Here is a 54,632-nt window from a genome sequence, read left to right on the forward strand (position 1 = left end):
CCACCCGCCGCGCGCGTGCCCGACGGCTTCTGCATCCCGTTCGCCCACTACCAGGCGATGATGCAGCGGCTGCGCATTCCCCAGCGCCTGCAGGAACTTCAACGTCGTCCCGGTTTCAGTACCGACGCGGCCGTCCGCCGGGACGCGTTGGCGGCGCTGCGTGCGGAGATCGCCAACGCCGCGCCTGATCCGGCCTTCGTGCGCAGCCTGGACAGCCAGTGGCGCAGCCAGTTGCAGGGCGGCGCGGTGTTCGTGCGCAGCTCGTCCAACTCCGAGGACCTGCCGGGCTTCAGCGGCGCCGGTTTGTACACCACCGTGCCCAATGTCACCCGCACCGACGACGTAGCCAAGGCCGTGCAGACGGTGTGGGCGTCGGTCTTCAACTTCGAGGCGTACGAGGCCCGTACGGCCGCCGGCCTGCGCCAGGACGCGGTGGCCATGGCGGTACTGGTGCAGCGTGCCGCGCCTTCGGACAGCTCCGGCGTGATGATCACGCGCGATCCGTTCGACGCCGCCCGCCGCCACATCACCTACATTTCGGCCAAGCGCGGCCTGGGTATCCGCGTGGTGGAAGGCAAGCGCCAGGCCGAGCAGGTGATGTACTCCACCTGGTCCAAGGCGGTGCAGGTACTGAGCCGGTCGGCTGAAGATACCCAGCTGGTGGCCGACGCGGCCGGCGGGGTGCGCGAAGTGCCCATCACCGGTTCACGCCAGGTGCTCACCGATGCGCTCATCGCGCGGTTGGCCCGGGTGGGCGCCAGCACCAAGCAGGCGCTGGGCGGCGTGGACCAGGACATCGAGTGGGCCGTGGTGGGGGATGAGGTGCTGATCCTGCAGTCGCGGCCGTACGTGGATGGCAGTGCGCGGTAGCGGATGTGCAGCCGGACGTGCCGGCGCCGACCGGACATCCGAGGCGTTCGGAGCGGCGCTTCACCAAGAATGGTCGCTGCGCAGGGGCGACCTGCGGGATGCGGTAGGAGCACGCCATGGCAAGGACCTGTGAATCTTCCCTGCACCGCAAGCAGCTGCTCGCAAGCGATGTGGCGGCCTGTTACTACTGCTTCGCCGAATTTCCGCCTGGTGCCATTGCGGCGTGGTGCGACGGCGAGCAGCAGGATCAAACCGCGCTGTGTCCACAGTGCGGCGTGGACGCCGTTGTGGGGTTCACCGGCGCCGTGGATGTAGCCTGGCTGCGGCACGCCCATGAGCAGGGCTTTGCATAGACGGCCACCGTGCGCCCACCCGACCGGTCAACCCGTGCCCCTCCCGCAACGGCATGGCCGCAGGCGTATTCTTGCCCCGGCGGCTGCCGTCGCCATCCTTGACTACAGGAGCTGGATCCATGCGCGCGCTGGTACTCGCTTTGATCTTCCCTTGGCTGGCACTCACGGCAAGCCCGTTGGCCGCGCAAGTCACCCCGGCGGCCGAGCCGCAGGCAGAGCTTCCCGATGTACCGTTGCCGGCCGAACTCGATCGTGTGCTGCGCGACTACGAGCGCGCATGGAACGCCGGTAACGCAGCAGGACTTGTCGCGCTGTTTGCCGAGGACGGCGTGATACTGCAAAGCAACCAACCGCCCGTGCGCGGCCGCGCTGCCATCGAGGCGGCCTACGCAGGCCAGGGGCAGGGCGGTTCACTGCGCCTGCGCGCATTCGCCTTCGCGGTGTCCGGCACCGTCGGCTATGTCATCGGCGGATACGGCTTCGGCGGTGGCCGACGCGATGCGGGAAAGTTCACCCTTGCCCTGCAACGCGCGGCGGATGGGCGGTGGATGATCTTTTCGGACATGGACAACACGAACGCCGCGCCTCAGACGCGCAAGCCGATCAACGCGCCCCATCCCGAGGCAGCGCCTGCCGCACGATCCTGAGTGCGTGGTGAGGGTGCTTGATGCGGCCAACATCACGCCGCGGAAAGGATGTTGCAGTGACACACATCGTGGACAGACACGCCTTTCTTTGAACCACCCAGGCGCAACGCGTATTCCCACCCCGCCAGCCCGAGAGCACGGCCATGCACCGCCGAACAGGGGGGCAGGGCGCAGCGTGAGCGCTACGCGCTACGCGCTGCGCACGTGCGCGGCGAGCACTACACCCGCAACGCACGATCAACGGTGCACTGTCGCCTTTACTTCGGTACGCCGGTCCACGATTTGCTCATGATCTTCCACTGCCCATCGGTCTTGAGCAGCACCACGTAGTCCACGCCATCCCATCCGGGGTAGTCCAGGTTCACCCGCACGGCGGCCAGGTTCTGGGCCACATCCACGATCTGGTAGCTGCGTTTGCGCTGGGCCTCGTTGGCGGCCGGCTTGCCATCGAACCCCTCGGCGAACTGTTCCCCGGTGCGGGAGGCCAGTGCCGGTCCGCGGGCTTCCGAGTAGCCGATCATGACGCCATCGCTGCGGAAGACCTGCTTGGCCAGTGTGTTGTCGGCGCTGCGGTAGGCGCGCATGAAGGTCTGCATGACCTGGTCTACGGCCGCACGGTCGCTGCTTTGTGCGGCGGCGGCGGTGGGAAGCAGCAGGAGCAGCGCGCCTGCAAATGCCAGGGGTCGGATCGAAGATGTCATGGGTGTTCCTGTGGTGTGGGTAGGCGAACAGCGCCAGGCGGCGCCCGGCGTTGGGTACTGCGGTGAATCAGTTCGGTGCGGCGCGCTGCGGCAACCGATGCGCAGGCGGGCCCAGCGCGGCCACCACGGCGTGGGCCACGGGCGCGGCAGAGGCGTAGTTCTGCCCGGTCACCAGCCGGCCATCGACCTGGATGTGCGGCGCTTCGCCGTCCACGGCATGGAACACGCCGCCGCGCGCGCGGACGGTCGTGCCGATCAGGAAGGGGAACTGCTTGAAGTAGGCCGCGCCCTGCTGTTCGTGCTCTTCGGGAAACCCGCTGACACGCTTGCCCGCGATCAGGTAGTCGCCGCTGGCCAGCCGCAGGTTCACGATGCCGGCCGTGCCGTGGCACACCGCCGAGACCACGCCGCCATTGCCCTCGTAAACCTGCAGGGCAATGCGTTGCAGCGCCGGGTGTTCGGGGACGCCGTACATGGCGTTGCTGCCCCCCACGTAATACACGGCGCGGTAGCGGGCCGCGTCCACCTGGGCGGGGGTGAAGGTGGTGCGCAGCGGGTCCATGATCCGCGCATCGTGCAGCCGGGCGGCCACGTCCGGGCTGACGTAGCCATCGAGGATCGGCACGGCGCCGCCGTCGGGGGACACCATGTCCACCGCGTAGCCGGCAGCGTTGAACACGTCCCAGGCATGCACCACTTCGCCGAAGCTGATGCTGGCCGGCAGCGTTGAGGTGCCATGCACTTTGCTGCTGGCGATGATGAACAGGATGCGGTCCGGGCTGCCCTCTGCGGGCCGCGCGGGGGCAGCCGTGGCCGCTGCAACAGGTGCGGCGTCGGTGCTGCAGGCACCGCCCAGCCAGACGCTCAGCAGGAGCAGCAGGCAGGCGGCGAAGGTGCGGAACGTGTGCATGGCGCTGGCTCGTGGGAAGGAGCCTGCACCCTATCGGATGTCTTTCAGATCAATATGTTGCGGAACGTTTCAGGAGTGCTGAAATCGATTCTGGGAGTCGCTGCCGGTGGCGCGGAACGCCGCCGGGGTGATCCCCTCCCACTTCTTGAAGGCGCTGTGGAAGGTCGACATCGACTGGAAGCCGGCCTCCTCGGCGACCCGCTCCAAGGGCTTCGGCGGTACCTGCTGCAGCAGGGCCTTTGCCTCGACCACGCGCAGCTGCGCCAGGTACTGCTTGAAGGAGGTCTGGTTGTTGTCGTTGAGCAGCTGCGACAGCCGCGCCTGCGGCATGCCCAGCCGCCGGGCCAGCCGGGGCAGGGTCAGCGCAGGGTCCAGGTGCAGGCGTTCGGTGGCCATCAACGTGGCCAGGGCCTGCAGTTGCGCGTCGGCCTCGGGTTCGGGAATGCGGCGGTCCTGGTAGGGCTCGATCGGCGCCTGGCCCGCGCGCAGGCGCAGCCAGGCCACGATGCTGGCCGCCAGGACGAAGGTGAACGACAACGCGCCTACGATGTAGGACGTGTAGCCGGCGGTGTAATACGCGATCCAGATGACCCAGATCCCCGCCAGCGCGCCCAGCAGCAACGGCGCCGCCGGCGTGCCGCGCAGGCGGTTGCGATGGACGTACAGGTGCCCGCTGGCCAGCAGCAGGTAGCCCAGCCACGCATAGTTGATGGCCGGGGTGATGCCGTGGCGCCACAGGTCCACATGGGTGGAATAGGGCACCACCACGTTCAGTGCGATGGCCATCACCAGCAGCGCGCCCAGGTGCCAGCGGTCTGCGCGGGCGGGGCCGGGGGCGTCGCCCTGGCTGGAGCGGATCAGGAAGAACAGGCACGGCCCGATGAAGAAACACGCCGTCAGGCCGAGCTGCAGCACCACCAAGGGGATGTCCGGCCAGAAATGGAAGGCCACCGATTTCCCGGTTCGCACGCCCACCATCAGGATCAGCAGCGCCAGCCAGCGCTGCGACGGCGCACCGTTGGCCCGCCACCACAGCACCGATGCCGCGACGATGCCGTTGAAGGCACCCAGCATGGCGAAGAAGAACAGGAAGTGTTGGCTGAGCATGGCCGGAGTATTGGGTAAAACGGCCCTTCGTCAAGCTGCCAGAAGTCCCGTGTGCGGCTGTGGCGGCACCGTCAACCGGGTCCTTCTATCCGTTCAGAACAAGCGACATGTCGGGATATCGGGCGCATAGGAAGTCAACGAACGCGCGCACCTTGGGCGCTGCCAGGCGCCTGGATGTGTGCAGTACCCATAGCGCGGGATCGGCGCCCGACACCACGCCCCACTGCACCAGATCGCCACGGGCGAGATGATGCCAGGCAATGGACTCTGGCATGAGAGCGACGCCCGCGCCTGCCAGTGCGGCGTCGCGGATCATGAGGAAAGAGGACAGCCTGAGCCGGGGAATGGGCTCCAGAACCAGGCGCCCGTCGTCCAGGTCCCAACGACCGGATTGGAAGGTCGAGGCGACGATCCCCGGCACCTGCCTCACCGCACCAGGGGCTGGTTGGGCAATACCGGGAGCGGCGACGACAACAAGCCGATCCTTGGCGAAGCAGCGTCCCACCAGGGTGCTGTCGGGGCTCGGATTGACCCGGATGACCACATCGAACTGCTCGTCGACCAGATCGACCATGCGGTCCTCAGCCACGACCTCGAGCAACACTTCCGGGTAGGCCGCGCAGAACGCAGCGCTTATCTGCCCCATGGCCAGTTGAGAGAACAGCACGGGGGAGGCGACGCGCAGGTGCCCGCGTGGCAACGCCATGCCTTCGCGGGTGGCGATCATCGCCTCGGCGACCTCTCCCATGGGCGCCTCGATTCGGCTGGCAAGGAGCTGGCCCGCTTCAGTGAGCATCAGACCCCGCGCGCTGCGCTCGACCAGTCTTACGCCGAGGTGCTCTTCCAGATCGGAAATCCGCCGGGACAACGTCGCTTTCGGTTTGCCGCTTGCCCGGCTGGCCTTGCCGAGGCTTCCACTTGCGGCCACCAGCAGGAAGTCACCCAGATCATTCAGGTCCATGGTGTCTCAAATATGGAACGGCAGGTCTACATATTGTCGTCTTCGTTCTGGCTGTGCAACGGCCTATCGTCGCTCCATCGTGTCCATCCCGGCGTCACGTCCCTGCACATCACGCATCGGACAGCACGGCTCCGGTCTGGCCATCGAGCGCAACCGCACCCCCTCGCGCGCCGACAACGTCGTCGCGGACTTCCCGCACTGATTCCTGTTCCACTCCCTGAAGGAGATTCACATGAGCATTCTTGTCACCGGCGCCACCGGCACCCTCGGCTCTCTCATCACCCACGGCCTCGCCACCGCAGGTGCCGACGTCACCGCTCTGGTCCGCAGCCGCGGGAAAGTGGCGTTCGCCGACGGTGTCACCGAAGTCGTCGGCGATCTGACCGACGTGCCGTCGATCCGCGCTGCATTGGCGTCGGCACGCACGCTGTTCCTGCTCAACGCGGTCACGCCGGACGAAGTGACCCAGGCGCTGATCGCGTTGAACCTTGCCCGCGAAGCCGGCATCGAACGCATCGTCTACCTGTCGGTCATCCATGCCGACAGGTTCACCAATGTGCCGCACTTCACCGGCAAGCACACGGTTGAACGCATGATCGAAAGCGTCGGCATTCCTGCCACCATTCTGCGTCCGGCCTACTTCATGCAGAACGAATTCATGGTCCAGAAGACGATCCAGGACTATGGCGTCTACCCGATGCCGATCGGTGCCGCCGGCGTCGCCATGATCGATGCGCGCGACATCGCGGAGATTGCCGTGGCGGAGCTGCTGCGACGCGATCGCGCTCCGTCTGCGCTGGACACCGTTACGCTCGATCTGGTGGGACCGCAGGCGTTGACAGGCGCTTCGGTAGCGAAGGTGTGGAGCACGGCGTTGGGTCGGGAAGTGATCTATGCGGGCGATGACGTGGCAGCGTTCGAGGCACAGATGGCTGCATTCGGTCCGTCGTGGATGGCCTATGACATGCGCCTGATGATGGCGGGCATCCAGACGTTCGGGATGCAGGCAACCGAAGGCACGGTTGCGCGTCTGGAGGCCATCCTTGGGCATCCGATGCGTACCTATGAGGACTTCGTTCGTGAGCTGACGACGAAGGGTTGATCGCCTCATAGGGTTGGGCAGCCGGGGAGTTACCGGTAACTCCCCGCGGCCGCGTCGAGCGCGTTCAGCAGGTGGGCTTCTTCAAGCGGCTCCGGCGATTGGCCTGCGTCCATTTCCCACGCCTGCAGCGGCGCGTTGCGTTCGGCGAACACGCGGACGATGTCGCGGATCTCACTGTCACGCTGCACATGGTCGTTGCCATACAGTTCGCAGGTGTAGAACGTGCCGCTGGCGCCCAGCGCCAGTTGGCCGCGCACGTGGGCCAGCGAAAGCGCCAACCGGCGGTGCAGGAATGCCGCCAGGTGCAGGTCGGTGGTGGGCAGCAGGGAGGCGAGGGCGATCTTCATGCTGCCAGTATGACCGACCGGGTGGGTCAGCCTGCGCTGCTAAAATCGGCGTCCGATCGACTCACTGCCGATGTCACCGCCCGTGCTCTACCACCTCAGTCTGAAAGGCAATGGCGCGCACATGATCGGATCGTGCGACGAAGTGGACCCGGCCAGTGGCGTTCCCACGTGTGCCACGTGCGGCTACCGCACCGATCCGGACTTCACCAACCCAGGATTCCGGATGCGCAGGCGCCGCCTGGACATCTCCTGCTGCTACGACGGCGCGGTGATTGTCAGCGACCGCTTCCGAACCCTGTATGCATCGTTGGGTGGATCCAACCTGCGCTTCGTGGACCTGCCGAAGGCACCGGGCTTCCATCACCTTACGTGCATCACCCCGGTCGCGCTGGACTATGCCGCCATGGGGACGCAGTGCCTGCGCTTGTGCTCCGGCTGTGGCCGCCACCTGGATGTCGTGGGCTGCGGCACCCTCGTGCTCGCTCCCGGTGCGCTTCTGGCAGGTAATGAGCTGGCCTTTTCCGACCGGTACTTCGGCTCCCACAACGAGGCCATCCCGCAGCTGGTGTGTGGTGAGCTTCTGGCGAAGGCCATTGGGGCCGCGGGACTGGTCGGCATCGATGCGTGCGAACCGGTGGCGATGTCGCAGTAGGGGTAGCAGCGATCTCTGTCGCGCCCCTCGCCGCGAGCGTGGCCGCTTCTGTTCGCAGCACGCGTTGTTATCGCAGCCACGCCATGATGCTGATGCCCGGCGTGCTGGTCACTCACGTACCACGGATTCTCACGGAGACCGATGGAGTGAAGCTGAAGCGATGATGGTCGCTCTTCACGCTGCCTCTACGTCTTCCAATCGCAGCTGAAAGCCGGTCATGGCTCTGGCGAAAAGGCCGCTATAGTCCGGGTTCCCCAGACGAAGGAGGGAGTGCAATGTTCCTCACCAAGCGACAGATCAACACCGCCCGTACGCTCACCGTGGCCATCATCGCCACCGTCGGTCTCAGTGCGTGCGCCACCTATAAAGACGAATTTGCAACGATCAACTCACGCCTCGACCAGCTCGACGTGAAGGTTCAGGGTGCAGCCCAGAGTGCCGAATCGGCCAACCAGTCCGCACAGCAGGCCAACCAGCGTCTGGATCAGATTGAAGGCCGCGTCCAGCAGCTTGAAAAGGCGCCCCGCCGCACGCCGCGCGGTTAATTGGAATCGGGTTCCGGTGGCCGTTGCAGGCCACCGGCGTCCCGTGATCACACCGTCTTAACTGCAAGGAACTGTGCCATCCCTACGTATTCATCTCCTGCATTCCGGTCCGTCTGTGGCGCGCTGGTCATGGCGTTGGCGTTGGCCGGCACCGACGTAGCCCGCGCCGAAGAACCCGTTGCCCAGCCAGCCGCCGCCGTCGATGAGCTGCCGCAAGGCCAGGAAGTCTCCGACACCGTGATCGAGCTTGCCGGCTGGGTGGTCGCAAGCAAGGACAGCCAGGGCTATCCCTTCGCGGTGCTGGACAAGGCCGCCGCCCAGATCCTGATATTCGGCGGCGACGGCCGGCTTCGCGGCGCGGCACCCGCGCTGTTTGGCTCGGCCATCGGCGATCATTCCGCACCGGGCGTTGCCGGTCTTGCGCTTCGCGCGATTCCGGGACGGGACCGGACCACACCGGCCGGTCGCTTCGTGGGTGGCTACGGCCCCTCCATTGATGCCGGCCGCGTGCTGTGGGTGGACTACGAGTCCGCCGTCTCCCTCCATCCCACCCCGCCCGGCACCCCGGCCGAGAAGCGTGCCGAACGCCTGGCATCGGCGTCGCCGGACGACAACCGTGTCACCCATGGCTGCATCAATGTCTCGACCCCGTTCTACGACCAGGTCGTGCGGACCACGTTCGAGCGCGGTGGCGTGTTCTACATCCTGCCCGACAAGGCGAGCATTGCCGAGACCTTCCCGGCGTTCGCGGAGAGCCGCGCGGCTGCGCAGGACGGCGACGGAAAGCGCACGCGTTCCGCCCGCAAGTGAAGGACGCATTGCCGTGTTGCCCTGTGCCCGCTTGACGGTGTATTGAAGGGCGCACGCAGCGCATTCCGCCCTGCCTGGCAGAGGAAGCGCCATGAAGCTTGTTGCGGCACAAATGCGCGCGCTTGCCGGTGATATCGACGGCAACATTCACCGGCACATCGCGGTCATTGAACGGGCCGCGTCCCACGGTGCGGCGCTGGTGGTGTTCCCCGAACTCTCGCTCACTGGCTACGAACCCCGCCTGGCGCAGCGGTTGGCGATGGCCCAGGACGATCCGCGCCTGGCGGTGTTCCAGGCACTCAGTGACCGGCACCAGATGCTGATCGCGGTCGGTGCCCCGTACAGCGGGCATGAGGGCATCGAGATCGGCATGTTCGTGTTCCGCTGCCGGCAAGGGCCGGCGGTGTACGCCAAGCAGATGCTGCATGCCGACGAACGGCCGTACTTCCATCCGGGCGACAGGCCCATGGTCTTCCCGCTGCACGGTGCGGTGATCGCGCCCGCCATCTGCTACGAATCGCTGCAGGCGGTGCACGCGCAGGCCGCGGCAGCGCGTGGGGCAACGGTCTACCTGGCCAGCGTGGCCAAGGCCGCGCGTGGCGTGGAGACAGGCTACCGGCATTACCCTGCCATCGCGCGGCAGCATGGGATGACCGTGATGATGGCCAACGGGGTGGGCGCGGCCGATGATTTCGTCATGGCGGGTCGCTCCGCCGTCTGGCGCAATGACGGCCAATGCGTGTGCAGTGCCGATGCGGAGGGCGAGGCGCTGGTGGTGTATGACCTGGCCACGCAGGTGGGCGAGGTACTGCCGATGGACGACGCTGCGGCCCCGGAACCGTCGCCCTGACGCGCGCGATCCCGGGGAGGTGCTGCTCGATTCTCAGCGTCTCACGCCATCAGCCGCGCGCGGCGAACGTGCCATGGAAGCCCAGCGGTACCGCATACGGCAGCCATGCCTGTACCAGCGGACCTGCATCGATGCGCTGCGCATCCAGCACCGCGATACCGCTGCGTTGGGTGGCCGCATCCAGCAGCGTACCCACCAGCCAGCCGTCGTCGGCGCTGCGGCTGCCCGGGCGCGGGACGAACACGTGTTCCTCGGCGAGGATATCGCGACCGTACCGGTGCACCTCGCGCCGACCCCGGTCCACGTCGTAGCTGGCCACCGCGTTGAAATAGGGCGCCGTTGTTTCGCCCTGCATGGCCGGTGCGTACAGGCGTGCACCGCGGCCGCCGGCGCTGCGGCGGTCGAACAGCGGGAATTCGATGCCCTGGATACCGGTCTCTTCCCAGTGCGCCTTCCCGGTACGCAGGTCCAGGTGCAGTTCACGCAGCGAGGCATTGGAATGGGTCGCGTGCGCGGCATCGCCGGCCATCGCGGCATGCATCGGTGAGCGCGCTTCGTTGATGTCGTCGTGGCGCACGGTGCGCATGACGATGCGACCGTTGCGCTGGTAGGCGTCGCCGAAGTGGTAGGCCGCGGTGAAGTCCGCTTCGAACCACTGCGCGGTATCCGGCGCCGCCTTGGGTACCACGGCAATGCGGCAGGGGCGGTCCGGGGCGAACTGCAGGCGCTCGAAGAAGGCCGCACCGGATGGCTTGACGTCGAACGGCATCAGCATGAAGACCAGATGGTCGTCGGTCATGGCGAAAGCATGCAGGTAGCCCATGAACGGGGTGTCCAGCACGGTGGCCGAGCGCAGCTGCCCGTCTGCGCCGATCTTCCAGACCAGCAGGCCGGTGCCGCCCAGCAGCGACAGCGAGCCGAAGTTCCACACGGTGCCATCGTGGTCCACCAGCGGGTGCGCGGAGAACGGCACGGTGGCCAGGTCCGGGCGCCAGGTGGTGGGCCCCATCGTGGTCAGTTCATCGGGGTCCAGTTCGAACGCCGAGCCGGCTTCGCACAGGGCGAAGAGGCGGCCATGGATACTGATCACCGAGGTGTTGGCGGCGTTGGCATCGTCGTTGTTGCGTACCACCTGCATGTCTGGCACGGCGGTGCCGGCGGCCGGGTACAGGAAGCGGCCGGCCTTCTGCTCGCGGGTGAACTTGGGCGTGGCCACCATCCGCGCACGATGGGTCAGCGTGCCATCGCCGTTGAAGTGCCAGCCGTGCACCATGCCGTCGCCGTCGAACCAGTGGTCGTAGCGGAAGCCGTTGCGTTCGGTCCAGGCCGGGCCGTTGCGGTACAGCGTACCGGCCAGCCCTTGTGGCAGGCGGCCCTGCAGCTGCACCGTCGCCGGCCCCAGGCTTTCAGTGGTGACGCTGCGCCAGCCGGTCAGCCACGGGTGCTGCTGGCGGGCGGCGGCGAACGTGGCGGCATCGCCGGCCATGGCCGGCAGGCTGCGCAGGGCAGTGGCGCCGATCACGGCGGTGGTGGTGGCCGACAGCAGCGAGCGGAGGAAACGGCGGCGGTCCATGCGGGAATCTCGTAAGAGGGGCGGAAGAGGGCGTGCGGTCAGCGCAGTGCGATGTCGATGGCCGCGCCCTCGGCCGGCACCTGTACCCGCGCTTCGTCGAAGGTGGGCTTGCGCTGCACGCGCGGGTTGTTGCTGAAGCCGTAGCCTTCCACCGGAATGCCCACCAGGTTGGTGTCCAGCGTGCCGTTGTCGTTCTCGTCATGGGTAACCAGCACCGCGTAGTCGCCGGCGGGCAGGTTCTTGAACACCACGTGCGCTGCATCGGCGGTGGCCGGCAGGCTCTGCGCCTGCACCGGGGCCGCCTTGCCGTCCCAGCCGGCGGCGCTGTCCACCACCGCCAGGCGCACGGTACCGGTGTGGGCGCGGATGCCGTGCAGGTCCACCTGCAGGTCGCCGGCAGCGGCGGTGGAGGCCAGCAGCAGGCCGGCGAACGGAAGGCAGAACAGGGCGTTGCGGATCATGGCGGTGGCTCGGTTGGGTGTGGGGCCAGTCTGCCCAGCGCGCCGCCGGGGCCCCATGCCCAGTGGTCATCGATCCGCAGTGCCGGAAGTCACTTTCTGCGTCGCGCCCATTGCCGGTTGGCATCCTGCGCGGGCAGCATGCGCACATGCCTTCTTTCCTGCGCACTCTCATCAGCCCCCTCAGCCTGGCCGGCCTGCTCACCATCCTGGGCGTGGGGCTGTCGCTGGGGCTGCCGTCCGACGCCGATGGCGCGCTGCGCTGGAGCGTGCTCGGGGTCTTCATCGCGCTGTTCCTGGCCTACGACCACCTGCCGCCGCGGTCGCCGCTGCGCCTGGCCAGCGACGTGCTTCAGGCGCTGCTGGCGTTGTGGCTGTGCTGGCTGGAGCCCCGCGTGGGCACGGTGCCGGTGCTGCTGGTGGTGCTGGTGGCCCACCTGGCCGAGCACTGGTCGCCGCGCGCGGTGCTGGCCACCACGGTGGTGCTCAACGTTGCCCTGTACCTGGTGCTGCGCCACAGCGGCTTCAGCCAGCCGCTGCTGATCGTGGCGATCTACGCCGGCTTCCAGGCGTTTGCCGCGCTTACCGCGCACTACGCACGCAGCGCCGAGCAGGCACGCGACGCGCTGGCCCGGGTCAATGCGGACCTGCTGGCCACGCGCACGCTGCTGGCCGACGGCGCACGCGATGCCGAGCGCCTGCGCCTGGCGCGCGAGCTGCACGACGTGGCCGGGCACAAACTCACCGCGATGCGCCTGAACCTGCGTGCGTTGTCTACCGATCCTGCGCTGGCCGGCCGTGAGCAGGTGCTGCTGGCCGAGCGCCTGTCCGCTGAGTTGCTCGGCGATATCCGCCAGGTGGTGCAGTCCATGCGCGATGACCGCGGGCTCGACCTGGCCACCGCGCTGCAGGCGCTGGCGGCGCCGTTCCCCCGGCCCGGGCTGCGCGTGCGCATCGGCGCGCAGGTTCGCATCGGCAATCCGCTGGTGGCCGATGCGGTACTGCGGCTGGCCCAGGAAGCACTCACCAACGCGGCCCGGCATGGCGATGCCAACACCGTATGGCTGGACATCGACACGGACGCCCACGGCGTGCGCATCGACATCCGCGACGACGGCCAGCGCAGCGAGCGCATCCGCGAAGGCAACGGCATCACCGGCATGCGCGAACGCCTGGCCGAGCTGCAGGGGCAGCTGGAACTGGCGCGTACCGATGCCGGCGGCATGCACCTCATCGCGCGGTTGCCGGCATGAGCGCGGCACCGGTGCGGGTCGCATTGGCCGACGACCAGGCCTTGGTGCGGGCCGGCCTGCGTGCCCTGTTGCAGGGGTTGGGGGTGCAGGTGGTGCTGGAGGCCGACGACGGCCAGGCATTGCTGGATGGCCTGGCCCACCAACCGGTGGACGTGGTGCTCAGTGATATCCGCATGCCGGGCCTGGACGGCATCCAGGCGCTGCAGCAGGTGCGTGCACGCGGCGACGCCACGCCTTGGCTGCTGCTGACCACCTTCGATGAGAGCGACCTGTTACTGCGTGCCAGCGAAGCGGGTGCGCAGGGCTTCATGCTCAAGGATGCCGCCCCGGAAGACCTGCATGAGGCGATCTGTCGCGTTGCCGCCGGCCACACCCTGCTGTTGCCGGTGAGCACCGACCCGGTGCGTGCGCGCTACCGCTTCCACGATGAAGCGCCGCCCAGCGATACCTTCAACGAGAAGGAAGTGGCGATCCTGCGGTTGCTGGCCGGCGGCTATTCCAACCGCGAAATCGCGCGCAGCCTGTTTCTGGCCGAAGGCACGGTGAAGAACTATGTCTCCACCATCCTGGACAAGCTGGGCACGCGCGACCGGACCCGCGCGGTGTTGAAGGCGATCACCCTGCGGGTGATCTGAGCCGCGTGCCCGGTACTCAGCCGCGCCGGCCCACGCGCGCCACCGCGACCGCTGCGACCGACGCCAGCAGCAACAGCAGTGCACTCACGCCGAACGTGGCCCGGTAGCCGGCACCGTCGTACAGCAGGCCACCCACGGTGGAGCCCAGCGCGATGCACAGCTGCACCACCGCCACCATCAGGCCACCGCCGGCCTCGGCGTCGCGCGGCAGTGTGGCGGCCAGCCATGACCACCACCCCACCGGCGCCGCGGTGGCAACCAGCCCCCACGCCGCCAGCAGCACGGCGGTCACCGTCAGCGAATGGCCGAACACGGTCAGGCCCAGCGCGATCACCGCCATCAAGATCGGGAACAGGATCAGTACCGGGTACGGGCTGCCCTGGAGCAGGCGTCCCACCAGCAGCGTGCCGACCAGGCCGGCTACACCGATGGCCAGCAGGATGCTGGACAGCGCGGGCAGGGCGACGCCGGTGGTGCCTTCCAGGAAGGGCCGCACATAGGTGAACAGCGTGAACTGCCCCATGAAGAACAGACCCGCAGCGAGCATGCCCAGCGCGGGCAATGGGCGGGTGAGCAGCCGCAGCGCGCCGGGGCGTGCCGTGGCCTGCGGGGCCGGCCGCATCGACGGCAGCGCAATCCACTGCCATGCCAGCGCGATCACCGCCACCGGCACGATGCAGAAGAAGGCACCGCGCCAGCCGATGATGCCGCCCAGGTAGCTGCCCAGCGGCGCGGCCACCACCGTGGCCAGTGCGTTGCCGCCGTTGAACAGCGCCAACGCCTTGGGCACCTGGTCCGTCGGCACCAGGCGGATGGCCACGGCCGCCGACATCGACCAGAACGCACCGATGACCACGCCGATCAGCGCCCGCCCGAGCATGTACATGGCGTAGTTGGCGGCCGTGGCCACCACCACGCCGGACACGCACATCAGCACCGTGAGCAGAAGCAGCAGCGCCTTGCGGTCCATGCGGCCGGCCACGCGCGCGGTGAGCAGGCTGGTGACCACCGCGAAGGCGCCGGAAATGGCGATGCCGTAGCCCACCCAGCCTTCGCTCACCCCAAGCGTGGCGGCGATCGGCGAGAGCAGGCTGACCGGCATGAATTCCGAGGCGATCAGGGCGAACACGCACAGGCTCATGGCCAGCACGCCGCCCCAGTCGGCCGGATGAGGCACAGCGTCGTGGGCGGCGGTGGCAGGCAGGGGAGGGGAGGCAGGCGTGGACATGATGACTCGGTAGGGGCGAAAACAGGGCGCCGGCCCGCGATGGGCCGGCGTTTGTTGCGGGCTCAGCGGGCGCGCAGGTGGGTGGTGAAGAACGCGGTCAGCGCGTCGAATGGAATCAGCGCCACCCGGTCGTACAGGTCCACATGCCCGGCGCCGGGAACCACCAGCAGCTGCTTGGGCTGGCCGGCCAGGCGGTAGGCCTCTTCGCTGAACTCACGCGAGTGGGCGGTCTCGCCGGTGATGAACAGCATCGGTCGCGGCGAGATGGTCTCGATGTCGGCGAACGGATAGAAGTTGAGGAACTTCAGGTTGCTGGTCAGCGTGGGATGGGTGGTCAGCGCCGGCGAGGATCCGGCCGGGGTGTACTCGCCGCGCGGGGTGCGATAGAAGTCGTAGAACTCGCGTTCAACCGGCGAGGACCTTTCATCGATGCTGTGCACCGATCCGCTGGTGTACTGCACCGGCCCGCCGGCGAATTCCACATCGCGCTGGGCCACCGCGGCGGCAATGGCCGCCTTGCGCTGCGCCACGCTCACCGCGTGGCCAAGACCGTTGCGGTTGGCTGCGCCCATGTCGTACATGCTCACCGTGGCGATGGCCTGGATGCGCGGGTCGATCTTCGCCGCGCTGATGACGAAGCTGCCGCTGCCACAGATGCCAATGGCACCGATGCGGTCCTTGTCCACGAACGGCTGCGTGCGCAGGAAATCGACTGCCGCGCTGAAGTCCTCGGCGTAGATGTCCGGCGAGACGGCGTTGCGCGGCTGACCTTCGCTTTCGCCCCAGAACGACAGATCCAGCGAGAGGGTGACGAAGCCCTGCTCGGCCATGCGCGTGGCATACAGGTTGGCGCTCTGCTCCTTCACCGCACCCATGGGGTGGCCAACCACGATGGCCGCGTGCGGCACGCTGCGGTCCAGATCCTTGGGCACGAACAGGTTGCCGGCCACCTGCATCTGGTACTGGTTCTTGAAGGTGACCTTCTGCACGGTCACCCGGGGGCTGGAATAGAAATTGTCTGCGCCGTGGCTCATATCGGCTCCTGAGGCAAAGAGGGGAAGGGTCAACAGCGCAATCAGCGCAAGCAACCTGGGCATGGGCGATCCATCGGTGAGTGGGCCAGCCCAGTGTGGTCGCGCGGGCACCATTTGATTAGCTAACCAATCGGGAATGACGCTGTTAGATGCGCTAATCAATGTGGCGTGCCAGACTTGCCCCATGGCACGCCGCAATCTCAATGACCTTCTGGCCTTCGTCACCGTTGCCCGCGAAGGCAGCTTCACCCGTGCCGCCAGCGTGCTCGGGGTGACCCCGTCCGCGTTGAGCCAGGCCTTGAAGGCGCTGGAAGAGCGGCTGGAGATCCGCCTGCTGACCCGCACCACGCGCAGCGTGTCGCCCACCCAGGCCGGCGAACGCCTGCTGGCCGCCATTGGCAACCGCTTCGACGAGATCGAAGCGGAACTGGACGCGCTGACCGCGCTGCGCGACAAACCGGCCGGCACCGTGCGCCTGACCAGTGGCGACTTCCCGCTGCGCACGCTGCTGCTGCCGCGGTTGATGCCCCTGATGCACCGCTACCCCGACATCAACATCGAGTTCGATGTGAGCTACGGCCTGCGCGATATCGTGGCCGACCGCTTCGACGCGGGTGTCCGGCTGGGCGAAAGCATCGACAAGGACATGGTGGCTGTGCCGATCGGCCCACCGTTGCGCATGGCGGCGGTGGCCTCACCGGCCTACTTCGCCAGCGTGCCGCCGCCGAAGGTGCCGGCGGACCTGACCGGGCACCGTTGCATCAACATGCGCTTCCCGACACGAGGCGGGCTGTACGCCTGGGAGTTCGAGCGTCGGGGGCGTGCAGTGAACGTGCGCGTGGACGGCCAGCTGACCTTCAACACCTCGCCGCACATGGTGCTGGCCGCGCTGGACGGGCTGGGCATTGCCTTCCTGCCCGAGGATGAGTTTGCGCCGCACCTGGAAGATGGCCGGCTGGTGCGGGTGCTGGCGGACTGGTGCCCGCCGTTCCCGGGCTATCACCTGTATTACCCCAGTCGCCGGCAGCATTCGCCGGCGTTCGCGCTGGTGGTGGAGGCGTTGCGGCGCTGAAGCGGGCGGCCGTGTTTGTCAGTGCCGCTTACAGCGTGGTGCTGTCCACCAGTTGGCGTCCGGCCTGGGTCAGGTCGATGTCGCCGTCTTCGGCCTGCGCGGCGTAACCGGCTGCCACGGCCCAGTTCGCGTCCGCGTCCGATACCGGGCGGGTGGCGTTGATGTCCTCCAGGATGCGGCGCTGCTCGGCGGTCAGGCTCACGTGGTCGGCCCGCTGGACCCCATCGCGGCCCCGCCCTGTCTGGCACGGATGGCACGGCGGTGGTTCACCCACCACACCAACCCGGGCAGCCCATACAACAGGGCGCCGACCAACAGAAATATCTTGAATGCGGTGTTCATGGGGTGCCTTCGATAGCAGCCTGCCGGGCGTCCAGCGGAGGGAAACCGGAATGAATTTCCCAGGCGACAGCTGCAGTTCAGCAGATGCCACGTGAAGCCGCTGTCCATCCGGCGCGGCAATGCCGTGACGCGGACCACAAAGACCGTGCACTTCATGCCCAGCCCACACACGCTTTGTACCCTCGTTGCCTGCGCCCCACTGGAGCAACGATGCGCCCGGATACACCGATGTCTTCTTCTGCCGCTACGCCCTCACCGGCACGTCGGCTGCGCCGCTGGCTGGTTCGCCTGCTGCTGTTGGCCGCCTGCGTGGTGGCGGTGGGTGCCCTGTGGAACAGCCGCTGGGCAGAGGTGCCGCGGGCGATGTGGACACTGGCACGGATGCCGCCGCCCACCGCGTTGCCGGTGCCCGTGGACGGGGTGACGGCCCGGCGCATTGCCGATACGTTCGGCGCGCCCCGTGGCCGCGACCGCACCCATGCCGGCATCGACATCTTCGCCAAGCGCGGCACGCCGGTGCGCAGCGTGGGCGACGGGATCGTGGCCGATGTCCGCGAGGGCGGGCTGGGTGGGCGGCAGGTGTGGGTACTGGGCCCGGCCCGCGAGCGCTACTACTACGCCCACCTGGAAGGCTGGCGCGACGGCTTGGCGCGCGGCGAAGTGGTGGCGGCCGGCACCGTCCTGGGCTACGTGGGCGACAGCGGCAATGCCAAGGGCACGCCAGCGCACCTGCATTGGGGCATCTACGGGAGCGAAGGCGCGTATGACCCGCTGCCGTTGCTGCGCGCATGGACGCCGGCCCCGGGCGCAACGCCGGCAGCGCGGCGATGACGGCGGGCGCGCGCTAGCGGGTAGCGGGCGTGCTGGATACCGGTGCCAGCGCTTGGCCAAACACCTGCAGCGCCTGCGCGATGGCCGCTGCGTGGGCCCCAGCCTGCGGCGCCTCCGGCGGGCACAATGTGGCCAGGCGTTGGCGGCCGAGCGGAGTGCAGGCGGACAGGAATTCGTAGTGGCCTACGCCGGGCAACGCGCGCAGCGTCGCCTGCGGTGCGAGCGCTGCAAGCACCTTGCCATTGGTGGATGGCGGCGCTACCGCATCGGCGTCGCCAAGCAGAATCGACACCGGCTGCAGCAGTGCGCGCAGCTGCGCCGGCGTAAACGCCTGCACGATGGCCGGTGCCATCAGGAAGGCGGCACGCACACCGGGCACGCCGTGGTCATCGCCTGCCTGCGCCATGTAAGGCGCCAACGCGGGCGTCGCCGCTGCGTCGATGCGGGCCTGCAGCGTGGAGGCGGGCATTTCCAGCTGCGGCTGGCACACCCCGTCATCCGGGGTGGCGCGGCAGAACGCCAACAGATGGGCCATATCCACGCGCGCACCGGCGGCGGCCAGCGCGGTGAAGCCGCCGGCGGAGAAACCGGCCACCCCCAGGCGCGCGGCATCCAGGTGCGCGCCGAGCTGGGGGTCGGCCTGCACTGCGGCGAGGGCGGCCTTGAGGTCCTCGGCCCGTTCCCAGATCAGGATGCTGCCGGCCAGCGTCATCGGCTCCACGCCGTTGTTGCCCGGGTGGTCCACCGCGATCACAAGGTAGCCGGCCCGCGCCATGGCAATGCCGAACCAGCCCATCATCCGCGCGCTGCCACCATTGCCGTGCGACAGCAGCAGGGTGGGCAGGGCACCCGGCGCAATGGGCGCGTCGACGGCGGCGCTGCCCACGTTGAACAACGGGGCGTCCGGTGGCCCGATGGTGATGGGCCGCTCGCGCGCACCGGGCGCAGCCGGGTACCACACGGTGTAGCGCAGGCCGTCGTGATGCGCGGCATCGCGCACCGCGGCGCTGGCGCTGCGGGTCTGGCCATGGCGCTCGCCGACAACGGCAGGCGCGGGCGCTGCCAGCGCGGGGGCACTGGCCAGGCAGAGCAGCAGGGTCAGGCAACGGGCATGCACTCGCATCGGCGTTCTCTCAGGTAGGGTCGGTGTCGGCCAGGGGCAGCCAGATTTCCACGCCGCCGTGGCCACTGTGGGCGTCAAACCGTGCGTCGTAGCGTTCCAGCTCCGGCGCATCGGCCAGGCTCAGCCCGGACGCGGGCAGGTAATGGTTCAACAACCAGTACCAGGTGGAGCGGATCGCCGAGATGTGGCCGGCGTGCCATGCCACCACGTAACGGTGGGCGGGAATGCGCACGGTCTGCCAGCCGTCCGGCAGCGCCGCGAAGCCGGCCACGCCGATGCCGGCGATATAGTCGAAGCTGCCGTCATCGTCGCTGTTGCAGCACACGCCGTAGCTCACCTCCGGTGCGGTGGGGCAGTGCAGTGCCAGCCGTTGCCATTGCGAGGGAATGGCGGCCACCGACGCGCCGTGGTGGCGCGCGCCGATCCCGGCTACCAGCAAGGTGTCGGCGTTGACGATGCGCGGTGGCTGCGCGCAGGGCAGGGCATCGTCGTGCAGCTTGATCGCCTCCACCAGCGCGATGCTGTCCAACCCTTGCGCGCGCACCTGTTCCGGCGGGCGACCGAACTGCTCGGAGAACGCACGGGTGAAGGTGGGATGTGAGGCATAGCCTGCGTCCAGCGCGACCTGCAGGATGTCGCGCGCGCCGCCGGCCAGTTGCCGCGCCGCTTCGCTCAGGCGTCGCCCGCGCAGGTAGCGCACCAGCGAGGTGCCGGTGCTGGCCTGGAACACGCGGGACAGATGGAACGGCGATACCCCCACCACGCGCGCCACGTCGGCCAGGGCGATCGGCGCGGCGTGGTGGCTTTCGATGTACCACAGGGCCCTGCGTGCCGCGCTCATGCCGCCTTCCGGATCGGGACAGGCACGCAGCGTAGCCCAGCATCGCCTGGGCCGCTTGGCCGTTCTTGCTACAGCGTGAGGTTCAACGACACGAACAGGCTGCGCCCCGGAGCCGGCGAGAACATCGGCTGGTCATTGCCGCCCCAGAAGAAATTGTCGTACCACGCGTAGGCGTAGGTGCGGCCGGTGAGGTTCTTCACCTGCAGGTCCACGCTGAGCCGCTCCGACACCGCGTAGCCGGCGCTGGCGTCCAGCACCGCGAAGCCGCCAAAGCGACCGTGCTGGTTGCGCTCTTCGATGTAGTAGTCGCCTTGCCGGCGGCCCTGCATGCCGAAGCGCCAGCGCGCATCGGGGCGGTAGTCGGCCCCGATGTTGGTGATGTGGCGCGGCGTGGCCAGCACCTCGTTGCCGGCCAGCGAGCGGCCGTCGGCGGTGAACGCGCTGATCACCTTGGCCTGCTGGATGGCGTGCGATGCCCAGAGCGTCCAGTGCGCGCTCACGCGTGCGTTGAACTGCAGGTCCACGCCGCGTCGCCGGGTCTGGCCCAGGCCGACGGTGGTGCCGGTGGCGGGCATGTTGGCCACTTCATCGGTGGCGTCCTGCTGCCAGGCGGCGACACGGGCCTGGATGCCGTCGGCCGGGCTGAAGCTGATGCCCAGTTCCTTGCCGGTGTTGATCGACGGGCGGAAGGCGGCCTGCCCGCTGGTCAGGTAGGCCGGGGCGGTGGACCCGGTCAGCACCTGGAAGGTGCGGCCCCAGTTGGCATACACGTTGAGCGAGGGGGTGAACGCGTACGCCACGCTGAGCTTGGGTTGGTCTATCCAGCCGGAGCGCTGCAACGGCGCGCGGACGCCGCCGGGCAGGTGGGTGTCGCCCGAGAACCGATCCACCCGCCACGCCGGGACGATCTTCAACGCGGGTGTCGGCTGGATCACGGCCTGCAGGTAGCCGCCGACGTTGTCCAGGGAATAGCGGTCATCGTTCTGGATGCGCGCCGGTACGGCATCGAAGTCGGTCGGGATGCCGTAGGCGTAACGCAGTCGCCGGTACGCGTTGTCCTGCTGTTCGGCGTTGATGCCGCCAGCCACGGTGAGCCGCTCGCTGGCGCGCCAGGTCAGGGTGCTCAGCAGCCCCGTCTGCCGTTCGTCCCACTGCCGGCGCTGGCGCGGCGCGTTGCCGGGTCGGTAGTCGGTGAAGGTCACCTGGCGGTCGTCCTCGTACCGGTTGTAGTACAGCCGGTTGCTGAGCTGCAGGGTGTCGGTGAGGCGCAGGTCGAGGTGCGCGCCGAGGGTGTGCATGTCGCGCACATCGCCATCGTTGGCATTCTTGCGCGGCGATGCGCGGCGCGCGTTGGCCAGTTCGGTGGCGGTGAGGAAGCCGGGTTCGTCGGCAACGTGGTGGTACACGCGCGCGACCAGGCCGGCCTTGAGCACGTCCTCGTCGCTGCCGATGAACCACTTGCCGCCCAGCGAATACTTGCGCGACCGGTCGTGGTCGCGATAGCCGTCCGAGGCCTGGGTGCCGATGAAGTAGTTCTGTGCCACACCGTTGGCCTCGCGACCGAGCGCGACCTGCACTTCGCGGCTCTCGAAACTGCCGACGCTGAGCCGGGCATCGGTGTAGGTGCCGCCCTGGCGGGTGCCGATGTTGATGTTGCCGCCGATGTTGTGCAGGCCGTAGCGCGGGTCGTTGGTGCCGCGCACCACTTCGATGTAGTCGATGTCCAGCGGGAAGATCATGTCCACGAAGCGCTGGTTGCCGCTGTTGACGTTGCTGGGAATGCCGTCGATCAGGATCTTGATGCCGTTGATGTAGCCCTCGCCGTTGAACGCACGGAAGCTGGCCTTGCCGGACTCGGCGCCCTGGCGGGTTTCGGTGAGCTGGATGCCCGGCATCTGCCCCAGCAGTTCCCAGCTGTTGCCGACGTTCTTGTGCGCGATCTGGTCGGCGCCCATCACATCCACCGAGGTCAACACCTGGCGCGACGCCAGGGGGCCAGTGCTGCCCTTGCGGGCGTCCACGCTGCCGAGGGTGACGGTTGGATCTGGCGCGGGGGCGGCGCCGACATCGAGGGGGAACAGGGCCGCCAGCAGGGCTGAGGCAAGAGCAGGGGTCTTCATGTGGAAGCGGCGTCAGGCAGTCTCGATATAGCAATGATATAACATTGCAACCGTGGTGACCCACCCCCGCTGCCAGCCGTAGGCCATCTGTGAGCCCTCGCTACGGAACCGCGACGCGCCTGCAGGGCGAAGTCATCCCGTGCCGGCTTGCGTGAGCGGGCTCACGCCACCCCGCGCAACCACGCCGTGATCGCCTCGCGCAGCCGTGGATGCGCGGGCACGGTGATGCCGAACGCCTCGTGCAGCACGGTCAGCACATCGTCGGCGTCGTTGAGCATGCGGCGCTCGCTGGGCTGCCCGCGGCGGTGCACGGTGTAGGCCCCGGCGCCGATCGTGCGGCGCCCGTCCGGCCCGGCCAGGGCGACCCGCAGCTGTCCGGGGAAGGAGGAGTGCGGGTGCGTGCACACATACCAGTTGCCCACCTCATGGTCGATGGGGGCCTGCACCTGCAGGTCGAAGTGGTAGAGCGGCCGCCACTCGCCGGCGATGTCCACCCGCAGCAGGAACTGGTCGTGCTGCTGGTCCAGCCGATAGTGCTCGTGCGGCGTGGCCTGGGCGAACCGATGGTCCAGCCGCAGCGGACCGGTCGGCGTGTTGCCACCGAAGCCGACGTCGGCGATGTAGTCCACCGCGTCGATCCGCACCAGCACCAGCATATGGGTGCGCGCGGTGGGTGCGTCATCGGTGCGTCCCATGACCACGCGCGCGGCAAGGGCGCGGGCGTCGAAGCCCAGGTGCTGCAGCAGCGCCAGGAACAGCCCGTTGAGCTCGTAGCAGTACCCGCCGCGTCCTTCGCGCAGCAGCTTGTGCGCCACGCTGGGCAGGTCGATGGCCACCGCATCGCGCAGCAGCGTGGTGAGCGTCTCGAACGGGAACGTGGCGTTGTGACGTTCCTGCAGCAGCGCCAGCGTGGCCAGGGTAGGGGGCGGTGGCGCCGCCACGCCGAGGCGGGCCAGGTAGTCGTGACAGGTTTGCGGGTCCATGGGCAGGGGCCATGCGGGAAGGTGACGCCACTGTGGCGGCTCAACCGTGGTTGAGGTCAAGCACGGGCGATCGAACGCTGAATCGCGCCCGCGGAATGCCCGCCACCGTCATCTTGCCGTCGCTTGCCCCCGCTACAAGGGGCAGGGGTGGCAGCGCGCTGCGGCCGCTTCGAAAATGCAGCCTAAAGACCGCCTGTTTCCGGCCGATACCGATGCGTCAATCCGCCTGGAGCATCTGATGTCGGTCGTCCCCCGCCGCCCGTTGTCCCGGTTCGCCCGCTTGGGTGAACACCTTCCACGTCCCGGTTTCAGCCGCGCCATCGGCGCGCTGCGCCGGCTCAGTGTGGCACGCAAACTCAAGGCCGCGCTGCTGGTCTGTGGCAGCGGTCTGCTGGTCGTGGCGCTGGTCTACGCAGGTACCCGCTACAGCAGCGAGCGTGCCGCCGCCACGTTCGCCGCCCACCAGCAGAACGCCGCGCTGGCCAGCGCACTGGCCACCCAGGTGGCCGAAGCCCGCCGCCTGCAGACCCGCTATGCCATCCACTTCGACGCTGCCGACCGCGGCGCCCTGCAGCAGGCCCAGCAGCAGCTGCAGCAGTCGCTGCAGGCGTTGCAGCGCGCCCCGCACGACCGCGGTACCGCAGCCGCGTTGACCGCACTGGCGGCGCGCGCCCAGGAATTCACTGCCGGCATTGCGGCGCTGAACGACCGCGCCGACGAGATGGGGCGCGGCGACGCCGGACTGCGCGCGCAGCTGGACGCCAGCGCCGCAGCGCTCGATACCCTGCTCACCGACGCCGCCTACCTGCCATTGGCGCTGCAGTGGCAGCGCATGCGGCGGCAGGAAGCGCTGCTGTTGCTTACCGGTGATGCGGTGCACACCGACCAGGCCAGCGAAGCCAAACTGCCGTTCGACCTCGCGGTGTCGGCCTCGGGCCTGGCCGGTCCCACCCAGGACGCGCTGCGTGCCGCAATGGACGATTACCAAGGCGCGTTGCTGGCCTACACCGCCGCACGGGTGGGGCTGGACGTGGAGGCGATGGCGCTCACCGATACCGCCGCGCAGGTCGCGCCCGCGCTGCAGCACCTGCAGCAGGCGCAGGCGGCCGCGCTTGCCGCAGCACGCGCACGCCAGCAGGCCCAGGCACGGGCGATGACCGTGCTGTTCGCCGCGACGCTGGCGCTGGTGGCACTGGTGCTGATCGCCAGCCTGGTGCTGGTCATGCGGGCCGTCCGCCAGCCCATCACCGACACCCTGCGGTTTGCCGAGGACATCGCCGAGGACCGGCTCGACAGCGTGCTTGCCGTGCACAACCCGCACGACGAGATCGGCCAGTTGGCGCGGCGGCTGATCCACATGCAGCAGCGGCTGCGCGAGCGCATCCAGGCCGAGCGCGCCAGCGCCCAGGACAACACCCGCGCCCGCCAGGCATTGGACAGCGCCCAGGCCTGCGTGATGGTGCTCGACCCGGACGGGCGCATCGGCCTGCTCAACCGCGCGCTGCTGGCCGAACTGGCCACGCAGGAAACCCAATGGCGCGGCCAGCCCGCCGCGGCGCTGCACCCGGTGTTCGAACGCATCGTGGCCCAGCTGCACGGCAACGCGGCGTCCAGCCACGAGATCCTGCATGCCGGCATCGGCTACCAGCTGGTGGTCAATCCCATCCTCGACCACGACCAGCTGCTCGGCGCGGCCGTGGAGTGGCGCAGCCGCGCGCTGGAAACCACCGTGGAAACCGAGGTGGCCGCGCTGGTCGATGCCGCCGCGCAGGGCCAGCTGCACGGTCGCATCGACACCACCGGCAAGCAGGGCTTCGTGCACACGCTGGCGGTCAGCATCAACCGCCTGCTGGATACCTTCCAGGGCAATCTGTCCGGCGTGCAGGCGGTGCTGTCCGGGTTGGCCCAGGGCGACCTGCGCGTGCGCATGCAGGGCCAGTTCCAGGGCGTGTTTGCCCACCTGCGCGATGATGCCAACGCCACCGTGCAGCAGTTGACCGACATCGTGGCGCGCATCCAGCACGCGTCATCGGCCATCGACCACGCCGCCGGCGAAATCGTGGCCGGCAACCAGGAGCTGGCCGGGCGTACCGAGCGCCAGGCCGCGCACCTGGAAGAAACCGCCTCGTCGATGGAAGAACTTACCGCCACCGTGCGCCAGAACGCCGACGCCGCCCAGCAGGCCAACCAGCTGGCGCTGCAGGCCACCGGCGTTGCCCAGCAGGGCGGCGCCTCGGTGGCGCAGGTGGTGGCCAGCATGCGCGACATCGCCGACGCGTCGCGGCGTATCGCCGACATCACCGGGGTCATCGACGGCATCGCCTTCCAGACCAACATCCTGGCCTTGAACGCGGCGGTGGAGGCGGCGCGGGCCGGTGAGCAGGGCCGCAGTTTCGCCGTGGTGGCCAGCGAAGTGCGCCTGCTGGCCCAGCGCAGTGCCGACGCCGCACGCCAGATCAAGGGCCTGATCGAGGCCTCGGTGGACACCGTGGCCGCCGGCAGCCGCCAGGTGGACCAGGCCGGTGCAACGATGGGCCAGATCGTCGGCAGCGTGCAGCAGGTCAGCGCCATCATGGCCAGCATCTCGGCCGCCTCGCAGCAGCAGAGCGCCGGTATCGAGCAGGTGGGGCATACGCTGCTGCAGATGGATGGCAGCACCCAGCAGAACGCCGCGCTGGTGGAGGAAGCGTCGGCGTCGGCGCAGGCGATGGAGCGCCAGGCCGCGCTGCTGTCCGACGCGGTGGCCGCCTTCGTGCTGGAGGTGCCGGCGGTGCGGCCGGTGGCGGCGCGCGCGGTGGGCTGACCGCGCGACCGATACGCAGCCCTCACGCGTCTTCACTGGCCGCTTCGACGGGCGCTCATTATCCTGCACGCATGAGCACCCGTCGCACGCCCCCCGCAGCTTCCGCACGCAACGCCTTTGTCCGCGTCCGCGGCGCCCGCGAACACAACCTGAAAAACGTCGACGTGGAGATCCCACGCGACGCCCTGGTGGTGTTCTCCGGCATCTCCGGTTCGGGCAAGTCCTCGCTGGCTTTCGGCACCTTGTACGCCGAAGCGCAGCGGCGTTACCTGGAGTCGCTGTCGCCTTATGCGCGCCGGCTCATCGACCAGGTGGGCGTGCCCGACGTGGACGCCATCGAAGGGCTGCCACCGGCCGTGGCGCTGCAACAGCAGCGCGGCACCGCCAGCGTGCGCTCCAGCGTGGGCAGCGTCACCACGCTGTCCAGCCTGCTGCGCATGCTGTACTCGCGTGCGGGCAGCTACCCGCCGAAGCAGCCGATGCTGTTTGCCGAAGACTTCTCGCCCAACACCCCGCAAGGCGCCTGCCCGAACTGCCATGGGCTGGGCCACATCTTCGAGGTCACCGAGCAGTCGATGGTGCCCGACCCGTCGTTGAGCATCCGCGAGCGCGCCATTGCGGCGTGGCCGCCGGCCTGGCACGGGCAGAACCAGCGCGACATCCTGGTCACCCTCGGCTATGACGTGGATATTCCCTGGCGCGACCTGCCCAAGAAGCAGCGCGACTGGATCCTGTTCACCGAAGAACAACCGGTGGCGCCGGTGTATGCCGGCTTCACCCCGGCCGAAACCCGCGCCGCGCTGCGTCGCAAGGAAGAGCCCAGCTACATGGGCACCTTCAGCGGCGCGCGCCGCTACGTGCTGCATACCTTCGCCACCACGCAGAGCGCGATGATGAAAAAGCGCGTGGCGCGCTACATGGTGGGCACCGTATGCCCGGTCTGCGACGGCAAGCGGCTCAAGCGCGAAGCGCTGTCGGTCACCTTCGCCGGGCTGGATATCGGCGCGCTGTCGCAGCTCTCGCTCAGTGCCATGGCCGATGCGTTGCGCCCGGCCGCCGAAGGGCGCTTCCAGGCGCCTGCTGCGTCCGGCACGCGCAGCCGTGCGGCCGGTCGCAAGGCGCAACAGGCGCGTGCGGCCGCCGGTGGGCCATCGCACGTGGGCAGCAGCGACGTGCGCCGCACGCCGGACCTGTCCGAAGAAAAACGCATTGCCGCGCAGCGGATCGCGCAGGACCTGGTGGAGCGCATCGGTACGCTCGAAGCACTGGGCCTGGGCTATCTGTCGATGGACCGTGCCACCCCGACGCTGTCGCCCGGCGAACTGCAGCGGCTGCGGCTGGCCACGCAGATCCGCTCCAGCCTGTTCGGTGTGGTGTACGTGCTCGACGAGCCGACCGCCGGCCTGCACCCGGCCGACGGGCAGGCGCTGTACCACGCGCTGGACCAGCTCAAGGCCAGCGGCAACACGTTGTTCGTGGTCGAGCACGACTTGGAGATGCTGCGCCGTGCCGACTGGCTGGTCGATGTGGGCCCCGGCGCCGGCGAGCACGGCGGGCAGGTGCTGTACAGCGGGCCGCCAGCGGGGCTGCGCACGGTCAAGGCATCGGTGACCGCGCCGTATCTGTTCGATACCGGCGGCGGCACACGTCGCACCCCGCGTACGCCCGCGGCCTGGCTGGAACTGCGCGGCATCCACCGCAACAATCTGCATGGGCTGGACGCGCGCTTTCCCATCGGTGCGTTCACGGCGGTCACCGGCGTGTCCGGCTCGGGCAAGTCCAGCCTGGTCAGCCAGGCGCTGGTGGAACTGGTCAGCGAGCATCTCGGTCACGAGCCGGTGCGCGAGGAGCCCGACAGCGAGCTGCCGGTGCCCAGCAGCATCGAACGCACCCGTGGCCGCCTGCATGCCGGTGCCAGGCACATCACGCGGCTGGTCAACGTTGACCAGAAGCCAATCGGACGCACCCCGCGTTCCAACCTGGCCACCTATACCGGCCTGTTCGACCACGTGCGCCGCCTGTTCGCCGCCACCCGCACCGCCAAGGCACGCCGCTACAGCGCCGGGCGTTTTTCCTTCAACGTGGCACAGGGCCGCTGTGACACCTGCGAAGGCGAAGGCTTCGTGCACGTGGAACTGCTGTTCATGCCCAGCGTGTACGCGCCATGCCCCACCTGCCATGGCCAGCGCTACAACGCCAAGACACTGGAAGTGGAATGGAACGGGCGCAACATCGCCCAGGTGCTGGGCATGACCGTGGAGGAGGCTTTGGCCTTCTTCGCCGACGAGGCCCCGGTGCAGCGCCCGCTGCAGCTGCTGCGCGACATCGGCTTGGGCTACCTGCGGCTGGGCCAGCCGGCCACCGAGTTGTCCGGGGGCGAGGCGCAGCGGATCAAACTGGCCACCGAACTGCAGCGCAGCCAGCACGGCAGCAGCCTGTACGTGCTGGATGAGCCGACCACCGGCCTGCACCCGGCCGACGTCGACAAACTGATGGCGCAGCTGCAGGGGCTGGTGGACGCGGGCAACACCGTGGTGGTGGTGGAACACGACCTGCGCGTGGTGGCCGATGCGGACTGGGTGATCGACGTCGGCCCGGGGGCGGGCGAGCAGGGCGGCGCGATCGTCGCCGCGGGCACGCCAGCGCAGGTCAGCCGCGCCACGGCAGGCGCAACCGCGCCCTACCTGCGCCGCTGGTTCCCCTGACCCGGTCGACGGTAGAGCGACGCCATGCGTCGCTACCCCAACCAACCACCCGGGTCACGGCGTAGCCCACGCCTCAATCTCGCCCGCCTGAAACGGCCCCAGCTTCTGCTTGACGATGCGCCCGCGCGCATCCACCAGCACCGAGTAAGGCAACAGCCCCTGCGCGTTGCCCAGCCGCACGCTGGCATCGGCCGGCCCGGGTGTGTCCAGCACGATCGGGTAGCCCACCGGCACCTGGGCCAGGAAATCGCGCACGCCTTCGGGGGTATCCAGCGCCAGCCCCAGCACCTGCACGCCGTCGGCCGGCTGGGCGGCGGCAAAGGCGGCCAGCGCCGGCATTTCCTCCACGCATGGGCCGCACCAGCTGGCCCACACGTTGATCAGCAGCGGGCGCCCGCGGAAGCGGGCCAGGTCCACGGGCGTACCCGACACATCGGGCAGGGTAATGGCGGGCATCGCATCGCCGATCCCGGCGCCCGGGGTCACCGCGCGCGGTGGCGGGGCCGGTGTTGCTGCACCGGGACGGTTGAAGAACCACGCCCCGGCGGCCACGCCCAGTACCGCCGCCAGAACGGCCACCACCGCAAGTTGGCGGGGTGGCCGCGGGCTCATCGCGCGGTCCGCAGCAGGGCTTCTTCGACGATGGCCTGGGTGAGCACCGTGGGCAGCACGGTCGGCGGTGCGCCCGGGCCATACACCACGTACAGCGGCACGCCCACGGCCTTGTGCTCATCCAGGAACGCGGTGATGTCCGGGTCGACGTTGGTGTAGTCGCCGCGCATGTACACCGCGTTGGTACGGCGCAGGGTGTCGTGGAAGGCGTTGGTGCCCAGCACCGTGCGTTCGTTGGCCTTGCAGGTCACGCACCAGTCGGCGGTCATGTTGACGAACACCACGCGGTTGTCCTGGCGCAGGCGGTCGAGCATCTGCGGGGAGTAGGCCACCACGTTGTCGGCGGCGGCCGCGGCCGCCTTGGCCGGCGGCACCAGCCGGGTCACGCCCCACACCGGCACCAGCGCGGCAAGCAGCAGCAGGAGGGCCAACAGCCCGCCCACGCGCTGGCTGCGCCAGCGGCTGCGTTCGTACCACCACAGCGCCAGTGCCAGCACCACCAGGCCACCCAGCACCAGCGTCATGGCATCCACGCCGCGCTGCTTGCCCAGCACCCACAGCAGCCAGATCGCGGTGCCGTACATCGGGAAGGCAAGCACGTGCTTGAGCGTTTCCATCCAGGCGCCCGGGCGCGGCAGGCGCTTGGCCAGCGACGGAATGAAGCCTATCAACAGGAACGGCAGCGCCAGGCCCAGGCCCAGTGCCATGAACACCAGGATCGCCGGCACGGTGCTGGCGGTGAACGCATACGCCAGCGGCAGGCCCATGAAGGGCGCCACGCACGGGCTGGCCACCACGCAGGCCAGCACGCCGGTGAAGAAGTCCCCCACCGGGCCACTGCGCGCGGCCAGCGACTGGCCCACACCGCCCAGGCTGCCGCCCAGCGTGAACACGCCCGACAGGCTCAGGCCCACGGTGAACATCAGGTACACCAGCGCGGCGATGAACCACGGGTGCTGCAGCTGGAAGCCCCAGCCCGCGGCTTGGCCGGCGGCACGCAGGGCCAGCACCAGGGCACCGATCGCGGCAAAGGCCACCAGCACGCCAGCGGTGTACCAGAGCGCATGGCTGCGCGCGCGCTGGCGGCTTTCGCCGCTCTGCGCCACGCCCAGCACCTTCAGCGACAGGATCGGCAGCACGCACGGCATCAGGTTGAGGATCAGGCCACCCAGCAGGGCCAGCAGCAGCGCGCCGATCAGCGTGGTGGGCGCGGCATCGTCGCCCGGCGGGCGGGTGCGCTGCGCGTTGTCGGCGCTGGCATCGGGCACGCTCGACGCGTCGGTCGCGGCGGCGGCCGTGTCGTTGGGGCGGATCAGCATCGGCTGGGTGGCGATGCCGGCGGCGTCGCGCTCACGCGCCGGCGCGCGCTTGTCCTTGCCGGGCAGCGGGGCAATCACTTCGTTCTGGTGCGCGGCTTCGTCAGCGCGTGCGTTGACCTTGCCGGCCGGCAGCGCCAGCTTCACCCGGCGCGTCATCGGCGGGTAGCAGATGCCATCGGTCTGGCAGCCCTGGAAGGTGATCACCAGGGTGGCTTCGTCGGCGTCGGCACGGCTGCGGCGCAGCGGCAGCTTGACGTCGACCTGGTCGAAATACACGGCCACATCGCCGAAATGTTCATCGCGGTGCGACTTGGCCGCCGGCCATGCCGGCTTGTCGGCGCGGATTCCGGCGGCACCTTCCAGCTTCAGCGAGGTGCGGTCGCGGTAGAGGTAGTAGCCCGGTGCCGGGCTGAAACGCAGCAGCACGGTATTGCCGTCATCGACAATGGCGTCGAAGCCGAACGCGCGCTCGGACGGCAGCGGCAGGGCCTGGGTGTTGGCGGCGCCCGGCAGGCGCAGGCCGCCGCCGTTGCCGGCCAGCGGATTGTTGAACGGCGAGGCGCCGAGGGCCGCAGGCGCGGCGGTGGCCGGGGCCACGCCCGCAGCGGCGCCGCTGCCGGCGGGCAGCTTCACTTTGATGCTGCGCTTCTGTGGCGGGTAGCACACCCCGGCATCGGCACAGCCCTGGTAACGCACTTCCAGGGTCACCGTGTCGGTGCCGTCGTCGGCCTTGCCCGGCAGCACGGCGGTGAGCCGCTCGCGGTAGGTTTCCACCTCGCCGAAGAAGTCGTCGTGGTGCTTCTTGCCGGCCGGCATCTGCAATGCCTCGGCGGCAAAGCCGGCATCGGCCTTGACCGTGGTGCGGTGGCGGTACAGGTAATAGCCCGGCGCGATCTTCCAGCTGATCTCGACGCGGTCGCGATCACGCGCCTGGGCGGTCAGCCCGAACGCCTCGTCCACCGGCAGCAGATCTTTCTCGCTGACGGCCCACGCCGGCAGGGACACCACGAACAACGCGCACAGCGCGGCAACACGACGAAACAGCGTCATCAATCACTTTCCTCACGGGTCTGCGCCCGAATCCAGTCCAGGTACGCCGGCAGGCCGGCGCGGGTTTCGACCGCGATGCACTCCGGGAGTTCATACGGATGCAGCGCATGCACCCGTGCGATGGCCGCGTCCAGGCGGCTGCCGGTGGTCTTGATCAGCAGCTGGACCTCGTGGTCCTCGCTGATCTCCCCGTGCCAGCGGTAGGTGGAGTGCGCCCCGTCCAGGCGGGTAACACACGCGGCCAGGCGTTCTTCCACCAACGCACGTGCCAGCCGCGTGGCGCAGGCCGCGTCGGGGCAGGTGGTGAACAGCATGAATACGGGATCGACGGTCGACATGACCGCCGAGTATAGGACTGCCAGACCCGAATGGTCCGGCCGGCGCCGTTGCGGCGCCGGCCGGCGGGGCTCAGTTGAGCAGCTGGCAGCTCGTCGGCTTGGCCGAGGTGAACAGGGCCGGGGTGGCCCATTCGGGGTGGTCGATGAACGGGTTGCGGTTGCCCTGGAAGCTGTAGATCACTTCATTGCGGGCGCGTTCGGCCGCATCCGGCGGGTCGGACAGGTGCCATTCGATCAGGGTCGAGAGCAGGCCCATGTACGCCGGCGAGGCCGAGGTCTTGACGATTTTGGCCCGGTCGTCGGTCAGCTCCAGGTCGGGTTCGGACTGGCCGGTCTTGGCGTCTTTGCCCCCTTCATAGCGGATGGCCATGTACATCACGGCCCGCGCCATGTCGCCCTTGCGGTGGCCCCACACTTCAAAGGTGCCGGTATTGCCGTCCGGCGTGCGCACCCAGTTGGAGTTGCCGGGATAGCCGCCGCTGCCGCCGCCGAAGCCGTTGTTGGACTCGGTGGCGCGTTCGCCGCAGTTGCTGTCGCACTTGCCGAACGGCTTGTTGCCGCGGTCGGCGTTCCACTGTGCGTCGGTCAGGTACAGCATGTGGGTGTCGGTGTAGGGCGCATACGGCAGGCCCTTGTCGCCGGTGGTGTTGGCAAAGCCCAGCGAGTTGGGCCAGGTGTGTTCGCGGTTGTAGGTCAAGCCGCTACCGGTGCCCGCGCGGCCGCTGACCTTGGTGTAGCTGCGGTTGCGGTAGGCGTCCAGGATCTTGCCGCTGTTGTTGGGATCTTCGTCGGCGATTTCCAGGATGGTCCAGGTGCTGGTGCCCGAGCCGCTGTACGGGTAGGCGGTGTGGCCCTTGATGGTTTCATGCAGCGAGCAGCGCAGCTGGCTGGGGTTGGCGGTGTTGACGCGCGAGTAGTACTCGCCGGGGGTGCCGGGATCGGGATTGCCCGGGTCCGGGTTGCCGGTGCTGCTGGCCACGGTGAAGGCGATGCGGGTGTCGGCGGCGGGGCGGGCGCCCTGGGCATCGCTGACCTTGGTGGCGCGGATGTCGAACCGGCAGGCTTCGCCCGCCACCAGGGCGGTGTTGGTGGAGACGGTGAAGGTGCTGCCGCTGCTGGCGTGGCTGAGCGGCACGGTGCCGGACTGGCCGCAGCTCAGCACGAATGCGCCGGTGGCCAGGGTGACGGTTTCGCTGAAGGTGACGGTGAGGTCGGCGGCGGCCGGGAAGGTGCTGGCGCCTTGTTCGGGGGTGGTGGTGCGTACCGACGGCGGGGTGTTGGGGCCGGTGCCGCCGGTGCCGCTGAAGGTCTGGCCGTTGTTGCAGGCGCCGAAGGTCTGTTTGGCCGATTCGGCCCAGGTGAAGTGGGCGTACTGGCTGCCGCTGCCGGTGAGCTGGAGGGAGGTGCCGGGGGCGGTGCTGTTGCTTTCGCTGACGGGGATGTTCTGGCTGGTCAAGCCGGCGGCCGGGCCGCCGCTGGCGGTGATGGTGCCTTCGTAGCTGATGAACTGGACGACTTTGCCGCTGGCGTCGACGAGGGCGATGCCGTCGTTGGCGCCGTTCTGGAGGCCGTTGGTGGGGTAGGTGACGGTGGCGAGGGTGGCCTTGCCGCACGCGGCGGCGGTGCCGGCGGGGACGGGGTTGTTGGCATACACGGTGGCGGCCGAGGGGCTGCTGCCGTTGTACAGGTAGAGGCGGTAGGTGCTGAGGTCTTCACCGCCGGTGGCGACGACTTCGATGGCTTCGCCGACGTCGCCGGCGGGCGTGCTGTCGTCGTAGTGCAGTTCATTGATGAATACATCCGCCTGGGCGGTGCCGGCCAATGCCAGCAGGCACGCCAGGGACAGCGGTGTGAGCAACCTCATCTACGTCTCCTTGTGATTGGTTATTGCTGGCCGAATCTAATCAATCCAGATGACACATCTATCGATATGGCGGGACTTAGGTTCCGCAGTGGGACGTGCGTCAAGGAATTGGCGGGGGAGGGTTCTTTTTTTTCGAAGCTGAAAAGCCGGGCAAAAGCAGGAGCCAGAGCTGGAGCCAGAGCTGGAGCCGTGAAGCCAGAGCCTCGGTTGGCCGGTCCTCCAGGCTGGGCGGGGGTGTGAGGGTTCACGGGACACGCTGCAAGTACGTCCCTGTAAGCTCCGCCACCGCATCCATGCGGTGGAGGGTCCCGTGAACCCTCACACCCCCACCCCAGACAGTTGGCTGGCGGCCCGGGGAGAGCGGGTGCAATGCCTTTTCCTGCTGGGCGGGGAGGTGCTCTGTTTCTGCTATTCCGTGAGCAACGGCAGAGTGTCTTAGGGGTGGTGGGGGTGGGGGTGCGGGACCCTCGGCGCCATGGATGGCGCCGCGGAGCCCCAGGGATGGGTTTACGGCGTGTCCCGCACCCCCGCCGCCACCAGCCCAGCGCGCCACGCCCGCAGGCTTCGCTTCGCAGTTGCCCTTGATCTTGCCTCGGGCCCCACCGGCCGCCGGCCGGAAAAATTTCGTCTTCGCCCCTTGAAAGGGAAGTGCCCAGCACCATCTCTGCTCTGTACCCGCACCGTCGGGTTTTTTCGTGAGCGTGGCTGGCAGTCGCCCTGTGCGAGTGCTAACATCGCCAGACTTTTCCAGACCAATCAACAACTTAAAAGGGTCTCACATGAGCATCAAGCCGCTTCATGACCGCGTCGTAGTCAAGCCGATCGAAGCCGACGAAATCTCGTCCGGCGGCATCGTGATTCCGGATTCCGCCAAGGAAAAGTCCACCAAGGGTGAAGTCGTGGCCGTCGGCCCGGGCAAGCCCCTGGACAACGGCAGCGTGCGCGCGCCGTCGCTGAAGGTCGGTGACAAGGTCATCTACGGCCAGTACGCCGGCAGCAGCTACAAGTCCGAAGGCGTCGAGTACAAGGTCCTGCGCGAAGACGACATCCTCGCCATCATCTGATCCGGTCGACCGTATCCCCCATTCAAGCAGCCGGGCATCGCCCGGCTCTACATAAAAGGTAATCGCAATGGCTGCCAAAGATATTCGTTTCGGTGAAGACGCTCGTTCGCGCATGGTGCGCGGCGTCAACATTCTCGCCAATGCCGTCAAGGCAACCCTGGGCCCGAAGGGCCGCAACGTCGTGCTCGAAAAGAGCTTCGGCGCCCCGACCATCACCAAGGATGGCGTGTCCGTTGCCAAGGAAATCGAACTGGCTGACAAGTTCGAGAACATGGGCGCGCAGATGGTGAAGGAAGTTGCTTCCCGCACCAACGACGACGCCGGCGACGGCACCACCACTGCCACCGTGCTGGCCCAGGCCCTGATCCGCGAAGGCGCCAAGGCCGTTGCTGCCGGCATGAACCCGATGGACCTCAAGCGCGGTATCGACAAGGCCGTCATCGCCGCCGTCGCCGAGCTGAAGAACATCTCCAAGCCGACCGCTGACGACAAGGCCATTGCCCAGGTCGGCACGATCTCGGCCAACTCGGACGAGTCGATCGGCAACATCATCGCCGAAGCCATGCGCCGCGTGACCAAGGAAGGCGTCATCACCGTTGAAGAAGGCTCGGGCCTGGACAACGAGCTGGACGTCGTCGAAGGCATGCAGTTCGACCGTGGCTACCTGTCCCCGTACTTCATCAACAACCAGCAGTCGCAGACCGCTGACCTGGACGATCCGTACGTGCTGCTGCACGACAAGAAGATCTCCAACGTGCGCGACCTGCTGCCCGTGCTGGAAGGCGTCGCCAAGGCCGGCAAGCCGCTGCTGATCATCGCCGAAGACATCGAAGGCGAAGCGCTGGCCACCCTGGTGGTCAACACCATCCGTGGCATCGTCAAGGTCGTGGCCGTCAAGGCACCGGGCTTCGGTGATCGTCGCAAGGCGATGCTGGAAGACATGGCCGTGCTGACCGGCGGCACCGTGATCTCCGAGGAAATTGGTCTGTCGCTGGAAAAAGCGACGATCAAGGATCTGGGCCGCGCCAAGAAGGTGCAGGTCTCCAAGGAAAACACCACCATCATCGATGGCGCCGGCGAGAAGGCCAACATCGAAGCGCGTGTCACCCAGATCAAGACCCAGATCGAAGACACCTCGTCCGATTACGACCGCGAAAAGCTGCAGGAACGCGTGGCCAAGCTGGCCGGCGGCGTTGCCGTGATCAAGGTCGGTGCTTCGACCGAAATCGAAATGAAGGAAAAGAAGGATCGCGTCGACGACGCCCTGCACGCTACCCGTGCAGCCGTTGAAGAAGGCGTGGTCCCGGGCGGCGGCGTCGCGCTGGTCCGTGCAGTCACCGCGCTGAGCGGCCTGAAGGGTGCCAACGAAGACCAGAACCACGGCATCCAGATCGCCCTGCGCGCCATGGAAGCCCCGCTGCGCGAAATCGTGGCCAACGCCGGCGAAGAGCCGTCGGTCATCGTCAACCGCGTCAAGGAAGGCACCGGCAGCTTCGGCTACAATGCGGCCACCGGCGAATTCGGCGACATGCTGGAATTCGGCATCCTGGACCCGACCAAGGTGACCCGTTCGGCGCTGCAGAACGCTGCCTCGATCGCTGGCCTGATGATCACCACCGAAGCGATGGTTGCCGAAGCCCCGAAGAAGGATGACGGCGCTGGCGCAGCTGGCGGCGGCATGGGTGGCATGGGCGGCATGGGCGGCATGGACTTCTGATGCAACGGCCAGCCCCCGGCTGGCCCGCATCGGTCCGGTAGGTACCGCAAGTAACGGCGAATGCCGTTGCTAACGTCGCTTGCGACGGCCCGGAGGGTGCCCGCCCGAAGGGAGGGCATACCGTTGGTCGGTACCCGCCACCCGCCAACGTACGACAAAAAACCCCGCCGGAAGGCGGGGTTTTTTTGTGCGCGTACTACGAGCTCACAGCGCGCTGGTCGGCGCCTCGACTTCTTCCTGCAGCCAGCGCAGGAACGCCGCGATGGCCGGATTCTCTTCGGCGCCGGGCAGGGTGACGGCGTAATACGCAAACCGCGTCGGCCATGGCTGATCCAGTACCACCGCCAGCCGCCCGCTGGCTACTTCGGCTTCGACATACAGGTCACGCACCAGCGCGATGCCCTGGCCGGCTTCTGCAGCGCGGATCAGCAACACGTCATCATCGAACGCCGGGCCACGTTCGACGCGCGGATCGGGTGGCAGACCGAGCGCGCTGAACCACAGCGACCAGTCGCTGCGGTCGGAATCCTGCAGCAGCGGGTACTGCAGGCAGTCCACGGCCGAGTGGATCGGCGGGCCCTCGGCGAGCAGCGCCGGGCAGGCCACCGGCAGCAGTACCGGCGCCGCCAGCGGGCGTGAGACCAGGCCGGGATACTCACCGAGACCGTGGCGGATGGCGATGTCGATGCGATCACGGCGCAGATCCGCCAGCGCCGATGAGGCCTCCACACGCACTTCGATCGCCGGGTGACGTTCGCTGAACCGCCCCAGCCGCGGCACCAGCCATGACGCGGCAAAGCTGGGCACGGTGCTGATGGTCAACGTCTGCCGCGCGTGGATCGCCTCCAGCGCGGCCATGCTGTCTTGGATCTGGTCGAAGGCGCGCGCCAGCGCCGGGTGTACCTGCGCACCGGCCGGTGTGAGCGACACCCCGTGGCGGCTGCGGGTGAACAGGCTGACCCCGGTACGCGCCTGCAGCAGCTTCAGTTGCTGGCTGATCGCGCCGGGGGTGACGCCCATGACATCGGCGGCCGCCTTGAGGCTGCCATGGCGGCCGGTTTCAACGAAAGCGCGCAGGGCGAGCAGGGGAAGAACAGCACCCATGACCTTAGTTTTTCTCTCTTGGTAGCGAAGGAAAAATCGTTCTACACGGCGTACTGCGCTGCGTAGCATCGTGATCATGTTGAGTCGGGTGTGTTTAGTCCAGCTGTATTGGCCGACCCCGATACCGCAACCACATTCCTCTCGTTATCCATCGCCCGCCAAGGAGACCGATGTGTCCCCAGCTTCGCTGCACCTGTACACCGACAGCTCACCCAACGGCTTCAAGATCACCATTGCGCTGGAAGAGCTGGGCCTTCCTTATGTGCTGCACCACGTCCGCATCGACGATGGCGCGCATCGCCACCCTGATTTTCTCAAGCTGCATCCCCATGGCCGCATTCCGGTGCTGGTGGATGCGCCACGTGGCATCACGGTGTTCGAATCGGCCGCCATCCTGCTGTACCTCGCCGACAGGACCGGGAAGCTGCTGCCCACCGCCGCCGTCGCGCGCTGGGACGCCATCACCTGGTTGATGTTCCACTCTGCCAGTGTCGGCCCGATCCTGGGCCAGCGCGTTCATGCGGAGATGTTCGCTGACGCGCCGCATGCGCCTTCCATCGCACGCTACCGCCGCTTGAGCACAGAGTTCTTCGCCACGCTCGACCAGCGCCTGGCCGACCGACCGTGGCTGGCCGGCGAGGAGTACTCCATCGCCGATATCGCCGGCTATGGCTGGATGCATATCGCACGACTCATCGGCTTCGATTTCAGCGCGTACCCGCACTTGAGTGCGTGGCACGCGCGCATGTCGCAGCGGCCCGCCGTACAGCGTGGGGTGCTGCTCCCCGAACCGGCCACCGGCCCCTGACCCAGGAACGACCACGATGACCCTGTTGACTGATATCACCCCGATGCAGGCGCCGCTGACGGGCGCATCCGCACCGATGTTCGCCCGCCACGCCGGCTACCAGCGCATGTTCCGCGAGGGGGCGCTGACGCTGGGTGTGTTCCTGCCCCTGCGCTTCTATCACGGCGACATGCAGGTGCTGGCCGGGCAGGCGGATCTGGTGAGCCAGCTGGACCGCGATGGCTTTGCCGCGACCTCGGTACGCGATGTGCCGTTGTTCGACCCGTTGTTCGGCGACGCAGGGCAGCTGTTTGATCCCTTCACGTATCTGGCCTTCCTGGCCGCGCGTACCGAGCGGCTGGCGCTGGCCACGGGCAGTGCGATCTTCTCGCTGCGGCACCCGATCGATCTGGCCAAGTCGGCGGCCTCGATCGACCAGCTGTCCGGCGGACGCCTGGTGCTCGGCATCGCGTCCGGTGATCGCCCAGTGGAGTTCCCGGCCTATGGCTTGGAGCATGCAGAACGCGGGGAGCGCTTCGCCGCATCGGTGGCGTACGTGCGCCAGCTGATGCAGCACGGGCCCCTGCAGATCGACTCGGCACTGGGCGCACTGCAGGGCGTGGAGCTGCTGCCCAAGCCGGTGGCCGGCGCGATCCCGCTGCTGGTCACCGGCACCTCGCGGCAGACGCTGGACTGGGTGGGGCAGCATGCCGATGGCTGGCTGACCTATCCCGAGGCTACCCACGATGCGGCCGGGCCGAAGCGACTGGCGGCCAAGATCCAGGCGTGGCGTCGTTTGATTCCCGACGGTGGCTTCCGTCCGCACGTCACCAACGAATGGCTGGATCTGGTCGACGATCCGAACCATCCGCGCACGCCGCTCAATGGCGGTTACACGTTGAGGACCGGCCGCAATGGGCTGATCGATCTGCTTGGGCAGTGGCAGCAGGCCGGAGTCAACCACGCCGCGCTCGGTATCCAGTTCTCGCAACGGCCGGCCGCCGAGGTACTGCAGGAACTGGCCGAGTATGTGCTGCCGTTGTTTCCGTCGCATGCGGGGCCTTTACCGGCCGAGATGCGCTGGTAGGCATGCCCACCGCTCCGTCATGAGTGGCGGCGCGGCACCTGTCAGGCCCGACAACGCGCGGCCCGCCGACGGTCGCGCCACGCCAGGCCCAGATGCGCAAGCAGAAAGCACAGCGCGCCGCCCACCATCATTCCCTGCGAGTACGCCATGGGCAGCCATATCGCTGCCGCCGCACCCAGCGCCATGCCAGCCAGGCCGGCGGCGACGGCAACGCGTTGCCGCGCCAGGTACTGCGCCTGCGCGCGCTGACGTTGCTGGATGGCCTCGCGCTTGTTGTCCGGTTGCAGGATGGCCTGAGCAATCGCGTCAGCTTGGGAAGGGGTCATCTACGCTTCCTTGTGAGTGATCCTGTCCCGGATCTTTGCCTGTCACCTGGGGTATGTAAAGTGCGGCGGGGTTCCAGATGCGTCGCAGTAGCGATATAGTTAGCCGCCGTACTATTCCGGATCCGCCTGCATGCTGGAAATCAAACATCAGGCCTTCCTGACCGAACTGGTGCGACGTGGCCAGCCGGACGCGGGGGAATTGGCGCTGTGTTTCCAGGTGCTGTCGCTGGCCAGCGCGATCGACCAGGACTGCGCCAGTCGTCTGGCACCGCTGGGCCTGAGCGAAGGGCGTTTCGTGCTGCTGTTCCTGCTGCGCGGCGCGGATACAGCGCTGTCGCCGCACCAGTTGGCCGAGCGCGCCGGCGTCACCCGTGCCACCGTGACCGGCCTGCTGGATGGATTGGAGCGCGAGCAGCTGGTGAGCCGTCACAGCGATCCCGATGACAAGCGGCGCATCCACGTGCGCCTGACCCGGTCGGGACAGACACTGTCGGCGCGCCTGTTCGACCAGCAGACGCAGTGGATCGCCTCGCTGTTTGCCGACATCAGCACCGCCGAACGCCAGGTGCTTGGCACGCTGCTGCAGCGCGTGTGGTCGCGCACCGATGCGGGGCGCACCTCATGAAAAAGCCGATCACCCGCGAGCGGCGCGGCCAGCTGGATCGGGGCGAGGCCGAAGCGGCCCACCTGGCCGAAGTGCTGGCCGTCGATTTTGCCCGGCTGATGGCCCATGTCGCGCCGACCTTGCCGGCCTCGGCGCTGGCCCCGATGCGCAACGCCGCCAAGCTGGGCATCACCCTGCGCATGCAGGGCGCCGCCACGCTGCTGCGCGCGCATGGGCACGGCGATCATGCCCACTGGTCACGACACGCCAGCGACACCGTACGGGGCTGGGCCTGCTACCTGATCGGCAGCGATCCGGCGCTGACCCTGGAGCGCAAGCTGGATGCCCTGCGCGCCTTGGCCGACGACCCGCACTTTGGCGTGCGCGAATGGGCCTGGCTGGCCGTGCGCCCCCACATCGCCGCCGAGCCGCTGCGGGTGCTCGCGCACCTGCAGGCCTGGGTCCACGACACGTCGCCGAACGTGCGCCGCTTCGCCTGCGAAGCGCTGCGCCCACGCGGGGTATGGGCCGCGCATATCACCTTGTTCAAGCAGGAACCCCACCATGCACGGGACCTGCTGGACGCACTGTGCTGCGATGAAGCGCGCTACGTGCAGGATTCGGTAGGCAACTGGCTCAACGACGCCGGCAAAAGCCAGCCCGACTGGGTCCGCGCGCTGTGCAGCCAATGGCAGCAGCGCCATGCCGATGATCCGGCCAATAGCTACATCCGCAAGCGCGCCCTGCGCTCGCTCTGACCCAAGGAATGCCATGTCTTACATGCTGATCGAGCTCTACACCGCCACCCCCGCCTGGACCGCGCTGGACCCGGTATCGCGGGGGGCGCTCTTCGCCCGCATCGGCGCGGGCATGCAGCATGTCGACCCGTCGCGGATCAAACCGCTGGCCATGGGCCCGCTGGATCCGGACGTGCCGCGCAGCAGCGCAGAGCAGTTCTACGCCGTGTGGCAATGCAGCGACCGCACGGACGCTGATGCGCTGCTGGCCGCCATTGATGGCACCGGCTGGCACACCTACTTCACCACCACCCACATCGCGGGCGCATCGGGTGGGCTGCAGCAGCATCTGGCCGAACTGGCGGCGCTGCCGAAGGCATGAGGCCCGCGCTCACGGTGGCTGAACACCGCCGTCGCAGTTGCGAATGAAACATTTTGCGCCGCACAAAAGCTGTGCTATCAATACTCCCCAATGAACGCACGCCCCGCCAATGCCTACTTTTGGTATTACTTTCCGAAGCCACCGGCGGAGGAAGGCATGCGCTCACCCTGAAGAAACCTTCAGACGCATTCCCGAAAGCCGCCAGCGCACCTGGCGGCTTTTTTGTTGCCGCCGCGCTGGGGACCCCCACTTCCAAGGAGTTTCCCCGCATGCCCCCGCACACCGATGACCTGCGCATCCGCAAGATCGAACCGTTGACCCCGCCGGCCCAACTGCTGGCCATGCTGCCCTGCGACGATGAAGCCTCCGACACGGTCAGCGCCTCGCGCGCGGCCCTGCACGAGATCCTGCACGGCCGCGATGACCGCCTGGCGGTGGTGATCGGCCCGTGCTCGATCCACGACCCGGTGGCCGCCATCGAATACGCCCAGCGCCTCAAGCCGCTGCGTGATGCCTACGCCGACGAGCTGGAAATCGTCATGCGCGTGTACTTCGAAAAGCCGCGCACCACGGTGGGCTGGAAGGGCCTGATCAACGACCCGGACCTGGACGGCAGCTTCAACATCAACAAGGGCCTGCGCGTGGCGCGCGGCCTGCTGCGCGACATCAACAAGCTCGGCCTGCCGGCCGGCGTGGAATTCCTCGACGTGATCTCGCCGCAGTACATTGCCGACCTGGTGGCCTGGGGCGCGATCGGCGCGCGCACCACTGAAAGCCAGGTGCACCGCGAACTCGCCTCGGGCCTGTCGTGCCCGGTCGGGTTCAAGAACGGTACCGACGGCAACATCAAGATCGCTGCCGACGCGATTGGTGCTGCGTCGAATCCGCATCACTTCCTGTCGGTGACCAAGGAAGGCGGCACCGCCATCGTCGCCACCGCCGGCAACCCGGATTGCCATGTCATCCTGCGCGGCGGCAAGACGCCCAACTACGACGCCACCCATGTGGAAGCGACCAGCCAGACCCTGGCCAAGTCGCACCTGGCCGCGCGCATCATGATCGATGCCAGCCACGCCAACAGCAGCAAGAACCCGGAGAACCAGCCCAAGGTCATCGCTGACATCAACGCGCAGCTGGCCAACGGCGAAGAGCGCATCGTCGGCGTCATGGTGGAAAGCCACCTCGTGGCCGGTCGCCAGGACCTGGTCGACGGCCAGCCGCTGACCTACGGCCAGAGCATCACCGACGGCTGCATCGGCTGGGACAGCTCGCTGGCCGTGCTGGAGAGCCTGGCCGAAGCGGTGCGGGCGCGGCGGGCGGTCCGGATCAGCGAAGCGGCGTGAGCCGAAGGTGCGCCCACGACGGCGCAGGAAACCACCTGCGTCGCATGGGCGGGCGCATATTGATCCGTGCGTCTTCGCCCATCGCGCCATGACGTTTCCAGGTAGAGCCACCCCATGGGTGGCTGCACGCGGACCACGGCGCACGAGCAGCCACCCATGGGGTGGCTCTACCGGAGGTGTGTCGCACGCCCGGTGATCACGGGGTACGCCGCAGCTTCGCCAAGGCCAGATAGATCGCCGGCGTGGTGTACAGGGTCAACCACTGGCTCACCAGCAACCCACCCACGATCGCAATGCCCAACGGCTGGCGCATCTCCCACCCTTCGCCAGTCGCCAGCATCAACGGCAGCGTACCCAGCAACGCCGCCACGCTGGTCATCAGAATCGGCCGGAAGCGCAGCCGTGCCGCCTCGCAGATGGCGTCGTACGACGACAACCCGCGCTCGCGTTCGGCCGACAGCGCGAAGTCGATCATCAGGATGGTGTTCTTCATCACCACGCCTACCAGCAGGAACAATCCCAGCAGCGAGATGAGGTTCAATTCGTTGCCGAACGCCATCAGCGCCAGCAGGGCGCCCACGCCGGCCGAGGGCAGCGTGGACAGGATCGCCAGCGGCTGCACGAAGCTCTCGTACAGCACGCCCAGCACCAGGTACACCGCCAGCATCGCACCCACGATCAGCCACAGCTGGCGCTCGCGCAGTTTGGAGAACCCACCGGCCTCGCCACTCAGCTTGGCCTGCACATGGCTGGGCAACATGATGCCCGCCATGGCGCGGTCCACCGCTTTCACCGCCTGGTCCAGGGTCACGCCGGGTGCGAGCGCGAACTCGATCCAGACCGAGGCAAACTGTTGGCTGTGGTAAATGCGGTCCGGTGCCATGCCGTAGGACCAGCTGGCAATGGAGGACAGCGGCAGGCGCTGACCGTCCTTGCCGATCACGTGGATCTGGTCCAGCGTGGACGGGTCCTGGGTGTAGCGCGGGTCCAGTTCCATCACCACGCGGTACTGGTTGAGCGTGTCGTACAGCGTGGCCACCTGGCGCTGGCTGAAGGCGTTGTTGAGCACCGAGGCGATCATGCGCATGTCCACGCCCAGCCGTGCGGCGGCGTCGCGGTCGATGTCCAGCACCACCTGGCGCATGCCCTCGTCGCCCTTGGATTCCACGTCCACCAGCTCAGGCAGGGCGCGCAGTGCGTCGGCCACCTTGGGGGCCCATTGCCGTAGGGGTTCCAGCTCGCCGGACAGCAGCTGGAACTCGTACTGGCCGCTGTCGCCGCTGCCTTCCAGCTTGATGTCCTGGTCCACCCACAGGAACATGCCGCCGCCGGGAATCTTCGGCATGTTGCTGCGCAGGCGGTCGATCACCTGCTGGCTGGATACCTTGCGCTCGGCCAGCGGCTTCATCTTGATCATGATGAAGGCGTTGTTGACCCCGCTGCGCCCGCCGATGTACCCGATGATGTCGCTGATGGCCGGGTCGGCCAGCAGCAACGTCCGATACGCATCGATCTTGGGCTGCATCACCTGGAACGACAGCCCGTCGTCGCCGCGCGCGAAGCCACGCAGCTGCGCAGTGTCCTGCTTGGGCACGATGCCCTTGGGCACCTGCTGGAACAGCCACACGTTCAGACCGATCACCGCGCCGAACAGCAGCAACGGCACGGCCAGCCAGCGCAGCATCGTCTGCAGGCTGGCCACGTAGCCGCCGCGCAGCCGCTCGAACAACGCCGTGCCGCTCCGCTGCAGCACGTTGCCCGCACCGGGCCGCTCACGGCCCAGCAGACGTGCGCACAGCATCGGGGTCAGGCTCAGCGAGACCAGCAGCGACACGCCCATTGCCGCCACCAGGGTCAGCGAGAACTCGCGGAACAGCTTCTCCACGAAGTCGTCCAGGAACAGGATCGACACGAACACCACCGCCAGTGCGATGTTCATCGACAACAGGGTGGCGCCCACTTCACCGGCACCACGCAGGGCCGCGTCCATCGGCGACGCACCGTTCTCGCGATGGCGGGCGATGTTCTCCAGCACCACGATGGCATCGTCCACCACCAGCACCGCGGCCACGATCAGCGCCATCAGCGACAGCGTGTTGAGCGAGAAGCCGAGCAGCGCGATCACCGCCAGTGCGCCCAGCAGCGACACCGGAATGGCCAGGGTGGGCACCAGCGCGGCGCGCCAGTGACCCAGGAAGGCCAGGACCACCAGCACCACCAGGGCAATGGCCAACAGCAGGGTCAGCTCGGCCTCGTGCAGGGTGGCGCGGATGACCGGCGAGCGGTCCATCACCACCTGCATGTCGATGCTGGCCGGCAGCAGCGCCTGCAGCGTGTCCATCTGCGCGTTGATGGCGTCGACGGTTTCGATGATGTTGGCGTCCGGCTGCCGGCTGACGATCAACAGCACCGCCGGGCGCTGGTTGTGGAAGCCGCTGGCATAGCGGTCTTCCACGCCCTCGCTGACCTGGGCCACGTCGCGCAGGTGCACCGGGCGGCCCTCGCGCATGGCGATGATCAGGTCGCGGTACTCGGCGGCGGTGCGCAGCTGCAGGCTGGCCTCCAGCTGCCATTGCCGGCTCTGGCTGGCCACGGTGCCCAGCGGCTTGAGCGCGTTGGCGGTGCGGATGGCCGAGGCCACGTCATCGAGCGCGATGCGCTGCTGGTTGAGCGCATTGGGGTCCAGCGACACCCGCACCGCCGGCAGCGAACTGCCGCCCACCTGCACTTCGCCTACGCCCGGAATCTGCGCCAGCTTCTGCGCGATCACCGTGGAGGCCACATCGAAGATCTGCCCGGGCGAGAGGCTGTCCGAACTCAGTGCCAGCGCCAGGATCGGTGCCTGCGAGGGATTGACCTTGTTGTACTGGGGCATGCCCGGCATGCCGCTGGGCAGCTGCGCGCGGGCGGCGTTGATGGCCGCCTGCACGTCGCGCGCGGCGCTGTCCACGTCGCGGCCCAGTTCAAACTGCAGCTCGATCTGGGTGGAGCCCTGGGTACTGGCCGAGTCGATCCGGCTCAATCCCGGAATGGTGCCCAGCGCCCGTTCCAGCGGCGTGGCCACGTTGGCCGCCATCGATTCGGGGCTGGCCCCGGGCAGACTGGCGCTGACGTTGATGGCCGGGTAGTCCACCTGCGGCAGCGGTGCCACCGGCAGCAGCCGCAGACCGAGCAGGCCGGCCAGCACCACCGCCACCGACAGCAGCAGGGTGGCGACCGGGTGCTGCACGAACCAGCCGATCGCCCGCGCCAGCGGACTCACGCGTGGGCCTCGGCCGCGTCGTCGGCACGTTCGGCCGGGCGCCGGCGGAAGCGGTCGAAGAACAGGTAGATCACCGGCGTGGTGAACAGAGTGAGCACCTGGCTGACGATCAGCCCGCCCACCATCACCACGCCCAGCGGCTGCCGCAACTCCGCGCCCGAGCCGCTGGCGAACATCAGCGGAATGGCGCCGAACAGCGCGGCCAGGGTGGTCATCAGGATCGGACGGAAGCGCAGCAGCGCGGCCTGGTGGATCGCCTGGCGCGGGGCCAGGCCGAACTCACGCTCGGCCTCCAGCGCGAAGTCGATCATCATGATCGCGTTCTTCTTCACCAGCCCGATCAGCAGCACGATGCCGATCACCGCAATCAGGTCCAGGCTGCGCCCGCTCAGCAGCAGCGCCAGCAGCGCGCCCACCGTGGCCGAGGGCAGGGTGGAGAGGATGGTGATGGGGTGGATGAAACTCTCATACAGCACGCCCAGCACCAGGTACATCACCACCACCGCGGCCAGCACCAGCCACAGCGTGCTCGACAGTGAGGCGCGGAACGCGTCGGCCGCGCCCTGCAGGCGCAGCTCCACCCCGGTGGGCAGGCCGATCGCCGCACGCGCGCCTTCAATGGCCTGCACCGCTTCGCCCAGCGACGCGCCGCGTGCCAGGTTGAACGAGAACGTTACCGCCGGGAACTGGCCCACGTGGTTGATCAACAGGTGCGCCGGGCGCTGCTCGATGCGCGCGATGCCATTCAGCGGCACCTGTTTGCCCTCCGGCCCGGCCACGTGCAGGCGCGCGATGGCGTCCGGCCCGAAGGCCGCGTCCGGGCGCGCTTCCAGCACCACGCGGTACTGATTGGCCTGGGTGAAGATGGTGGAGATCTGGCGCTGGCCGAACGCGTCGTACAGCGCATCGGCCACTGCGTCCACGCTGATGCCCAGGCGCGCGGCGGCCACCCGGTCGATCAGCACGTGCGCCTGCAGGCCCTGGTCCTGCAGGTCGCTGGCCACGTCGGCCAGGGCTGCGGACTGCTGCAGGTGGGCCAGCAACCGGGGCGTCCACTGCGCGAGCTGGTCGCTGTCGGGGCTGGTCAGGGTGAACTGGTACTGGGTGCGGCTGATTCGGTCCTCGATGCCCAGTTCCTGCACCGGCTGCAGGTACAGCGTGATGCCGGGCACGTGCGCCACGCGCTGCTGCAGCCGCGCGATGATCGCCTGCGCGTCGGCATCGCGCTGCGCATGCGGTTTCAGCTCGATCAGCAGCCGGCCACTGTTGAGCGTGGCGTTGTTGCCGTCCACACCGATGAACGAGGACAGGCTGGCCACGTCCGTATCGTCCAGCAGCGCCGCGGCAAGCGCCTGCTGGCGCTGTGCCATGGCCTGGAACGAGATCGACTGCGGCGCTTCGCTGATGCCCTGGATCAAGCCGGCGTCCTGCACCGGGAAGAAGCCCTTGGGCACCCACACGTACAGCGCGGCGGTAAGCAGCAGGGTGGCCACGGTGGCGCCCAGCATCAGCGGCTGGCGCTGCAGCACCCAGTGCAGTTGGCGGTCGTAGATCGCCACCACGCGGTCGAACGGGTCGCCCTGCTGCGCCGATTCCTGGCCGTCGGCATCGCGGCGGGTGGCATGCCCGGCCTTGAGCAGGCGTGCGCACATCATCGGTGTCAGCGTCAGCGAGACCAGCAGCGAAATGCCGATCGCCACCGCCAAGGTGATCGCGAACTCGTGGAACAGCTTGCCCACCACGTCGGCCATGAACAGCAGCGGGATCAGCACCGCGATCAGCGACAGGGTCAGCGAGATCAGGGTGAAGCCGATCTGCCGGGCGCCCTTCAGTGCCGCCTGCATCGGCGTGGCGCCGCGTTCCAGGTGGCGGGCGATGTTTTCCAGCATCACGATCGCATCGTCGACCACGAAGCCGGTGGCGATGGTGAGCGCCATCAGGGTGAGGTTGTTGAGTGAGAACCCCGCCAGCAGCATCACCCCGAAGGTGCCCACCAGCGACAGCGGCACCGCGATGCTGGGAATGATCGTGGCCGGAATGTTGCGCAGGAACACGAAGGTGACCATCACCACCAGCGCGATGGCGATCAGCAGTTCGTGCTGCACGCCGCGGATGGAGGCGCAGATTGATTCGGTGCGGTCGCTCAGCACCGCCACGTCCACGCCCTTGGGCAGCGACGCCTGCAGCTGCGGCAGCAGCGCCCGCACCTGGTCCACCACGGCGATCACGTTGGCACCGGGCTGGCGCTGGATGTTGATCAGCACCGCCGGCGTGGTGCCCGACCACGCGGCCAGCTGGCGGTTTTCCGCGCCGTCTTCGATCGTGGCCACATCGCCCAGGCGCAGCGGCGCGCCATCCTTGTAGGCCAGGATCAGCGCCTGGTACTCGGCCACCGAGCGCATCTGGTCGTTGGCATCGAGCATGATCGCGCGGGTGGGGCCGTCGAAGCTGCCCTTGGGCATGTTGACGTTGGCCGCACCGATCGCGGTGCGGATGCTGGCCATGCTCAGCCCGTTGGCGGCCAGCGCCGACGGGTTCACCTGGATGCGCACCGCCGGGCGCTGCCCGCCGGCCAGGCTGACCAGGCCCACGCCCGGCAGCTGCGACAGGCGCTGGGCCATGCGCGTATCCACCAGGTCGTGCACCTGCGGAAGCGACAGGCCCTGCGAGGTCACCGCCAGGGTCAGGATCGGAGTGTCGGCCGGGTTGACCTTGCGGTACACCGGCGGCACCGGCAGGTCGTCGGGCAGGAAGCTGTCGGCGGCGTTGATCGCGGCCTGCACTTCCTGCTCGGCCACGCCCAAGGCCACCTCCAGCGAAAACTGCAGGGTGATCACCGACGCGCCCCCCGAGCTGGTGGAGGACATCTGCTTCAGCCCGGGAATCTGGCCGAGCTGGCGCTCCAGCGGCGCGGTCACCGCACTGGTGGTCACCCCCGGGCTGGCACCCGGGTACAGCGTGGTGACCTGGATGATCGGGTAGTCCACCTGCGGCAGCGCCGCCACCGGCAGCAGCCGGTAGGCCAGGAAGCCGGACAGCAGCAGCGCCACCATCAGCAGCGTGGTGGCTACCGGGCGCTCGATGAAGGGCCGCGAGAGGTTCATGCGCCGGTCCGCGGCGCGTCCACCTGCGTACCCGGCGTGGGCACCACCTCCACCGGCGCACCTTCGCGCAGGCCGTCGATGCCTTCCACCACCACCCGCTCGCCGGCCTTGAGGCCTTCGCGCACCGAGACGCGCTCACCATCGGCCGGGCCCAGCACCACGTTGCGCAGGTGCGAGGTGTTGTCCGGCGCGATCACGTACACATAGCTGCCCTTGCTGCCGAACTGCACGGCGGCGTTGGGAATCACCACCGCATCGGCACTGCTCACCTGCAGGCGGATGTTGACGAACTGGTTGGGGAACAGCGCCTCGTCGGCATTGGCGAACTGCGCGCGCAGCTTCAGCGTGCCGGTGGCGGTGTCGATGCGGTTGTCCAGGCTGGACAGCACGCCGCTGCCGAGCGCTTGGCGCTCTTCGCGATCCCATGCTTCCACCGTGAGGTCGGGCGTGGCGCGCACGGCCGCCACCACCGCTGGCAGGTCCGGCTCGGGCACGGTGAAGAGCACGCTGATCGGCGTGGTCTGGGTGATGGTGGCCAGTGGTTCGGTATCGCCGCTGCGCACCAGGTTGCCCACGTCCACGTTGCGCAGGCCCATGCGCCCGGCCACCGGCGCGGTGATGCGGGTGTACTGCAGCTGCAGGCGTGCTTCATCCACCGCAGCCTGGTCGGTCTGGCGCCGGCCCTGCAGCTGGCGCACCTTGCTCTGCTGGTCGCTCAGGTCCTGGGCCGACACGAAGTGCTTGGCCTGCAGTTCGCTGTAGCGCGTGAGCTGGGTCTGCGCGTTGTCCAGTTCGGCCAGGTTCTGCTGCTGGGTGCCCAGCGCACGCGCCAACGCCACCTGGTAGGGGCGCGGATCGATCTCGGCGATCAGGTCGCCGGCCTTGACGTGTTCACCCTCGCGGAACGACAGCCGCAGCAGTTCGCCCTCCACGCGGCTGCGCAGGCTCACGGTATGCAACGGCGTCACCGTGCCCAGCGCCTTCAGGCGCACCACCAGGTCTTCGCGCACCACCGTGGCCACGCGCACCGGCGTGGCGGTGCTCGCGGGTGCGGCTTCGGCGGCCGGCGCGGGCGACAACACGCGCCAGGCGATCACGGCGGCGGCCAGCACGGCCACGACCAACAGCGGTTTGAACAGACGACGGGAACGCGAGGGGAGCGGGGCAGACATGGGGCATCCTGCGCGTGCGCCACACGGCGAACGCGTCCATGGTTTACCGGCCCGTGGGGGCAGGCGAGGCGAAGTGGGGTTGTCTGGCGGGGCCGCTGGTCGAATGCCGCAGCGTGGCTGGATACCGACCCGGGAGGGGCGGGGGCGTCATGGTACCGCGTGTGGGTGCCTGCACTCACATGCCCTTGGTCATGGGGCGGGGACGGTTGGGTGCTACCGGTGCATTGAACGTGTGTCAGGCCACCCGACCAACGGTCGGGTGCTACCGGTGCATTGAACGTTCCGTTCAATGCACCTCGTCGCGGTAGACGAACTTGGGCATTTCCCATTTGAAGTGGATCGCCAGCAGGCGCAGCAGGAAGCCGCCGCCCAGGCACCACAGCGTGGCCGCGTTGATCGACATGCCCAGCTCCAGCAGGCCCAGGTAGGCCGCGCCGGTGAACAGGGTGATCACCGCATACAGTTCCTTCTGGAAGATCAGCGGGACCTCGTTGCACAGCACGTCGCGCAGCACGCCGCCGAAGGCACCGGTCAACATGCCCGAGATCAGCACGATCGGCGCGGCGTGGCCGGCATCGCGCGCCACCGCGCAGCCGATCAGGGTGAAGCAGATCAGCCCCAGTCCATCCAGCACCAGGAAGGTGCGGCGGAAGTGGTGCATCCAGCGCGCCACCCAGGTGGCGATCAACGCCGCGCAGATGGTGAAGCCCAGGTACTCCGGATGCTTCACCCAGCCCAGCGGGTAGTGGCCCAGCACGATGTCGCGCAGCGAACCACCGCCGAGTGCGGTGACGCAGGCGATGATGACCACGCCGAACAGGTCCATGCGCCGCCGTCCGGCGGACAGCGCGCCGGTCATGGCTTCGGCGGAAATGGCGATGAGGTAGATCAGTGAGAGCAGCATGGGGGAGGCTCCGGGCACGTCAGGCGGGGACGGAAGCACGCACATCGCACGCCAGCGCGGGGCACTGTCGTGAGGGTGGGATTCCGTTGCCGCTCCCGCTGTCCTTTTGCCTGAGAGTTCGGTGGCCAAGGCCACGTGCCCCTTCGGCGGGTCATTGAAGACCTCTCTCCAGATCGGCGTGCTGGATGCATGGTTGGTGGCGTTCCGAGCCACCGGCCTGAGCGATTATGGGAGCCTGCGCCTTCGGCGGGTGCCAGCGTGGCACCTCTCTCCTGCATCCGGGGCGGATTCTAGCAGCCGCCGGGCGCTCTCCGGTGGATAATCCCGGTATGCCCGCTGAACCCGCCCCCTGGTACGTGTACCTGCTGGAATGCCGCAACGGCAGTTACTACGCCGGCATCAGCAACGACGTGGACGCCCGCTTCCAGGCCCATCTGGCCGGCAAGGGCGCCAAGTACACCCGCGCCCACCCGCCGGTGAAGCTGCTGGCCATGCGCGCCTACCCGGACCGCGCGACCGCCTCCAAAGCCGAATGGCAGCTCAAGCGCCAGCCGCGGGCGCGCAAGCTGGCGTGGCTGCAGGCCACCCCGTAGCGCCGGGCTCCACCCGGCTGCGCGTGACGCTGGCTCGCCGTCACGGCGTAGGCCACAATCCGCCGACCACCTGGCTGGACGGTCTTCGCACGGGTGAGCCGATGAGCGACGAGGCGGCCGCCTTCATGTACATGCAGCTGGGCCTGACCGAATTGGAGCTGTTCGGCGAGGAATGAGCTGCGCCACCTACCCGAGGGAAACCCTGCGATGACCCCGCTTGCCCTGTTGCTCGCCCTTGCCGGCGCTACTACACCTGCCGCCCCCGCCATCGATCCCGCCACGCGTGCCGCGATCGAAACCACCTGCCTGGACTACGTGGACGGCCAGCTCGAGGGCGACCCGGCCCGCGTGGCGCGTTCGCTGCACCCGGACCTGGCCAAGCGCGCGATCCTGGGTGACACGCCGGATGAGCGCCTCGGCCTGCGCCGGATGTCGAAGGAAGAACTGGTGGAGCTCACCCGGCAGGGCGCGTTGAAAACCCCGAAGGACCAGTGGAACCGCAGCTGCACGCTGCTCGACGTTACCGGCAACGCCGCCTCGGTGCGGTTGGAAACACCGTGGTTCGTGGACTATTTCCACATGGGCCGGTTCGGCGAGCGCTGGGTCATCGTCAATGCGCTGTGGTACAGCAAGCCGAAGGGGGCGTGACACATGAGCACCTCCGCCAAGGCGTGGACGTCACTGCTGCTGTTGGCTGTTCTGGTGGGTGCGCTACCGGGTGTGCTCTACCTGCTGGGCTTGGCCAGCATTCAGGCGATGCCGCTGCCGGCAGCAGTGCCGAAAAGTCCCCAGGCGGTGTGCGATGGTGAGCCGCTTGAACCGGTCGCGCGGCTGGACCCTTGGCGCTTCACCGCCGCGCTCTTCATCGCGCCGCTTGGGCAGGATGTATTGGCGCATCGTCAAGCGTCGTGGGTGGCGGCCAGGCATTTGTTGCGCGAGCGACGCGGCGGCATGGTCAGCTGGCACCTTGCCAATGCCGCGTTGACGATCTGGATTACCCGGCACTGGAGTGCAACCCAGATCGCAGCCACCGCGCATGCAGAGCACTATTGTCGGGACCGCATTGCTGTTCCAAATAGCCTGAGAACGCCGCGCGATTGACCGCCCGTGGCATCACCGCGATCATACCCTGCGCCCCGCGCGCTTCAACGATGCAAGTCCGCAATGCACCCCCTACAGACAAGGACGCCACATGACCGATACAACCGCACAACGACAGGCGCAGGCACTGGCCGCCCTCCAGCAGGCCGTGGGCACCGAAGCCGGCGAAGACGGCGTGGATCTGTTCGCCGACCACCACCGCGACGAGCTGCCGGCCAGCTATTGGCAGCAGCACCTCGGCGACGTTGCGCCGACGTCGGCCGCCATCATCGGGCTGCTGGAATTCAAGTCGGCCTGGGGCGAAAACGAGAGTGAGTACTTCGATTTCACCTTGCCGGGCGACGTCACGAACTACGTGGTGTCGGTGCACTTCGATGAAGCCGGCGAGATCGACGGGATCGCGATGGAAAGCTGATGCATCGGGGCGAAGTCACCGGACATACCGATGGGTTCACCCCTAACGCGGCGGCAGTACGAACACCAGCAGTACGCACAGCGCCAGAATGCCCACCAGCACCCAGCGCAACCCCTCCGGTGACAGCACGCCGAACAGGCGCAGCTCGCTGGCAGCGAAGTGGTGCCCGCAGTTCGGACAACGCACCTGCATCTGCACGTGGCGCGGGGTGATCGCGTTGAAGAACATCGGCACACCGCTGCGCACCAATGCCTTTCGGCTGTCGAACACGGCCGCGCAGCCCGGACAGGTTTCGTGGTTGCTCATGGCGGCGGGGTGTCGCTGGTCAGCTTCGGCCGGCGGTCCTCACGGTCATCCCCGAAGATGATCCGCGCACTGCGCTGGTAGCTCCAATACGCCACCGCCCAGTTGAGCAGCACCACGATGCGGTTGCGGAAGCCGATCAGGAAGAACACGTGCGCGGCCAGCCAGAACCACCAGGCCAGCACGCCGGACAACTGCAGCCGGCCCAGGTGCACGATGGCCGCCATGCGCCCGATCGTGGCCAGGTTGCCGAAGTCCTGGTACTTGAACGGGCCCGGCGCCGGTTTGTCCTCCAGCCGCGCGCGGATGATCGCCGCCACGTGCTTGCCCATCTGCTTGGCCGCAGGCGCCACGCCGGGCACCGGCCGGCCGTCGGCCTGGCTGAGCGCGGCCAGGTCGCCGGCGACGAAGATCTCCGGGTGGCCTTCGATGGTCAGGTCCGGCTGTACCGGCACGCGGCCGGCGCGGTCCAGCGGCACCGCCAGTGTGCGTGCCAGCGGCGAGGCGGCCACGCCGGCGGCCCACACCACGGTGCGCGCCGGCACGAACTGGTTGCCCAGCTGGAAGCCGTCGCCGTTGATGTCGCTC

The 54,632-nt window shown here is 68.2% G+C and carries 54 protein-coding genes and 2 riboswitches (2 of these 56 cut by a window edge); of the genes, 27 read left to right on the forward strand and 27 right to left on the reverse strand.

Annotated features, from left to right (window positions below; genetic code table 11):
* The 3 genes from AC6CHL_RS14925 to AC6CHL_RS14935 all read left to right on the forward strand — a co-directional run.
* Positions 1–870, forward strand: the 3' end of a protein-coding gene (locus tag AC6CHL_RS14925; RefSeq protein ID WP_498295087.1) for a PEP/pyruvate-binding domain-containing protein. The gene continues 1,110 nt to the left of window position 1, outside the view; the window shows 870 of its 1,980 coding nt (coding positions 1,111–1,980); its start codon lies off the left edge, out of view; it ends in the stop codon at positions 868–870.
* A 116-nt stretch (positions 871–986) separates the two neighbouring features.
* Entirely contained in the window at positions 987–1,223 is a 237-nt protein-coding gene (locus AC6CHL_RS14930) for a hypothetical protein (RefSeq protein WP_498295088.1), read from the forward strand.
* A gap of 119 nt (positions 1,224–1,342) precedes the next feature.
* Positions 1,343–1,870 (forward strand): YybH family protein, encoded by a 528-nt coding sequence (locus tag AC6CHL_RS14935; protein ID WP_498295090.1) that lies wholly within the window; start codon positions 1,343–1,345, stop codon positions 1,868–1,870.
* Positions 1,871–2,127: 257 nt separating this feature from the next.
* On the opposite strand, the gene AC6CHL_RS14940 is transcribed toward AC6CHL_RS14935, so the two are convergent.
* The 4 genes from AC6CHL_RS14940 to AC6CHL_RS14955 all read right to left on the reverse strand — a co-directional run bounded on the left by AC6CHL_RS14940 (position 2,128) and on the right by AC6CHL_RS14955 (position 5,549).
* Entirely contained in the window at positions 2,128–2,571 is a 444-nt protein-coding gene (locus AC6CHL_RS14940) for a nuclear transport factor 2 family protein (protein WP_498295092.1), read from the reverse strand.
* A gap of 67 nt (positions 2,572–2,638) precedes the next feature.
* On the reverse strand, positions 2,639–3,481 hold the full coding sequence (locus tag AC6CHL_RS14945; RefSeq protein ID WP_498295093.1) for a type 1 glutamine amidotransferase domain-containing protein: 843 nt from the start codon (positions 3,479–3,481) through the stop codon (positions 2,639–2,641).
* 69 nt (positions 3,482–3,550) lie between these two features.
* Complete coding sequence (locus tag AC6CHL_RS14950) at positions 3,551–4,588, reverse strand: AraC family transcriptional regulator (RefSeq protein ID WP_498295095.1); 1,038 nt, start codon at positions 4,586–4,588, stop codon at positions 3,551–3,553.
* Positions 4,589–4,673: 85 nt separating this feature from the next.
* Positions 4,674–5,549 (reverse strand): LysR family transcriptional regulator, encoded by an 876-nt coding sequence (locus AC6CHL_RS14955; RefSeq protein ID WP_498295097.1) that lies wholly within the window; start codon positions 5,547–5,549, stop codon positions 4,674–4,676.
* A 232-nt stretch (positions 5,550–5,781) separates the two neighbouring features.
* Here AC6CHL_RS14955 and AC6CHL_RS14960 point away from each other — a divergent pair, with 232 nt between their 5' ends.
* On the forward strand, positions 5,782–6,651 hold the full coding sequence (locus tag AC6CHL_RS14960; RefSeq protein ID WP_498295099.1) for an SDR family oxidoreductase: 870 nt from the start codon (positions 5,782–5,784) through the stop codon (positions 6,649–6,651).
* A 29-nt stretch (positions 6,652–6,680) separates the two neighbouring features.
* On the opposite strand, the gene AC6CHL_RS14965 is transcribed toward AC6CHL_RS14960, so the two are convergent.
* Positions 6,681–6,998 carry a hypothetical protein gene (locus AC6CHL_RS14965; RefSeq protein WP_448134572.1) on the reverse strand — a complete coding sequence of 106 codons (318 nt, stop codon included), beginning with the start codon at positions 6,996–6,998 and terminating at the stop codon, positions 6,681–6,683.
* Positions 6,999–7,068: 70 nt separating this feature from the next.
* Here AC6CHL_RS14965 and AC6CHL_RS14970 point away from each other — a divergent pair, with 70 nt between their 5' ends.
* From AC6CHL_RS14970 to AC6CHL_RS14985, 4 genes are all read left to right on the forward strand, one after another.
* The gene (locus AC6CHL_RS14970) at positions 7,069–7,650 is read left to right on the forward strand and encodes a hypothetical protein (RefSeq protein WP_498295101.1); all 582 of its coding nucleotides are present in this window, start codon (positions 7,069–7,071) and stop codon (positions 7,648–7,650) included.
* A gap of 275 nt (positions 7,651–7,925) precedes the next feature.
* Entirely contained in the window at positions 7,926–8,195 is a 270-nt protein-coding gene (locus AC6CHL_RS14975; RefSeq protein ID WP_038685884.1) for a membrane protein, read from the forward strand.
* 129 nt (positions 8,196–8,324) lie between these two features.
* Positions 8,325–9,005, forward strand: a complete 681-nt coding sequence (locus AC6CHL_RS14980) for a hypothetical protein (protein WP_498295102.1) — start codon at positions 8,325–8,327, stop codon at positions 9,003–9,005.
* Between the two features lie 91 nt (positions 9,006–9,096).
* Complete coding sequence (locus tag AC6CHL_RS14985) at positions 9,097–9,855, forward strand: carbon-nitrogen hydrolase family protein (protein WP_137190548.1); 759 nt, start codon at positions 9,097–9,099, stop codon at positions 9,853–9,855.
* 49 nt (positions 9,856–9,904) lie between these two features.
* Here AC6CHL_RS14985 and AC6CHL_RS14990 read toward each other — a convergent pair whose 3' ends face one another.
* Positions 9,905–11,428: a carotenoid oxygenase family protein gene (locus AC6CHL_RS14990; protein WP_498295104.1), complete on the reverse strand. Its 1,524-nt coding sequence runs from the start codon at positions 11,426–11,428 to the stop codon at positions 9,905–9,907.
* Positions 11,429–11,466: 38 nt separating this feature from the next.
* Positions 11,467–11,889 (reverse strand): DUF2141 domain-containing protein, encoded by a 423-nt coding sequence (locus AC6CHL_RS14995; RefSeq protein ID WP_498295106.1) that lies wholly within the window; start codon positions 11,887–11,889, stop codon positions 11,467–11,469.
* Positions 11,890–12,035: 146 nt separating this feature from the next.
* Here AC6CHL_RS14995 and AC6CHL_RS15000 point away from each other — a divergent pair, with 146 nt between their 5' ends.
* Positions 12,036–13,139 carry a sensor histidine kinase gene (locus tag AC6CHL_RS15000; protein WP_448134563.1) on the forward strand — a complete coding sequence of 368 codons (1,104 nt, stop codon included), beginning with the start codon at positions 12,036–12,038 and terminating at the stop codon, positions 13,137–13,139.
* The gene (locus AC6CHL_RS15005) at positions 13,136–13,774 is read left to right on the forward strand and encodes a response regulator transcription factor (RefSeq protein ID WP_137190544.1); all 639 of its coding nucleotides are present in this window, start codon (positions 13,136–13,138) and stop codon (positions 13,772–13,774) included. The genes AC6CHL_RS15000 and AC6CHL_RS15005 overlap by 4 nt, the downstream gene beginning before the upstream one ends.
* A 16-nt stretch (positions 13,775–13,790) precedes the next feature.
* Here the strand turns inward: AC6CHL_RS15005 and AC6CHL_RS15010 are convergent, their stop codons facing one another.
* Complete coding sequence (locus AC6CHL_RS15010) at positions 13,791–15,002, reverse strand: MFS transporter (protein WP_498295108.1); 1,212 nt, start codon at positions 15,000–15,002, stop codon at positions 13,791–13,793.
* A 62-nt stretch (positions 15,003–15,064) separates the two neighbouring features.
* The gene (locus AC6CHL_RS15015) at positions 15,065–16,036 is read right to left on the reverse strand and encodes an alpha/beta hydrolase (RefSeq protein ID WP_498295110.1); all 972 of its coding nucleotides are present in this window, start codon (positions 16,034–16,036) and stop codon (positions 15,065–15,067) included.
* 184 nt (positions 16,037–16,220) lie between these two features.
* Between AC6CHL_RS15015 and AC6CHL_RS15020 the strand changes: the two genes are divergently transcribed.
* The gene (locus AC6CHL_RS15020; protein ID WP_314402315.1) at positions 16,221–17,108 is read left to right on the forward strand and encodes a LysR family transcriptional regulator; all 888 of its coding nucleotides are present in this window, start codon (positions 16,221–16,223) and stop codon (positions 17,106–17,108) included.
* 28 nt (positions 17,109–17,136) lie between these two features.
* Here the strand turns inward: AC6CHL_RS15020 and AC6CHL_RS15025 are convergent, their stop codons facing one another.
* Together AC6CHL_RS15025 and AC6CHL_RS15030 are read right to left on the reverse strand one after the other, a co-directional pair.
* Positions 17,137–17,310: a hypothetical protein gene (locus tag AC6CHL_RS15025; RefSeq protein ID WP_498295112.1), complete on the reverse strand. Its 174-nt coding sequence runs from the start codon at positions 17,308–17,310 to the stop codon at positions 17,137–17,139.
* Complete coding sequence (locus tag AC6CHL_RS15030; RefSeq protein ID WP_181393973.1) at positions 17,307–17,450, reverse strand: hypothetical protein; 144 nt, start codon at positions 17,448–17,450, stop codon at positions 17,307–17,309. The genes AC6CHL_RS15025 and AC6CHL_RS15030 overlap by 4 nt, the downstream gene beginning before the upstream one ends.
* Before the next feature lie 210 nt (positions 17,451–17,660).
* Between AC6CHL_RS15030 and AC6CHL_RS15035 the strand changes: the two genes are divergently transcribed.
* Positions 17,661–18,281, forward strand: a complete 621-nt coding sequence (locus tag AC6CHL_RS15035) for a M23 family metallopeptidase (protein ID WP_498295114.1) — start codon at positions 17,661–17,663, stop codon at positions 18,279–18,281.
* A 13-nt stretch (positions 18,282–18,294) separates the two neighbouring features.
* On the opposite strand, the gene AC6CHL_RS15040 is transcribed toward AC6CHL_RS15035, so the two are convergent.
* The 4 genes from AC6CHL_RS15040 to AC6CHL_RS15055 all read right to left on the reverse strand — a co-directional run bounded on the left by AC6CHL_RS15040 (position 18,295) and on the right by AC6CHL_RS15055 (position 23,348).
* The gene (locus tag AC6CHL_RS15040; RefSeq protein WP_498295116.1) at positions 18,295–19,404 is read right to left on the reverse strand and encodes an alpha/beta hydrolase family protein; all 1,110 of its coding nucleotides are present in this window, start codon (positions 19,402–19,404) and stop codon (positions 18,295–18,297) included.
* 10 nt (positions 19,405–19,414) lie between these two features.
* A complete protein-coding gene (locus AC6CHL_RS15045; protein WP_038685903.1) occupies positions 19,415–20,245 on the reverse strand; it encodes an AraC family transcriptional regulator in 831 nt (276 codons plus the stop codon).
* 68 nt (positions 20,246–20,313) lie between these two features.
* Complete coding sequence (locus AC6CHL_RS15050) at positions 20,314–22,365, reverse strand: TonB-dependent receptor (protein ID WP_498295118.1); 2,052 nt, start codon at positions 22,363–22,365, stop codon at positions 20,314–20,316.
* 161 nt (positions 22,366–22,526) lie between these two features.
* Positions 22,527–23,348: an arylamine N-acetyltransferase family protein gene (locus AC6CHL_RS15055; RefSeq protein WP_498295120.1), complete on the reverse strand. Its 822-nt coding sequence runs from the start codon at positions 23,346–23,348 to the stop codon at positions 22,527–22,529.
* Positions 23,349–23,586: 238 nt separating this feature from the next.
* On the opposite strand from AC6CHL_RS15055, the gene AC6CHL_RS15060 reads away from it, so the two are divergent.
* Both AC6CHL_RS15060 and AC6CHL_RS15065 read left to right on the forward strand, forming a co-directional pair.
* Positions 23,587–26,151 carry a methyl-accepting chemotaxis protein gene (locus tag AC6CHL_RS15060; RefSeq protein WP_498295122.1) on the forward strand — a complete coding sequence of 855 codons (2,565 nt, stop codon included), beginning with the start codon at positions 23,587–23,589 and terminating at the stop codon, positions 26,149–26,151.
* Between the two features lie 71 nt (positions 26,152–26,222).
* Positions 26,223–28,856, forward strand: coding sequence for an excinuclease ABC subunit UvrA (locus AC6CHL_RS15065; protein ID WP_498295124.1), 2,634 nt, complete (start codon positions 26,223–26,225; stop codon positions 28,854–28,856).
* A 54-nt stretch (positions 28,857–28,910) separates the two neighbouring features.
* Here the strand turns inward: AC6CHL_RS15065 and AC6CHL_RS15070 are convergent, their stop codons facing one another.
* The 4 genes from AC6CHL_RS15070 to AC6CHL_RS15085 form a co-directional block, all read right to left on the reverse strand.
* On the reverse strand, positions 28,911–29,468 hold the full coding sequence (locus AC6CHL_RS15070) for a TlpA family protein disulfide reductase (protein ID WP_498295126.1): 558 nt from the start codon (positions 29,466–29,468) through the stop codon (positions 28,911–28,913).
* A complete protein-coding gene (locus tag AC6CHL_RS15075; RefSeq protein ID WP_185753438.1) occupies positions 29,465–31,837 on the reverse strand; it encodes a protein-disulfide reductase DsbD family protein in 2,373 nt (790 codons plus the stop codon). Before AC6CHL_RS15075 ends, AC6CHL_RS15070 begins: the two co-directional genes overlap by 4 nt.
* Complete coding sequence (gene cutA, locus AC6CHL_RS15080; protein WP_038685914.1) at positions 31,837–32,175, reverse strand: divalent-cation tolerance protein CutA; 339 nt, start codon at positions 32,173–32,175, stop codon at positions 31,837–31,839. Before cutA ends, AC6CHL_RS15075 begins: the two co-directional genes overlap by 1 nt.
* Before the next feature lie 70 nt (positions 32,176–32,245).
* A complete protein-coding gene (locus AC6CHL_RS15085) occupies positions 32,246–34,039 on the reverse strand; it encodes an endonuclease (RefSeq protein ID WP_038685916.1) in 1,794 nt (597 codons plus the stop codon).
* Between the two features lie 779 nt (positions 34,040–34,818).
* Here AC6CHL_RS15085 and AC6CHL_RS15090 point away from each other — a divergent pair.
* Complete coding sequence (locus AC6CHL_RS15090; RefSeq protein WP_038685917.1) at positions 34,819–35,103, forward strand: co-chaperone GroES; 285 nt, start codon at positions 34,819–34,821, stop codon at positions 35,101–35,103.
* Between the two features lie 67 nt (positions 35,104–35,170).
* A complete protein-coding gene (gene groL / locus AC6CHL_RS15095; RefSeq protein ID WP_038685920.1) occupies positions 35,171–36,820 on the forward strand; it encodes a chaperonin GroEL in 1,650 nt (549 codons plus the stop codon).
* A 204-nt stretch (positions 36,821–37,024) separates the two neighbouring features.
* On the opposite strand, the gene AC6CHL_RS15100 is transcribed toward groL, so the two are convergent.
* Entirely contained in the window at positions 37,025–37,924 is a 900-nt protein-coding gene (locus AC6CHL_RS15100; RefSeq protein WP_498295130.1) for a LysR substrate-binding domain-containing protein, read from the reverse strand.
* A gap of 172 nt (positions 37,925–38,096) precedes the next feature.
* Between AC6CHL_RS15100 and AC6CHL_RS15105 the strand changes: the two genes are divergently transcribed.
* Positions 38,097–38,732, forward strand: a complete 636-nt coding sequence (locus AC6CHL_RS15105; protein WP_498295132.1) for a glutathione S-transferase family protein — start codon at positions 38,097–38,099, stop codon at positions 38,730–38,732.
* 16 nt (positions 38,733–38,748) lie between these two features.
* Positions 38,749–39,798, forward strand: a complete 1,050-nt coding sequence (locus AC6CHL_RS15110) for an LLM class oxidoreductase (protein WP_498295134.1) — start codon at positions 38,749–38,751, stop codon at positions 39,796–39,798.
* 41 nt (positions 39,799–39,839) lie between these two features.
* Here the strand turns inward: AC6CHL_RS15110 and AC6CHL_RS15115 are convergent, their stop codons facing one another.
* Entirely contained in the window at positions 39,840–40,124 is a 285-nt protein-coding gene (locus tag AC6CHL_RS15115) for a hypothetical protein (protein WP_447595865.1), read from the reverse strand.
* A gap of 130 nt (positions 40,125–40,254) precedes the next feature.
* On the opposite strand from AC6CHL_RS15115, the gene AC6CHL_RS15120 reads away from it, so the two are divergent.
* The 4 genes from AC6CHL_RS15120 (at position 40,255) to aroG (ending at position 43,190) form a co-directional block, all read left to right on the forward strand.
* Positions 40,255–40,749, forward strand: a complete 495-nt coding sequence (locus AC6CHL_RS15120; RefSeq protein WP_498295136.1) for a MarR family winged helix-turn-helix transcriptional regulator — start codon at positions 40,255–40,257, stop codon at positions 40,747–40,749.
* Positions 40,746–41,486 (forward strand): DNA alkylation repair protein, encoded by a 741-nt coding sequence (locus tag AC6CHL_RS15125; RefSeq protein ID WP_463601781.1) that lies wholly within the window; start codon positions 40,746–40,748, stop codon positions 41,484–41,486. The genes AC6CHL_RS15120 and AC6CHL_RS15125 overlap by 4 nt, the downstream gene beginning before the upstream one ends.
* Positions 41,487–41,499: 13 nt before the next feature.
* The gene (locus tag AC6CHL_RS15130; RefSeq protein ID WP_448134544.1) at positions 41,500–41,847 is read left to right on the forward strand and encodes a DUF6616 family protein; all 348 of its coding nucleotides are present in this window, start codon (positions 41,500–41,502) and stop codon (positions 41,845–41,847) included.
* 269 nt (positions 41,848–42,116) lie between these two features.
* A complete protein-coding gene (gene aroG / locus AC6CHL_RS15135) occupies positions 42,117–43,190 on the forward strand; it encodes a 3-deoxy-7-phosphoheptulonate synthase AroG (protein ID WP_314403975.1) in 1,074 nt (357 codons plus the stop codon).
* Positions 43,191–43,386: 196 nt separating this feature from the next.
* Here the strand turns inward: aroG and AC6CHL_RS15140 are convergent, their stop codons facing one another.
* The 4 genes from AC6CHL_RS15140 to AC6CHL_RS15155 all read right to left on the reverse strand — a co-directional run bounded on the left by AC6CHL_RS15140 (position 43,387) and on the right by AC6CHL_RS15155 (position 51,632).
* On the reverse strand, positions 43,387–46,452 hold the full coding sequence (locus AC6CHL_RS15140; RefSeq protein WP_498295139.1) for an efflux RND transporter permease subunit: 3,066 nt from the start codon (positions 46,450–46,452) through the stop codon (positions 43,387–43,389).
* Positions 46,449–49,556: an MdtB/MuxB family multidrug efflux RND transporter permease subunit gene (locus tag AC6CHL_RS15145; protein ID WP_498295141.1), complete on the reverse strand. Its 3,108-nt coding sequence runs from the start codon at positions 49,554–49,556 to the stop codon at positions 46,449–46,451. The genes AC6CHL_RS15140 and AC6CHL_RS15145 overlap by 4 nt, the downstream gene beginning before the upstream one ends.
* Positions 49,553–50,728, reverse strand: a complete 1,176-nt coding sequence (locus AC6CHL_RS15150) for an MdtA/MuxA family multidrug efflux RND transporter periplasmic adaptor subunit (RefSeq protein WP_313245894.1) — start codon at positions 50,726–50,728, stop codon at positions 49,553–49,555. The genes AC6CHL_RS15145 and AC6CHL_RS15150 overlap by 4 nt, the downstream gene beginning before the upstream one ends.
* A 286-nt stretch (positions 50,729–51,014) precedes the next feature.
* Positions 51,015–51,632: a trimeric intracellular cation channel family protein gene (locus AC6CHL_RS15155; RefSeq protein ID WP_498295142.1), complete on the reverse strand. Its 618-nt coding sequence runs from the start codon at positions 51,630–51,632 to the stop codon at positions 51,015–51,017.
* 90 nt (positions 51,633–51,722) lie between these two features.
* Positions 51,723–51,814, reverse strand: a riboswitch (glycine riboswitch).
* Between the two features lie 8 nt (positions 51,815–51,822).
* Positions 51,823–51,917, reverse strand: a riboswitch (glycine riboswitch).
* A 44-nt stretch (positions 51,918–51,961) separates the two neighbouring features.
* Here AC6CHL_RS15155 and AC6CHL_RS15160 point away from each other — a divergent pair.
* From AC6CHL_RS15160 to AC6CHL_RS15180, 5 genes are all read left to right on the forward strand, one after another.
* A complete protein-coding gene (locus AC6CHL_RS15160; protein ID WP_128097542.1) occupies positions 51,962–52,225 on the forward strand; it encodes a GIY-YIG nuclease family protein in 264 nt (87 codons plus the stop codon).
* 23 nt (positions 52,226–52,248) lie between these two features.
* Positions 52,249–52,401 carry a hypothetical protein gene (locus tag AC6CHL_RS15165; RefSeq protein ID WP_498295144.1) on the forward strand — a complete coding sequence of 51 codons (153 nt, stop codon included), beginning with the start codon at positions 52,249–52,251 and terminating at the stop codon, positions 52,399–52,401.
* Between the two features lie 31 nt (positions 52,402–52,432).
* Entirely contained in the window at positions 52,433–52,873 is a 441-nt protein-coding gene (locus AC6CHL_RS15170) for a nuclear transport factor 2 family protein (RefSeq protein ID WP_498295145.1), read from the forward strand.
* A gap of 3 nt (positions 52,874–52,876) precedes the next feature.
* Entirely contained in the window at positions 52,877–53,326 is a 450-nt protein-coding gene (locus AC6CHL_RS15175) for a hypothetical protein (RefSeq protein ID WP_498295147.1), read from the forward strand.
* Between the two features lie 91 nt (positions 53,327–53,417).
* The gene (locus tag AC6CHL_RS15180; RefSeq protein WP_498295149.1) at positions 53,418–53,741 is read left to right on the forward strand and encodes a DUF2004 domain-containing protein; all 324 of its coding nucleotides are present in this window, start codon (positions 53,418–53,420) and stop codon (positions 53,739–53,741) included.
* A gap of 42 nt (positions 53,742–53,783) precedes the next feature.
* Here the strand turns inward: AC6CHL_RS15180 and AC6CHL_RS15185 are convergent, their stop codons facing one another.
* Positions 53,784–54,047, reverse strand: a complete 264-nt coding sequence (locus AC6CHL_RS15185; RefSeq protein WP_498295151.1) for a hypothetical protein — start codon at positions 54,045–54,047, stop codon at positions 53,784–53,786.
* Positions 54,044–54,632, reverse strand: the 3' end of a protein-coding gene (locus tag AC6CHL_RS15190) for an NAD(P)/FAD-dependent oxidoreductase (protein WP_498295153.1). The gene runs 713 nt beyond the window's last position; 589 of the gene's 1,302 nt are visible here — the last part of the coding sequence; its start codon lies off the right edge, out of view; the stop codon is at positions 54,044–54,046. Before AC6CHL_RS15190 ends, AC6CHL_RS15185 begins: the two co-directional genes overlap by 4 nt.

The sequence above is a fragment of the Stenotrophomonas sp. GQ19 genome (genome assembly GCF_059758695.1).

Excerpts from the sequence above, each read along its gene's own strand:
- AC6CHL_RS15085 (WP_038685916.1), bottom strand. The coding sequence starts at position 34,039 with ATGAGGTTGCTCACACCGCTGTCCCTGGCGTGCCTGCTGGCATTGGCC.
- AC6CHL_RS15125 (WP_463601781.1), top strand. The coding sequence starts at position 40,746 with ATGAAAAAGCCGATCACCCGCGAGCGGCGCGGCCAGCTGGATCGGGGC.
- AC6CHL_RS15030 (WP_181393973.1), bottom strand. The coding sequence starts at position 17,450 with ATGAACACCGCATTCAAGATATTTCTGTTGGTCGGCGCCCTGTTGTAT.
- AC6CHL_RS15060 (WP_498295122.1), top strand. The coding sequence starts at position 23,587 with ATGTCGGTCGTCCCCCGCCGCCCGTTGTCCCGGTTCGCCCGCTTGGGT.
- AC6CHL_RS15010 (WP_498295108.1), bottom strand. The coding sequence starts at position 15,002 with ATGTCCACGCCTGCCTCCCCTCCCCTGCCTGCCACCGCCGCCCACGAC.
- AC6CHL_RS15160 (WP_128097542.1), top strand. The coding sequence starts at position 51,962 with ATGCCCGCTGAACCCGCCCCCTGGTACGTGTACCTGCTGGAATGCCGC.
- AC6CHL_RS15180 (WP_498295149.1), top strand. The coding sequence starts at position 53,418 with ATGACCGATACAACCGCACAACGACAGGCGCAGGCACTGGCCGCCCTC.
- AC6CHL_RS14940 (WP_498295092.1), bottom strand. The coding sequence starts at position 2,571 with ATGACATCTTCGATCCGACCCCTGGCATTTGCAGGCGCGCTGCTCCTG.
- AC6CHL_RS15055 (WP_498295120.1), bottom strand. The coding sequence starts at position 23,348 with ATGGACCCGCAAACCTGTCACGACTACCTGGCCCGCCTCGGCGTGGCG.
- AC6CHL_RS15005 (WP_137190544.1), top strand. The coding sequence starts at position 13,136 with ATGAGCGCGGCACCGGTGCGGGTCGCATTGGCCGACGACCAGGCCTTG.
- AC6CHL_RS15050 (WP_498295118.1), bottom strand. The coding sequence starts at position 22,365 with ATGAAGACCCCTGCTCTTGCCTCAGCCCTGCTGGCGGCCCTGTTCCCC.
- AC6CHL_RS14960 (WP_498295099.1), top strand. The coding sequence starts at position 5,782 with ATGAGCATTCTTGTCACCGGCGCCACCGGCACCCTCGGCTCTCTCATC.
- AC6CHL_RS15075 (WP_185753438.1), bottom strand. The coding sequence starts at position 31,837 with ATGACGCTGTTTCGTCGTGTTGCCGCGCTGTGCGCGTTGTTCGTGGTG.
- AC6CHL_RS15130 (WP_448134544.1), top strand. The coding sequence starts at position 41,500 with ATGTCTTACATGCTGATCGAGCTCTACACCGCCACCCCCGCCTGGACC.
- aroG (WP_314403975.1), top strand. The coding sequence starts at position 42,117 with ATGCCCCCGCACACCGATGACCTGCGCATCCGCAAGATCGAACCGTTG.
- AC6CHL_RS15090 (WP_038685917.1), top strand. The coding sequence starts at position 34,819 with ATGAGCATCAAGCCGCTTCATGACCGCGTCGTAGTCAAGCCGATCGAA.
- AC6CHL_RS14950 (WP_498295095.1), bottom strand. The coding sequence starts at position 4,588 with ATGCTCAGCCAACACTTCCTGTTCTTCTTCGCCATGCTGGGTGCCTTC.
- AC6CHL_RS15185 (WP_498295151.1), bottom strand. The coding sequence starts at position 54,047 with ATGAGCAACCACGAAACCTGTCCGGGCTGCGCGGCCGTGTTCGACAGC.
- AC6CHL_RS14985 (WP_137190548.1), top strand. The coding sequence starts at position 9,097 with ATGAAGCTTGTTGCGGCACAAATGCGCGCGCTTGCCGGTGATATCGAC.
- AC6CHL_RS15110 (WP_498295134.1), top strand. The coding sequence starts at position 38,749 with ATGACCCTGTTGACTGATATCACCCCGATGCAGGCGCCGCTGACGGGC.
- AC6CHL_RS15035 (WP_498295114.1), top strand. The coding sequence starts at position 17,661 with ATGCGCCCGGATACACCGATGTCTTCTTCTGCCGCTACGCCCTCACCG.
- groL (WP_038685920.1), top strand. The coding sequence starts at position 35,171 with ATGGCTGCCAAAGATATTCGTTTCGGTGAAGACGCTCGTTCGCGCATG.
- AC6CHL_RS14975 (WP_038685884.1), top strand. The coding sequence starts at position 7,926 with ATGTTCCTCACCAAGCGACAGATCAACACCGCCCGTACGCTCACCGTG.
- AC6CHL_RS14945 (WP_498295093.1), bottom strand. The coding sequence starts at position 3,481 with ATGCACACGTTCCGCACCTTCGCCGCCTGCCTGCTGCTCCTGCTGAGC.
- AC6CHL_RS15115 (WP_447595865.1), bottom strand. The coding sequence starts at position 40,124 with ATGACCCCTTCCCAAGCTGACGCGATTGCTCAGGCCATCCTGCAACCG.
- AC6CHL_RS15120 (WP_498295136.1), top strand. The coding sequence starts at position 40,255 with ATGCTGGAAATCAAACATCAGGCCTTCCTGACCGAACTGGTGCGACGT.
- AC6CHL_RS14955 (WP_498295097.1), bottom strand. The coding sequence starts at position 5,549 with ATGGACCTGAATGATCTGGGTGACTTCCTGCTGGTGGCCGCAAGTGGA.
- AC6CHL_RS15045 (WP_038685903.1), bottom strand. The coding sequence starts at position 20,245 with ATGAGCGCGGCACGCAGGGCCCTGTGGTACATCGAAAGCCACCACGCC.
- AC6CHL_RS15000 (WP_448134563.1), top strand. The coding sequence starts at position 12,036 with ATGCCTTCTTTCCTGCGCACTCTCATCAGCCCCCTCAGCCTGGCCGGC.
- AC6CHL_RS14970 (WP_498295101.1), top strand. The coding sequence starts at position 7,069 with ATGTCACCGCCCGTGCTCTACCACCTCAGTCTGAAAGGCAATGGCGCG.
- AC6CHL_RS14980 (WP_498295102.1), top strand. The coding sequence starts at position 8,325 with ATGGCGTTGGCGTTGGCCGGCACCGACGTAGCCCGCGCCGAAGAACCC.
- AC6CHL_RS15015 (WP_498295110.1), bottom strand. The coding sequence starts at position 16,036 with ATGAGCCACGGCGCAGACAATTTCTATTCCAGCCCCCGGGTGACCGTG.
- AC6CHL_RS14930 (WP_498295088.1), top strand. The coding sequence starts at position 987 with ATGGCAAGGACCTGTGAATCTTCCCTGCACCGCAAGCAGCTGCTCGCA.
- AC6CHL_RS15065 (WP_498295124.1), top strand. The coding sequence starts at position 26,223 with ATGAGCACCCGTCGCACGCCCCCCGCAGCTTCCGCACGCAACGCCTTT.
- AC6CHL_RS15100 (WP_498295130.1), bottom strand. The coding sequence starts at position 37,924 with ATGGGTGCTGTTCTTCCCCTGCTCGCCCTGCGCGCTTTCGTTGAAACC.
- AC6CHL_RS15070 (WP_498295126.1), bottom strand. The coding sequence starts at position 29,468 with ATGAGCCCGCGGCCACCCCGCCAACTTGCGGTGGTGGCCGTTCTGGCG.
- AC6CHL_RS15020 (WP_314402315.1), top strand. The coding sequence starts at position 16,221 with ATGGCACGCCGCAATCTCAATGACCTTCTGGCCTTCGTCACCGTTGCC.
- AC6CHL_RS15145 (WP_498295141.1), bottom strand. The coding sequence starts at position 49,556 with ATGAACCTCTCGCGGCCCTTCATCGAGCGCCCGGTAGCCACCACGCTG.
- AC6CHL_RS14995 (WP_498295106.1), bottom strand. The coding sequence starts at position 11,889 with ATGATCCGCAACGCCCTGTTCTGCCTTCCGTTCGCCGGCCTGCTGCTG.
- AC6CHL_RS15155 (WP_498295142.1), bottom strand. The coding sequence starts at position 51,632 with ATGCTGCTCTCACTGATCTACCTCATCGCCATTTCCGCCGAAGCCATG.
- AC6CHL_RS14990 (WP_498295104.1), bottom strand. The coding sequence starts at position 11,428 with ATGGACCGCCGCCGTTTCCTCCGCTCGCTGCTGTCGGCCACCACCACC.
- AC6CHL_RS15170 (WP_498295145.1), top strand. The coding sequence starts at position 52,433 with ATGACCCCGCTTGCCCTGTTGCTCGCCCTTGCCGGCGCTACTACACCT.
- AC6CHL_RS15175 (WP_498295147.1), top strand. The coding sequence starts at position 52,877 with ATGAGCACCTCCGCCAAGGCGTGGACGTCACTGCTGCTGTTGGCTGTT.
- AC6CHL_RS14965 (WP_448134572.1), bottom strand. The coding sequence starts at position 6,998 with ATGAAGATCGCCCTCGCCTCCCTGCTGCCCACCACCGACCTGCACCTG.
- cutA (WP_038685914.1), bottom strand. The coding sequence starts at position 32,175 with ATGTCGACCGTCGATCCCGTATTCATGCTGTTCACCACCTGCCCCGAC.
- AC6CHL_RS15040 (WP_498295116.1), bottom strand. The coding sequence starts at position 19,404 with ATGCGAGTGCATGCCCGTTGCCTGACCCTGCTGCTCTGCCTGGCCAGT.
- AC6CHL_RS14935 (WP_498295090.1), top strand. The coding sequence starts at position 1,343 with ATGCGCGCGCTGGTACTCGCTTTGATCTTCCCTTGGCTGGCACTCACG.
- AC6CHL_RS15150 (WP_313245894.1), bottom strand. The coding sequence starts at position 50,728 with ATGTCTGCCCCGCTCCCCTCGCGTTCCCGTCGTCTGTTCAAACCGCTG.